Annotated in this window: 46 protein-coding genes, 1 tRNA gene, 1 rRNA gene and 1 pseudogene; 38 read left to right on the forward strand and 11 right to left on the reverse strand. The window is 68.1% G+C overall.

The window, feature by feature from the left end; translation table 11 throughout:
• The 19 genes from rrf (at position 1) to der (ending at position 17,885) form a co-directional block, all read left to right on the forward strand.
• Positions 1-116: ribosomal RNA gene (gene rrf, locus NQ151_RS16015) — 5S ribosomal RNA — on the forward strand.
• A 70-nt stretch (positions 117-186) separates the two neighbouring features.
• On the forward strand, positions 187-1,983 hold the full coding sequence (locus NQ151_RS16020) for a primosomal protein (RefSeq protein WP_257528699.1): 1,797 nt from the start codon (positions 187-189) through the stop codon (positions 1,981-1,983).
• Positions 1,983-3,026, forward strand: a complete 1,044-nt coding sequence (locus NQ151_RS16025) for an HAD-IIA family hydrolase (RefSeq protein ID WP_257510218.1) — start codon at positions 1,983-1,985, stop codon at positions 3,024-3,026. Before NQ151_RS16020 ends, NQ151_RS16025 begins: the two co-directional genes overlap by 1 nt.
• Before the next feature lie 29 nt (positions 3,027-3,055).
• Positions 3,056-3,241: a hypothetical protein gene (locus NQ151_RS16030; RefSeq protein ID WP_374113828.1), complete on the forward strand. Its 186-nt coding sequence runs from the start codon at positions 3,056-3,058 to the stop codon at positions 3,239-3,241.
• A complete protein-coding gene (locus NQ151_RS16035) occupies positions 3,238-4,038 on the forward strand; it encodes a TlyA family RNA methyltransferase (protein WP_257510219.1) in 801 nt (266 codons plus the stop codon). The genes NQ151_RS16030 and NQ151_RS16035 overlap by 4 nt, the downstream gene beginning before the upstream one ends.
• On the forward strand, positions 4,035-4,964 hold the full coding sequence (locus tag NQ151_RS16040) for an NAD kinase (RefSeq protein WP_257510220.1): 930 nt from the start codon (positions 4,035-4,037) through the stop codon (positions 4,962-4,964). Before NQ151_RS16035 ends, NQ151_RS16040 begins: the two co-directional genes overlap by 4 nt.
• Positions 4,965-4,992: 28 nt before the next feature.
• Positions 4,993-6,696 (forward strand): DNA repair protein RecN, encoded by a 1,704-nt coding sequence (recN, locus tag NQ151_RS16045; RefSeq protein ID WP_257528729.1) that lies wholly within the window; start codon positions 4,993-4,995, stop codon positions 6,694-6,696.
• 6 nt (positions 6,697-6,702) lie between these two features.
• The gene (gene pyrG / locus NQ151_RS16050) at positions 6,703-8,397 is read left to right on the forward strand and encodes a CTP synthase (protein WP_257528700.1); all 1,695 of its coding nucleotides are present in this window, start codon (positions 6,703-6,705) and stop codon (positions 8,395-8,397) included.
• Complete coding sequence (locus NQ151_RS16055; protein ID WP_257528701.1) at positions 8,390-9,004, forward strand: NUDIX domain-containing protein; 615 nt, start codon at positions 8,390-8,392, stop codon at positions 9,002-9,004. The genes pyrG and NQ151_RS16055 overlap by 8 nt, the downstream gene beginning before the upstream one ends.
• A gap of 1 nt (position 9,005) precedes the next feature.
• Positions 9,006-9,929 carry a site-specific tyrosine recombinase XerD gene (gene xerD / locus NQ151_RS16060; RefSeq protein ID WP_257510223.1) on the forward strand — a complete coding sequence of 308 codons (924 nt, stop codon included), beginning with the start codon at positions 9,006-9,008 and terminating at the stop codon, positions 9,927-9,929.
• A 160-nt stretch (positions 9,930-10,089) separates the two neighbouring features.
• Entirely contained in the window at positions 10,090-10,689 is a 600-nt protein-coding gene (locus NQ151_RS16065; RefSeq protein WP_257528702.1) for a vitamin K epoxide reductase family protein, read from the forward strand.
• A gap of 98 nt (positions 10,690-10,787) precedes the next feature.
• Positions 10,788-11,309, forward strand: a complete 522-nt coding sequence (locus tag NQ151_RS16070) for a septum formation family protein (RefSeq protein ID WP_257510225.1) — start codon at positions 10,788-10,790, stop codon at positions 11,307-11,309.
• Between the two features lie 97 nt (positions 11,310-11,406).
• Positions 11,407-12,288, forward strand: coding sequence for a ParA family protein (locus tag NQ151_RS16075; RefSeq protein ID WP_257510226.1), 882 nt, complete (start codon positions 11,407-11,409; stop codon positions 12,286-12,288).
• A 100-nt stretch (positions 12,289-12,388) separates the two neighbouring features.
• A complete protein-coding gene (locus NQ151_RS16080) occupies positions 12,389-13,150 on the forward strand; it encodes a segregation and condensation protein A (protein WP_257528730.1) in 762 nt (253 codons plus the stop codon).
• A complete protein-coding gene (gene scpB, locus NQ151_RS16085) occupies positions 13,140-13,778 on the forward strand; it encodes an SMC-Scp complex subunit ScpB (protein WP_257510227.1) in 639 nt (212 codons plus the stop codon). Before NQ151_RS16080 ends, scpB begins: the two co-directional genes overlap by 11 nt.
• Positions 13,775-14,587: a pseudouridine synthase gene (locus NQ151_RS16090; protein ID WP_257528703.1), complete on the forward strand. Its 813-nt coding sequence runs from the start codon at positions 13,775-13,777 to the stop codon at positions 14,585-14,587. Before scpB ends, NQ151_RS16090 begins: the two co-directional genes overlap by 4 nt.
• The gene (locus NQ151_RS16095) at positions 14,584-15,696 is read left to right on the forward strand and encodes a prephenate dehydrogenase (RefSeq protein ID WP_257510229.1); all 1,113 of its coding nucleotides are present in this window, start codon (positions 14,584-14,586) and stop codon (positions 15,694-15,696) included. Before NQ151_RS16090 ends, NQ151_RS16095 begins: the two co-directional genes overlap by 4 nt.
• Positions 15,689-16,372 (forward strand): (d)CMP kinase, encoded by a 684-nt coding sequence (gene cmk / locus NQ151_RS16100; protein WP_257510230.1) that lies wholly within the window; start codon positions 15,689-15,691, stop codon positions 16,370-16,372. Before NQ151_RS16095 ends, cmk begins: the two co-directional genes overlap by 8 nt.
• A complete protein-coding gene (der, locus tag NQ151_RS16105) occupies positions 16,362-17,885 on the forward strand; it encodes a ribosome biogenesis GTPase Der (RefSeq protein ID WP_257510231.1) in 1,524 nt (507 codons plus the stop codon). Before cmk ends, der begins: the two co-directional genes overlap by 11 nt.
• A gap of 116 nt (positions 17,886-18,001) precedes the next feature.
• Here the strand turns inward: der and NQ151_RS16110 are convergent, their stop codons facing one another.
• Both NQ151_RS16110 and NQ151_RS16115 read right to left on the reverse strand, forming a co-directional pair.
• On the reverse strand, positions 18,002-18,730 hold the full coding sequence (locus tag NQ151_RS16110; RefSeq protein ID WP_257528704.1) for an anaerobic ribonucleoside-triphosphate reductase activating protein: 729 nt from the start codon (positions 18,728-18,730) through the stop codon (positions 18,002-18,004).
• Positions 18,727-20,565, reverse strand: coding sequence for a ribonucleoside triphosphate reductase (locus tag NQ151_RS16115; protein ID WP_257528705.1), 1,839 nt, complete (start codon positions 20,563-20,565; stop codon positions 18,727-18,729). Before NQ151_RS16115 ends, NQ151_RS16110 begins: the two co-directional genes overlap by 4 nt.
• A 236-nt stretch (positions 20,566-20,801) precedes the next feature.
• On the opposite strand from NQ151_RS16115, the gene NQ151_RS16120 reads away from it, so the two are divergent.
• Positions 20,802-21,710, forward strand: a complete 909-nt coding sequence (locus tag NQ151_RS16120) for an NUDIX domain-containing protein (protein WP_257528706.1) — start codon at positions 20,802-20,804, stop codon at positions 21,708-21,710.
• Positions 21,711-21,769: 59 nt separating this feature from the next.
• Here NQ151_RS16120 and NQ151_RS16125 read toward each other — a convergent pair whose 3' ends face one another.
• On the reverse strand, positions 21,770-23,263 hold the full coding sequence (locus tag NQ151_RS16125; RefSeq protein WP_257528707.1) for an MDR family MFS transporter: 1,494 nt from the start codon (positions 23,261-23,263) through the stop codon (positions 21,770-21,772).
• Positions 23,264-23,418: 155 nt separating this feature from the next.
• On the opposite strand from NQ151_RS16125, the gene NQ151_RS16130 reads away from it, so the two are divergent.
• Complete coding sequence (locus tag NQ151_RS16130) at positions 23,419-24,078, forward strand: TetR family transcriptional regulator (RefSeq protein WP_257510236.1); 660 nt, start codon at positions 23,419-23,421, stop codon at positions 24,076-24,078.
• Between the two features lie 105 nt (positions 24,079-24,183).
• On the forward strand, positions 24,184-25,539 hold the full coding sequence (locus NQ151_RS16135) for an HNH endonuclease signature motif containing protein (RefSeq protein ID WP_257528708.1): 1,356 nt from the start codon (positions 24,184-24,186) through the stop codon (positions 25,537-25,539).
• A gap of 7 nt (positions 25,540-25,546) precedes the next feature.
• Here NQ151_RS16135 and NQ151_RS16140 read toward each other — a convergent pair whose 3' ends face one another.
• Genes NQ151_RS16140 through NQ151_RS16150 form a run of 3 tightly spaced genes read right to left on the reverse strand, consistent with a single transcriptional unit; the run spans position 25,547 to position 27,264 of the window.
• Positions 25,547-25,930: an RNA-binding S4 domain-containing protein gene (locus tag NQ151_RS16140; RefSeq protein WP_257510238.1), complete on the reverse strand. Its 384-nt coding sequence runs from the start codon at positions 25,928-25,930 to the stop codon at positions 25,547-25,549.
• Entirely contained in the window at positions 25,927-26,658 is a 732-nt protein-coding gene (locus NQ151_RS16145) for a lysoplasmalogenase (protein ID WP_257528709.1), read from the reverse strand. The genes NQ151_RS16140 and NQ151_RS16145 overlap by 4 nt, the downstream gene beginning before the upstream one ends.
• Before the next feature lie 24 nt (positions 26,659-26,682).
• Positions 26,683-27,264, reverse strand: a complete 582-nt coding sequence (locus tag NQ151_RS16150) for a GNAT family N-acetyltransferase (protein ID WP_257528710.1) — start codon at positions 27,262-27,264, stop codon at positions 26,683-26,685.
• Between the two features lie 151 nt (positions 27,265-27,415).
• On the opposite strand from NQ151_RS16150, the gene NQ151_RS16155 reads away from it, so the two are divergent.
• The 3 genes from NQ151_RS16155 to NQ151_RS16165 all read left to right on the forward strand — a co-directional run bounded on the left by NQ151_RS16155 (position 27,416) and on the right by NQ151_RS16165 (position 29,157).
• Positions 27,416-27,489: transfer RNA gene (locus tag NQ151_RS16155), tRNA-Pro, on the forward strand.
• A gap of 322 nt (positions 27,490-27,811) precedes the next feature.
• Positions 27,812-28,237 (forward strand): hypothetical protein, encoded by a 426-nt coding sequence (locus NQ151_RS16160; RefSeq protein WP_257528711.1) that lies wholly within the window; start codon positions 27,812-27,814, stop codon positions 28,235-28,237.
• A 209-nt stretch (positions 28,238-28,446) separates the two neighbouring features.
• Positions 28,447-29,157, forward strand: a complete 711-nt coding sequence (locus NQ151_RS16165) for a protein kinase family protein (protein WP_257528712.1) — start codon at positions 28,447-28,449, stop codon at positions 29,155-29,157.
• Positions 29,158-29,239: 82 nt separating this feature from the next.
• On the opposite strand, the gene NQ151_RS16170 is transcribed toward NQ151_RS16165, so the two are convergent.
• The 3 genes from NQ151_RS16170 to NQ151_RS16180 form a co-directional block, all read right to left on the reverse strand.
• On the reverse strand, positions 29,240-29,908 hold the full coding sequence (locus NQ151_RS16170) for a VOC family protein (RefSeq protein ID WP_257496085.1): 669 nt from the start codon (positions 29,906-29,908) through the stop codon (positions 29,240-29,242).
• A 187-nt stretch (positions 29,909-30,095) separates the two neighbouring features.
• Entirely contained in the window at positions 30,096-30,491 is a 396-nt protein-coding gene (locus NQ151_RS16175) for a tautomerase family protein (protein WP_257528713.1), read from the reverse strand.
• A gap of 435 nt (positions 30,492-30,926) precedes the next feature.
• Positions 30,927-31,727 carry a class I SAM-dependent methyltransferase gene (locus NQ151_RS16180; RefSeq protein WP_257528714.1) on the reverse strand — a complete coding sequence of 267 codons (801 nt, stop codon included), beginning with the start codon at positions 31,725-31,727 and terminating at the stop codon, positions 30,927-30,929.
• A 137-nt stretch (positions 31,728-31,864) separates the two neighbouring features.
• Between NQ151_RS16180 and NQ151_RS16185 the strand changes: the two genes are divergently transcribed.
• From NQ151_RS16185 to NQ151_RS16225, 9 genes are all read left to right on the forward strand, one after another.
• The gene (locus NQ151_RS16185) at positions 31,865-32,644 is read left to right on the forward strand and encodes a helix-turn-helix transcriptional regulator (protein WP_257528715.1); all 780 of its coding nucleotides are present in this window, start codon (positions 31,865-31,867) and stop codon (positions 32,642-32,644) included.
• Between the two features lie 82 nt (positions 32,645-32,726).
• Positions 32,727-33,635, forward strand: coding sequence for an oxygenase MpaB family protein (locus NQ151_RS16190; protein WP_257528716.1), 909 nt, complete (start codon positions 32,727-32,729; stop codon positions 33,633-33,635).
• 134 nt (positions 33,636-33,769) lie between these two features.
• Positions 33,770-33,997 (forward strand): hypothetical protein, encoded by a 228-nt coding sequence (locus tag NQ151_RS16195; RefSeq protein WP_257528717.1) that lies wholly within the window; start codon positions 33,770-33,772, stop codon positions 33,995-33,997.
• A gap of 101 nt (positions 33,998-34,098) precedes the next feature.
• Positions 34,099-34,284 (forward strand): hypothetical protein, encoded by a 186-nt coding sequence (locus tag NQ151_RS16200; protein WP_257528718.1) that lies wholly within the window; start codon positions 34,099-34,101, stop codon positions 34,282-34,284.
• Positions 34,285-34,369: 85 nt separating this feature from the next.
• Positions 34,370-34,597 (forward strand): hypothetical protein, encoded by a 228-nt coding sequence (locus NQ151_RS16205; protein ID WP_257528719.1) that lies wholly within the window; start codon positions 34,370-34,372, stop codon positions 34,595-34,597.
• Between the two features lie 294 nt (positions 34,598-34,891).
• Positions 34,892-35,119 carry a DUF1653 domain-containing protein gene (locus tag NQ151_RS16210; protein ID WP_257528720.1) on the forward strand — a complete coding sequence of 76 codons (228 nt, stop codon included), beginning with the start codon at positions 34,892-34,894 and terminating at the stop codon, positions 35,117-35,119.
• Between the two features lie 161 nt (positions 35,120-35,280).
• On the forward strand, positions 35,281-35,676 hold the full coding sequence (locus NQ151_RS16215; RefSeq protein WP_257528721.1) for a hypothetical protein: 396 nt from the start codon (positions 35,281-35,283) through the stop codon (positions 35,674-35,676).
• Between the two features lie 357 nt (positions 35,677-36,033).
• Positions 36,034-36,411: a PH domain-containing protein gene (locus NQ151_RS16220; protein WP_257528722.1), complete on the forward strand. Its 378-nt coding sequence runs from the start codon at positions 36,034-36,036 to the stop codon at positions 36,409-36,411.
• A gap of 443 nt (positions 36,412-36,854) precedes the next feature.
• Positions 36,855-37,379 (forward strand): hypothetical protein, encoded by a 525-nt coding sequence (locus NQ151_RS16225; RefSeq protein ID WP_257528723.1) that lies wholly within the window; start codon positions 36,855-36,857, stop codon positions 37,377-37,379.
• A 302-nt stretch (positions 37,380-37,681) separates the two neighbouring features.
• Here NQ151_RS16225 and NQ151_RS16230 read toward each other — a convergent pair whose 3' ends face one another.
• Positions 37,682-39,187 (reverse strand): M81 family metallopeptidase, encoded by a 1,506-nt coding sequence (locus NQ151_RS16230; RefSeq protein WP_257528724.1) that lies wholly within the window; start codon positions 39,185-39,187, stop codon positions 37,682-37,684.
• A 363-nt stretch (positions 39,188-39,550) separates the two neighbouring features.
• On the opposite strand from NQ151_RS16230, the gene NQ151_RS16235 reads away from it, so the two are divergent.
• Positions 39,551-40,309: an SDR family NAD(P)-dependent oxidoreductase gene (locus NQ151_RS16235; RefSeq protein ID WP_257528725.1), complete on the forward strand. Its 759-nt coding sequence runs from the start codon at positions 39,551-39,553 to the stop codon at positions 40,307-40,309.
• A gap of 98 nt (positions 40,310-40,407) precedes the next feature.
• On the forward strand, positions 40,408-41,508 hold the full coding sequence (locus tag NQ151_RS16240) for a CaiB/BaiF CoA transferase family protein (RefSeq protein WP_257528726.1): 1,101 nt from the start codon (positions 40,408-40,410) through the stop codon (positions 41,506-41,508).
• 74 nt (positions 41,509-41,582) lie between these two features.
• Here NQ151_RS16240 and NQ151_RS16245 read toward each other — a convergent pair whose 3' ends face one another.
• Positions 41,583-44,192: a CaiB/BaiF CoA transferase family protein gene (locus NQ151_RS16245; RefSeq protein WP_257528727.1), complete on the reverse strand. Its 2,610-nt coding sequence runs from the start codon at positions 44,190-44,192 to the stop codon at positions 41,583-41,585.
• A gap of 265 nt (positions 44,193-44,457) precedes the next feature.
• On the opposite strand from NQ151_RS16245, the gene NQ151_RS16250 reads away from it, so the two are divergent.
• Positions 44,458-45,498 carry a LacI family DNA-binding transcriptional regulator gene (locus tag NQ151_RS16250; RefSeq protein WP_257528728.1) on the forward strand — a complete coding sequence of 347 codons (1,041 nt, stop codon included), beginning with the start codon at positions 44,458-44,460 and terminating at the stop codon, positions 45,496-45,498.
• Positions 45,499-45,839: 341 nt separating this feature from the next.
• Positions 45,840-46,132, forward strand: a pseudogene (locus tag NQ151_RS16255) (hypothetical protein); the annotation flags it as partial.

The raw sequence follows: 46,132 nt of genomic DNA on the forward strand, positions 1-46,132 counted from the left end.
TCGGCGGCCATAGCGAGAGGGAAACGCCCGGATCCATACCGAACCCGGAAGCTAAGCCTCTCAGCGCCGATGGTACTGCAGGGGGGACCCTGTGGGAGAGTAGGACACCGCCGGACTTCTTTCGTGAAATGGCCACCCGCTGAAGGGTGGCCATTTCTCGTTAACGCGATCGAGAAGGATGCCGAGATGACGGACCAGCAGCGACCTAATGATGACGCGCGCCGGCGCCCGAACGATGCATCTGCGGACCGTCGCAGCGGTGGCGAGCGCAAGCCGTTCGTCAAGCGCGATGGTGAGCGCAAGCCGTTCGTGAAGCGTGATGGCGACCGCAATCCCTACACGCCTCGTGAGGGTGGTGACCGGAAGCCCTACACGCCTCGTGAGGGTGGCGACCGGAAGCCCTACACGCCTCGTGAGGGTGGCGACCGGAAGCCCTACACGCCTCGTGAGGGTGGCGACCGGAAGCCCTACACGCCTCGTGAGGGCGGTGACCGCAAGCCCTACACGCCCGGCGGGGACCGCAAGCCGTACGTGAAGCGCGACGGGGACCGCAAGCCTTACACCCCTCGGGATGGTGGCGACCGCAAGCCCTACACGCCCCGCGATGGTGGCGATCGTAAGCCGTATTCGCCTCGCGATGGTGGGGACCGCAAGCCTTACGCCCCTCGGGATGGTGGCGACCGCAAGCCTTACGCCCCTCGGGATGGTGGCGACCGCAAGCCCTACACCCCTCGCGATGGTGGCGACCGCAAGCCCTACACCCCTCGCGATGGTGGCGACCGCAAGCCCTACACGCCCCGCGATGGTGGCGACCGCAAGCCCTATACCCCTCGTGAGGGCGGGGACCGTAAGCCGTATTCGCCGCGTGATGGTGGCGACCGTAAGCCGTACGCCAAGCGCGACGGCGGCGGGCGCCCCTTCGACTCGCGTGACGATGGGCGCACGTCGCGACCGCCGCAGGAGCAGCGCGAGGCGGGTCCGCAGATTCCCGATGAGGTCACCGCTCGGGACCTGCATCCTTCGGCGCGCAATGAACTGAAGACGCTGAGCAAGGAGAACGCCGAGCAGGTCGGCCGTCACCTCGCGATGGCGGCCCAGCTCATCGACGACGATCCGCAGCTGGCGCACGAGCACGCGCTGGCAGCGGTCCGCCGCGCCGGTCGCATCGCTGTGGCTCGGGAGACCGCCGCGATCACGGCATACGCGATCGGCGACTTCGCCCTGGCGCTGCGGGAACTGCGCACGTATCGGCGAATCTCCGGCCGCGATGACCAGATCGCGCTGATGGTCGACAGTGAGCGCGGCGTCGGCCGCCCCGACCGTGCGCTCGAGGTCGGCCGCGCCGTCGACCGGGCGACGCTGCCCACCCCCGCGCGGGTGGAACTGGCGATCGCCATGTCGGGAGCGCGACTGGACCTCGGCGAGCCCGAGCGTGCGCTGTCCGAACTGGACATCCCGGAGCTTGACCCCGATCGCGCCTTCGAGTGGAGCCCTGCCCTGTTCTCCGCGCGCGCCACCGTGCTCGAGGAACTCGGCCGCACCGACGAGGCCGCCGAATGGCAGCGTCGCGCCGTCGTGGCCGCCGAGGCCATCGACGCGTCGCTGGGCCTGACCGGAGACGATGAGTTCCAGGTCGTCGATGAGGTCGAGGAGATCGCGATCGACGACGAGCCGGTCGAGGTCGCTGAGGCGCCGGCCGCCGTCGAGGCAGATTCGGAGCCCGAGCAGGCCGTCGAGGCAGATTCGGAACCCGAGCAGGCCGTCGCAGCAGCGCCCGAGCCCGAGTCCGAGCCGACGACCGACGCCGAGCCCAAGAAGGCCAAGAAGAAGGCAAAGAACGAGGCGAAGGCACAGGCCAAGGAGTCCAAGAAAAAGGACAAGGCGAAGGCCAAGGCCAAGAAGGACAAGAAGGACAAGAAGTCGAAGAAGGACAAGAAGTCCGACACGGCCACCGCCGCGACCTCCGAGGACTCGGACAAGTAGTGGGACTGTTCAGCCGCAGCACGACGCCGACGCCGACGCCGCTGGATGGCGTCGACGTCGTGCTCGCCGACCTCGACGGAGTCGTCTACGCCGGCCCCGGGCCGCTGCCGCACGCGATCGAGAGCCTCACTCGCGCGGGTCACGGCCGGCGCTTGGCCTACATCACCAACAACGCCTCCCGCACCGACGCGACCGTCGCCGCTCACCTGCGGGAACTCGGCTTGACCGAGACTCGGCCCGACGACGTCGTGACCAGCCCGCAGGCGGCCATGCGGCTGCTGCGGGAACGAGTCGCGCCCGGCGCCCGCATCCTCGTCGTCGGCGGCGACGGACTGACCGTGGAGGTCGAAAAGGCCGGTTACGCCGTCACGCGAAGCGCCGACGATTCGCCCGCCGCCGTCGTGCAGGGCTTCGCTCCCGATGTCGGCTGGCAGCACCTGGCCGAGGCGGCGTACGCGCTGGCCCTGCCCGAAGACGAAGGCGGCATCCCCTGGATCGCCACCAACACCGACTGGACGATCCCGCAGGAGCGTGGCATCGCACCAGGCAACGGCACGCTCGTGTCCGCCGTGCACACCGCCGTCGGGAGGTTGGCGGTGGTCGCCGGCAAGCCCGAACGACCCATCTTCGATGAGGCCGTCGCCCGCTTCGGCGCCGCCAGCCCGCTGTTCATCGGCGACCGTCTCGACACCGACATCGCCGGCGCGCAAGCCGCCGGCATCCCTTCGGTGCTCGTGCTCACCGGCGTCGACCGGCCCAAGCACGTGCTGGCCGCACCGGCACACTCGCGCCCGACGTACATCGTGGGGGACCTGCGGGAACTCCACGAGCCGTACCCCGAGGTGAAGACCGACGGCGACACGACCACCGTGCGTGACGCGGTCGTTCGCATCGACGGTCCCGACATCCACATCGTCTCGGAGGGGTCCCGCCCCATCGACCTCGTCCGGGCCGGTGCCGCCGCGATCTGGGCGACGGGCCGGGGCATTTTCGGGTTCCGTGTGCCGGAGCGTCTTTACGCCGACCCGTTCCACCGCCCCTGACTTCTCGCAGCAGCGCCTATCCTGGTGGCATGTCGATGGATGCCGCGCCCGAGCACCCCGACCCTGAGCAGCCGCAGCCCCGCGAGGACCTGCTGTCGGCTCTCGAGGTGATCGAGGACCAGCCGCTGGACGAGCGCGCCCAGGGATACGCGGCCCTGCACGACGAACTGGCACGGCGCCTGCAGTCCGGACCCGCCGACCCGTCGTCGGTATGACGGAGCGACTGGACGCCGCCGTCGCCGCGCGTGGCCTGGCCCGCTCCCGCACGCACGCCGCGCAGCTCATCACGGCCGGGCTGGTCAGCGTCGACGGCCACCCGGTCGTCAAGCCGTCGGCCCGCGCCGGCGAGGACGCAGTGATCACCGTCGCCGGGTCCGACCACTACGTCAGCCGCGCCGCGCACAAACTCATCGCCGCGCTCGACGCATTCGCCCTCGACGTGCACGGCCGGGTCGCGCTGGACATGGGGGCCTCCACCGGTGGCTTCACCCAGGTGCTGCGCGAACGCGGCGCCGACCCGGTGCTCGCCGTGGATGTCGGCCATGGTCAGCTCGCGGCAGCCATCGCCGCCGACCCCGGTGTGCGGGCGGTCGAGGGCTTCAACGTGCGTCACATGACGCGCGAGAACTTAGCTCACGCCGCCGGCATCGACGAGGCACCGTCGGTGGTCACTGGAGATCTGTCCTTCATCTCCCTCGACCACGTGCTGCCCGCCGTCGCGGGCGTCTGTGCGCCGGGCGGCGATGTCGTGCTGCTGATCAAGCCGCAGTTCGAAGTCGGACGCACCGGAGTGCGCGAGGGGGTCGTGCGCAACGCCGGCCTGCGCGCGGATGCCACGGCCGCCGTGCTCTGGTCGGCCTGGGACGCAGGACTGGGCACCTGCGGCCTTATCGCCTCGCCCATCGCCGGCACCCACGGCAACGCCGAATACCTCGTGCATCTGCGCCCGGGCGTCGACGGCAATCCGACAGAATGGTTGAGCACTGTGAATCGACTGGCGGAGACCGTATGACGCAGCCTCAGCGACGCATCCTCGTCGTCGTACACGCCCACCGCGGCGACAACGCCGACGCCGCGCGCCGGGTGTTCCAGGCGCTGCGCGCCGCCGACGCCCAGCCGGTGCTCGCGCCCGATGACCGCGCCGACCTCGATGCGCTCGACCTCGAGGGCGTGGCGACCCTCGGCGTCGACGTCACCGTCGACGACATCGAGCTGGCCATCGTGCTGGGCGGAGACGGCACGATCCTGCGCGCCGCAGAACTCGTCCGCGAGGGCACCGCACCGGTGCTGGGCGTGAACATGGGCCACGTCGGCTTTCTCGCCGAGATCGAGCGCGACGACATGGACGACGCGGTGCGCCGCGTCATCGCGCGCGACTACGAGGTCGAAGAGCGCATGGCGCTCTCGGTGCGCGTGAAGGACGCCACCAACACCGTGATCTACGAGACCTGGGCCCTGAACGAGGCCACGGTCGAGAAGGCGAGCCGCGAGCGCATGCTCGAGGTCGTGATCGAGATCGACGGCCGCCCTCTGTCGAGCTTCGGATGCGACGGCGTCGTCGTGTCCACTCCCACCGGCTCCACGGCATACAACTTCTCCGGCGGCGGCCCCGTGGTGTGGCCGACGGTGGAGGCGATCTGCGTCGTCCCGCTGTCGGCGCATGCGCTGTTCGCCCGGCCGCTGGTGGTCGGGCCGGAAGCGGCGGTGGCGATCGAGGTGCTCGACCGCACCAACGGCGTGGGGATTCTCTGGTGCGACGGCCGTCGCTCCCACGACCTGCCGCCCGGTGCGCGCGTCGTCGTGCGGCGTTCGGTCGACCCGGTGCGGCTGGCGCGCCTGCATCCGGCGGCGTTCACCGACCGGCTGGTGCGCAAGTTCCGCCTCCCCGTCGGCGGCTGGCGTGGACCGGCGGGCCCGCTGGACGTGGAGGCGCCGTGAGCTGCCCGCCGACGAGGGGGGCGACGCCGTGATCGAGGAGATCCGCCTGCGCGACCTCGGGGTCATCGCCCAGGCGACCCTGCCGATGGGCCGCGGATTCACCGCTATCACCGGTGAGACCGGCGCGGGCAAGACGATGGTCGTCACCGGGCTCGGACTGCTGCTGGGCCAGCGGGCCGACTCCGGCGCCGTGCGGTCGGGTGCTCCTCAGGCATCCGTCGAGGGCACCTGGATCGTGCCGGAGACCGGCGCCGTCGCCGAGCGCGTGCGGGAAGCCGGGGGAGACCTGGAGCCCATCGGGGGTGGCGACGCCGAGCTGTACCTCGCCAGGACGCTCTCCAGCGAGGGCCGCAGCCGCGCCACCGTCGGCGGGCGTACTGCCCCGGCCGGCGTGCTCGCCGACCTCGCCGACCAGCTGGTGGTCGTGCACGGGCAGTCCGACCAGCTGCGGCTGCGCTCCGCCGTCGCCCAGCGCGACGCGCTGGACCGATTCGCGGGGGCACCGGTGGCGACCGCGCTGGCGGATTACCGCGACGCGTACGAACGCTGGCGTGCACTCGAGCGCGAACTGACCGGACTCACCGGCGACCGCGACGCCCGTGCCCGCGAGGCAGAAGACCTGCGGCAACTGCTCGCCGACATCGAACGCGTCGACCCGCAGCCGGGGGAAGACGACGACCTGGCCCGCCGCGCCGAGCGCCTGGCGCACGCCGAGGACCTGCGCGTCGCCGCCGCGCTGGCACACGCCACGCTGTCCTCGGACGAGGATGCTCCCGATGTCGTCACCCTCGCGGCAGAGGCCCGACGCGCCCTGGAACGGGCCGCCGAACGCGACGACACCCTCGCGCCGCTGGCCGAACAGGCCGCCGACATCGGCTACCGCGCCACCGATCTCGCTCAGGCGCTGTCGGGGTACCTCGCCGACCTGGACGAGACCGGCCCGCAGGAGCTGGCCGCGACGCTGGAGCGTCGCGCCGAACTGGCGACCCTGTCCCGCGTGCACGGCACGGTGGATGCCGCGATCGCGCTGCTGCAGACCGGTTCGGCGCGCCTGGCCGAACTCGACGACGACGGTGACCGCATCGGACGCCTCGCCGAGGAACGCGACGCCGCGGCATCCGTCCTCGACGCCGCCGCCACCGCCCTCACCGCCGCCCGTACCGCCGCCGCCGAACGCCTCGGCGCCGCGGTGACCGAGGAACTGCACGCCCTCGCGCTGCCGGACGCGCGACTGGTGGTCGATGTGACCGCGGGTGTGGCGTCGGCCAGCGGCCGCGACGACGTGACGATCCTGCTCGCCCCGCACCCGGGCGCGGAGCCGCGGCCGGTGGCGAAGGGCGCGTCCGGCGGCGAGCTCAGCCGCGTGATGCTGGCGCTGGAGGTCGTGATCGCCTCATCCGACCCGGTGCCGACGTTCGTGTTCGACGAGGTGGATGCCGGTATCGGCGGTGCCGCCGCCATCGAGGTGGGCCGGCGCCTGGCGCGCCTGGCCGAATCGTCGCAGGTCGTCGTGGTGACCCACCTCGCGCAGGTGGCCGCGTTCGCGGGCAACCACCTGTCCGTCGTGAAGGCGAACGACGGCTCGGTGACCGCCTCCAGCGTGCGCCGGCTGGAGGGCGCCGACCGGGAAGCGGAGATGGCTCGGCTGCTGTCGGGAATGGCCGATTCCGATGCGGCGTTGACACATGCACGCGAGCTGCTGAACCTCGGCGCTGCAGGACTGATAGGATAAAAGCCCGTGACGGAAACTTCTAACTCGGGCCTTTTTTCAAGCGACACCACTAGGCACATCTTCGTGACCGGCGGTGTCGTTTCTTCGTTGGGGAAGGGCCTGACCGCGGCGAGCCTCGGCAATCTGCTCACCGCCCGCGGGCTGCGCGTGGTCATGCAGAAGCTCGATCCCTACCTGAACGTCGATCCCGGGACGATGAACCCGTTCCAGCACGGTGAGGTGTTCGTCACCGACGACGGCGCCGAGACCGACCTCGACATCGGCCACTACGAGCGCTTCCTCGACATCGAGTTGAGCCAGGCCGCCAACGTCACGACCGGCCAGATCTACTCGCAGGTGATCGCCAAGGAGCGCCGCGGTGAGTACCTGGGCGACACCGTGCAGGTCATCCCGCACATCACCGATGAGATCAAGCGCCGCATGCGGCTGCAGGCGAGCGAAGAGCCCCGCCCCGACGTGATCATCACCGAGATCGGCGGCACCGTCGGCGACATCGAGTCGCAGCCGTTCATCGAGGCGGCGCGGCAGATCCGTCACGAACTGGGCCGCGGCAACGTGTTCTTCGTGCACGTCTCGCTGGTGCCGTTCATGGGTGCGTCCGGCGAGCAGAAGACCAAGCCGACCCAGCACTCGGTCGCAGCTCTCCGCTCCATCGGCATCCAGCCCGACGCCCTCGTGCTGCGCAGCGACCGACCCGTCACCGAGTCGAACAAGCGCAAGATCGCGCTCATGTGCGACGTCGACGAGGATGCCGTCGTCAACGCGGTGGATGTGCCGAGCATCTACGACATCCCGACCATGCTCAACGAGCAGGGCCTGGACGACTACATCGTGCGCGCACTGGACCTTTCCACGGCGGCCGAGGTCGACTGGACCCGCTGGAACACCGTGCTGCAGGCAGTGCACAACCCCAAGCACGAGGTCACCATCGGCCTGGTCGGCAAGTACATCGACCTGCCGGATGCCTACCTGTCGGTGACCGAGGCGCTCAAGGCCGGCGGCTTCGGCCAGGAGACCAAGGTGCAGATCACCTGGATCCCCTCCGACCTGTGCGAGACGCCCGAGGGGGCAGCGAAGGCGCTCGCCAGCGTCGACGGGATCGTGGTGCCCGGCGGGTTCGGCATCCGCGGCATCGAGGGCAAGCTCGGCGCGCTGCGCTTCGCGCGTGAGCAGGGCATCCCCACGCTGGGCATCTGCCTCGGCCTGCAGTGCATGGTCATCGAGTACGCCCGCAACGTCGTCGGGCTCGAAGGCGCGTCCTCGAGCGAGTTCGACCCCGACACGCAGTTCCCCGTGATCGCCACGATGGCCGAGCAGGTGGACATCCTCGCCGGCGGCGACCTGGGCGGCACCATGCGTCTCGGGATCTACCCCGCGCAGCTGTCCGAAGGCTCGCTGGCGGCGGAGCTGTACGGCGCGGACGTCGCCCTTGAGCGTCACCGTCACCGCTACGAGGTCAACAACCGCTACCGCGACCAGATCGCCGAAGCGGGCATGGTGTTCTCCGGCGTGAACCCCGACCTGGGGCTGGTGGAGTACGTGGAGTTGCCCCGGGATGTGCACCCGTACTACATCGCCACGCAGGCCCACCCCGAGCTGCGATCGCGTCCTACCGCGCCGCACCCGCTGTTCCGCGGCCTCATCGCCGCGGCGGTGGAGCGGCACCGCGCCAGCGAGCTGTTCGACGTCGAGAATGCCTGACCTCGCCGGCGCGGACCTGCGCGACGAACCGGTCAGCCACGAGGTCACCCGCAGCGATGTCGTCTACAACGGCCATGTGTGGGATGTCCGCCGCGACAGCGTGCGCTACGGCGACGGCGAGATCGTGCGCGACTACGTCGTGCACACCGGCGCGGTGGCCGTCGTGGCGCTGGACGAGGAGGGGCGGATGCTGCTGATCCAGCAGTACCGGCATCCGATCCGCGCCCGCGACTGGGAGATCCCGGCAGGGCTGCTCGACGTCGAGGGCGAACCGCCCGCGGAGACCGCCAAACGGGAGCTGGCCGAAGAGGCCGATCTCGTCGCGGCCGAGTGGGAGCCGCTGCTGAGCTTCCACTCGTCGCCGGGCGGCAGTGACGAGGTGCTGCACGTCTTCCTCGCGCGGGGACTGTCGGCCGCCGCCGAGGTGCATGCCCGCGGCGAGGAGGAGCGCGACATCGAACTGGCCTGGGTGCCGGTGGACGACGTGATCACCGGCGTGCTCGAGGGGCGGCTGCGCAACGGCCCGCTCGCGATCGGCGCCTTCGCTGCCGCGGAGAGCCTGCGTCGTGCCGGCACCGCGCCGGCAGCGGGAGCCGCCGGGGCCTGACATGCGAGTGGATCGCGCGATCGACGCCTACCTGCGACACGTGGCGATCGAGCGCGGACTGTCCGAGCACACCAGCGCGGCCTACCGGCGGGATCTCGCCGGCTACGCGCAGTGGCTCGACGAACACGACGTCGGCGACACCGACGCGGTGACCGCCGATGTCGTGTCGTCGTTCATCGCCGACCGTGCCGCCGCCGATCCGCCGCCGGCGGCATCGAGCCTGGCGCGGCTGCAGTCCGCGGTGCGGTCGTTTCACCGCTTCCTCGCCCGCGAGCAGATCGCCGGCGACGACCCCACCGGGCGGCTGCGGCCGCCGAAGGCCGCGCGCCGGCTGCCGAAGGCGCTGACGATCGACCAGGTGGAGGCGCTGTTGGATGCCTCGGGCCCGGCGGCATCCGATGCGGCGCCCGGCGACCTGGTCGGGATGCGCGATCGTGCGCTGCTGGAGCTGTTGTACGCCACGGGGGCGCGCATCTCCGAGATCGTGCAGCTGGACGTCGACGACCTCGCGCACGGCGACGTGCTGCGCGTGCGGGGCAAGGGCGACAAGGAGCGCATCGTGCCGATCGGCTCCTACGCCCGCGCCGCCGTCGATGCCTACCTCACGCGGGTGCGCCCGGAGCTGTCGCGCCGCGGTGCCGCGACGCCGCGGCTGTTCCTGGGGGTGCGCGGGGCGCCGCTGTCACGGCAGAGTGCGTGGGCGGTGATCCGGCAGGCCGCCGAGCGCGCGCAGCTGGCCGCGCACGTGTCGCCGCATACGCTGCGGCATTCGTTCGCCACGCACCTGCTGCAGGGCGGTGCGGATGTGCGCGTCGTGCAGGAGTTGCTCGGTCACGCCTCGGTCGCGACGACCCAGATCTACACCTACGTGTCGCCCGACGCGCTGCGCGACGTCTACGCCACCTCCCACCCCCGCGCCCGCTGACCCCGCCCCCGCCCCACCCCATTCGCCGAGACCACAGCTGGTCGCCGAGACCGTGGGAACCTCCCATCGTTTCGGCGACCAGCTGTGGTCTCACGGTCCGGGGAGTTTCTACGGCGGGGTGAGAAGCGGGGGAGGGACGGATGCCGACAGACTGTGGGGCATGTCGAACACCACCGCGGTCCTCGTGCGCCCGTCCCGGGGGCTTGCGATCTTCTGGATCGTCGCGGCCCTCGCCGGGTGGATCGTCTCGTTCCTGCTGTACCAGGAGTACATCGGCCAGCTCACCGGCGCCGACGCGCTCATCTCATGCCAGATCAGCGTGCTGGTCACCTGCGGGCCGAACCTGCTGTCGGCCGGCGGCAACCTCCTCGGGTTCACCAACTCGATCATCGGCATCACGCTGTTCCTCGGGCCGATCTACGCCGGAGTGAGCGCACTGGCCGCCCCGCACGGGCTGCGGCTGTGGTTCTGGCGCGTGTTCACCGTGTTCCTGCTCGCCGGGTTCCTGCTCGTGCACTTCTTCGCCTACCGGAGCGTGTTCGAATACGGGTCGCTCTGCCCCTGGTGCATGGTGGTGTGGCTCGTGACCATTCCGCTCTTCTGGTTCTCGTTCGGCTGGGCGCTGCGCGACGGGGTGTGGGGACGGATGCCGCGGATCGGCCAGACGCTGCTGACCTGGTCGCCGCTGATCACCGTGCTCAACTACGCCGTGATCGCCATCGTGGCGCAAGTGCGACTGGACGTGCTCGGCAGCCTGTGACCCGCCGATTGGCGCGCTGGCGCTCCCTCCTGCCAATGTAAGTGGTTGGACCTCCTCGAGGCCCTTGCACCCACGTACGAAACAGAGAGACACACGCTATGAAGCTTGCTCACCCCAAACTCGCCGCTGCCGCCGTCGTCGCGATCGGCATGATGGCCCTGAGCGGCTGCGGGTCGGCCCAGTTCCCCACCCAGGGCGCAGAACCCGAGCGCGACGAATCCAGCGGAGAGATCACCGAGAGCAACGACAGCGTCGATGTCTTCTCGATCCGCGTCGGTGACTGCCTGAACACCTCCGAACTCACCGGCGAGACCGAAGTCGAGAGCGTCCCGGTCGTTCCCTGCGACGAGGAGCACGAGGACGAGGTCTACTACGGCTTCGACACCACCACTGCCGGGTCGGAGTTCCCGGGCGAGGAAGCTCTCGCCGCCGAGGCCGATGAGACGTGCATCGCGGAGTTCGCCGGCTTCGTCGGTGTGAGCTACGAGGAATCCGCGCTCGAATACTGGCCGATGTACCCCAGCGAGGGCTCATGGGCCGGCGATGACCGCGAGATCCTCTGCATGGTCTACGACCCGGCAGGCATGGTCACCGGCACCCTGGCCGGCGCAGCGCGCTGACCCGCCGGCGCCGGAGGGCGTGTCACCGCGCGCCCTCCGGCGTTCCCGCCGGTGATGACTACAATCGATGCAGGGGAACGCAGAGGTAGGAGCATCGGTGGCGGGTAAGGCAAAGGCAGCGCAGGCTGCAGCGGGGGACACTCCGATCGGTCCCACCGGTCGCCCCTATCGGGGATTCCCGACTCCACCGAAGCTCGACGGACACGGTCCCGCCCGCATCATCTCCCTCTGCAACCAGAAGGGCGGTGTCGGCAAGACGACGTCCACCATCAACCTGGCTGCGTCCCTCGCCGAATACGGTCGCCGCGTGCTGGCCGTCGACTTCGACCCGCAGGGTGCGCTGTCGGCCGGTCTCGGCATCGCGACGCACGAGATCCCGACGATCTACGACCTGCTGCTGGATCCCAAGCGCGACCCGCATGAGGTCATCGTCAAGACCGCCGTCGAGGGCCTGGATCTCATCCCCGCCAACATCGACCTGTCTGCCGCCGAAGTGCACCTGGTCAACGAGGTCGCCCGCGAGACGATCCTCGCCCGGGTGCTGCGCAAGGTCGCGGGGGAGTACGACGTCATCCTGGTGGACTGCCAGCCGTCGCTCGGACTGCTGACGGTGAACGCGCTGACGGCCAGCCACGGCGTGCTCATTCCGCTGGAATGCGAGTTCTTTGCGCTCCGCGGCGTCGCACTGCTCATCGAGACCATCGACAAGGTGCGCGATCGCCTGAACCCCTCGATCGAACTCGACGGCGTGCTCGCGACGATGTACGACCCTCGTACGCTGCACTCGCGCGAGGTGCTGGAGCGGGTCGTCGACGCGTTCGGTGACGACGTGCTCGAGACCGTCATCGGCCGCACCGTGAAGTTCCCCGACGCCTCGGTGTCGGGCGTTCCCATCATCGAGTTCGCACCGGAGCACCCGGCTGCCCAGGCTTACCTGCGGCTGGCGCGGGAGCTGGTCGCCCGTGGCGCCGTCGCCTGACGACGAGCTGTCTCCCGTCGTCGACGCCCCGGAAAACTCCGGCACCGAGGTAAGCGCGGATGCCGATACGGATGCCGCCGCCACCGGGTTCCGCGTATCGCTGGACGTCTTCGACGGCCCGTTCGACCTGCTGCTCACGCTGATCTCCAAGCACGAGCTCGACATCACCGAGGTTGCCCTCAGCCGGGTGACCGACGAGTTCATCGCCTACTTGCGGTCGGCCGAGACCGCCGAGCAGCTCGAGGAGGCATCCGAGTTCCTCGTCGTGGCGGTGACGCTGCTGGACATGAAGGTCGCAGGTCTCCTGCCGCAGGGCGAACTGGTGGATGCCGAATCGGTGGCGCTGCTGGAAGCGCGGGATCTGCTGTTCGCGCGGCTGCTGCAGTACCGCGCGTTCAAGGAAGTGTCCGGCTGGTTCGCGCAGCGGCTGCAGGCCGAGGATCGCCGGCACACCCGCTCGGTGCGGCTCGAGGAGAAGTACCGTCGCGCCGTGCCGGAACTGGTGTGGACGCTCTCGCTCGACGACTTCGCGGCGCTGGCCGTACTGGCGATGACGCCGAAGGAGATCCCGCACATCGGGCTGGACCACCTGCACGCGCCGCTGGTGAGCATCCGCGAGCAGGCGGCGGTGGTCGTGACACTGCTGCGCGCCGCCGGCTCCCTCAACTTCCGGGACCTCATCGCCGGGGTGAACCAGACCGGCATCGTCGTGGCCCGGTTCCTCGCCGTGCTCGAGCTCTACCGCCACGCCGCCCTCTCGTTCGAGCAGCTTGAGCCGCTCGGCGAACTCACCCTTCGCTGGACCGCCGAACGCTGGTCGGACGACAGCCTCGCCTCTTTGGGAGCCGACTATGACAGATGACCGTTCGACACCGTCCCCGACCGAGTCGGTCCCCGTGACCGATGTCGAGCCGGTCCAGCGTCCGCAGGACACCGGATCGGTCGCCCAGCGGCTGGAAGCGATTCTGCTGATCGTCGACGAGCCGCAGTCGCTGGTGAGCCTCGCGGCCGCCGTCGGTGCGCCCGTCGCCGCGGTGCGCCAGGCGATCGAGACGCTTGTAGCCGACTACGACGGCGAGGCAGCCGGTCCCCGCCGCGGATTCGAACTGCGCGAAGTCGGAGGCGGCTGGCGGTTCTACGTGCGCGCTGAGCACGACGGTCTCGTCTCGGAGTTCGTCAACTCGCAGGCACCGTCCCGGCTGTCGCAGGCGGCGCTGGAGACCCTCGCCGTCATCGCGTACAAGCAGCCGGTCACGCGCAGCCAGGTGGCATCCATCCGCGCCGTCAACGTCGACTCCGTGGTGCGCACACTCGTGGCGAGAGGGCTCATCACCGAGCTGTTCACCGACCCCGAGACCGGCGCCATCAACTACGGCACGACCGACGCGCTGCTGGTGAACCTCGGCATCAACTCGCTCGACGAACTGCCGCACATCTCGCCACTGCTCGATGACGGTGCCGACGGATTCGACGTGGAGGGTGTGCGATGAACGCGCGACAGGAACAGGGACCGGACGAAGACAGGACGCTGGACACCGAGGGCGTGCGGCTGCAGAAGGCGCTCGCGAACGCGGGGGTGGCCTCCCGCCGCGTGTCGGAGAACCTGATCGTCGAAGGCCGGGTGCGGGTGAACGGCCAGGTCGTCACGGAACTGGGCTCGCGCATCGATCCCGAGGTCGACCTCATCGACGTCGACGGCACCGTGATCCAGCTGGACCAGTCCAAGCGCTACGTCATGCTCAACAAGCCCACCGGTGTCGTCAGCTCCATGAAGGACGACCAGGGGCGCCAGGATCTGCGCAGCTTCACCCAGGACTGGCCGGAGCGGCTGTACAACGTCGGACGATTGGATGCCGAGACGAGTGGGCTGCTGGTGCTCACCAACGACGGCGACCTGGCGCACGTGCTGGCGCACCCGTCGTTCGGGGTGACCAAGGTGTACATCGCCAAGGTGACCGGCCGCGTCACAGCGCAGACGATCGCACGGCTGACCCGGGGCATCGAGCTGGAAGACGGCCCGATCGCGGCCGACAAGGCGCGACTGCTGGACACCTCGGGGGAGACCAGCCTGGTCGAACTCACGCTGCACTCCGGCCGCAACCGCATCGTGCGTCGCATGATGTCGGAGGTCGCGCACCCCGTCATCGAGCTGGTGCGCCGCCAGTTCGGACCGCTCCACCTGGGAACGCTCCCGGCTGGGCGGGCACGTGAGTTGACTACAGTGGAACGCGGCGCGCTGCTGACTTTGGCGCGCGAAGCGACGCAGGGGGCGTCGCCGGGCGACCAGGAGACGCAGTGACCGATTCGACACCAGGGCCGCTCGCCGCGCGCGTGCAGGGCCCGGTTCGCATCGTGGGTGCCGGGCTGCTGGGATCCAGCATCGGCCACGCACTTGTTGCGCTCGGAATCGACGTCGTGCTGCACGACACCTCACCCGCACAGCTGCGCCTGGCCATCGACTACGGTGCCGGCCGGGCCGAGCGCGACGGCGACCAGCCGGTGCTCGTGGTCGTGGCGGTACCTCCGGATGTCACCGCCGATGTGATCGAGCGCGAACTGGCAGCCTTCCCCGGCGCCGTCGTGACCGACGTCGCCAGCGTCAAGCTCGCACCCCTGCGTCAACTGCGCGAACGCGGCGTCGACCTCACCCGCTACATCGGCTCGCACCCGCTCGCCGGTCGTGAGCGCGGTGGCGCGATCGCCGCGCGCGCCGACATCTTCACCGGTCGGCCGTGGGTGGTCTGCCGTGACGGCGAGACCCGGCCCAGCGACTTGGCCCTCGTCGAAGCGCTGGCATTGGACCTCGGCGCCACCCCGATCGAAATGAGCCCCGAGGAGCACGACCGCGCCGTCGCGCTGACGTCCCACGTGCCGCAGCTGGTCGCGAGCCTGCTCGCCGGCCGGTTTGTCGACGCCCCCGACGGCTCGCTACGCCTGGCAGGTCAAGGGGTGCGTGACACCACGCGCATCGCCGCATCGGCTCCAGAGCTGTGGGTGCAGATCCTCGGCGCCAACGCCGCACCCGTCGTCGACGTGCTCGACGCGCTTGCCGGTGACCTCACCGCCGTCGCCGCGGCACTGCGTGCCCCGGAGGCACCGGGTGCCCGCCGCGACGTGGCCGACATGATCCGCCGTGGCAACGACGGGGTGGAACGTCTCCCCGGCAAGCACGGCCAGAACCGCCGGTTCGAGCCGGTCGTGGTGATGGTCGATGACCGGCCGGGCCAGCTCGGCCGCCTCTTCGGCGACCTCGGCGAACTCGACGTCAACGTCGAGGACCTGCGCCTGGAGCACTCTCCGGGCGCCCAGTTCGGTCTCGCCGAGGTCAGCGTCCTCCCCGCCGCAGTACGGCGCACGGTCGAGGGCCTCACCGAGCGCGGATGGAAGATTGCGAGCACCAATGACTGAGCCGATCGTCGTCGCCATCGACGGCCCCGCCGGCAGCGGCAAGTCGAGCGTGTCCAAGCAGGCCGCACGACGCCTGCACTTCGGCTACCTCGACACCGGGGCCGCGTATCGCGCCTTGGCGTGGCACGCCCTGCAGCACGGCATCGATACCTCGGACGCCATCGCGGTGCTCGACGCCGCCGGAGACTTCGACTACGCGATTTCGCTTGACCCCGACGACTACTGGGTGCGGGTGGGCGACACCGACGTGACCGACGCGATCCGCGATCCGCGGGTCACCGCCGCCGTCAGCGGTGTGGCGCGGGTGCCGGCGGTGCGTCAGGCGGTCAACGCGCTGTTCCGCGCGCTCGTGGCATCCTCCGGCCGCCCCGGTGTGGTCGTCGAGGGTCGCGACATCACGACCGTCGTCGCCCCGGACGCGCCGGTGCGGATCCTCCTCACCGCCGCGCCCGAGGTTCGGGCGGCGCGCCGCAGCGCCGAGGTGGCGACGCAGGATGCCGCCGCCGTCGCGGCCGCACTGCATCGCCGCGATGCTGCAGACGCGCAGGTCGTGGATTTTTTGACCGCCGCGCCGGGAGTCACAGTCATCGACTCGACGGCATTGGATTTCGAACAGACTGTGGGCGCCGTTCTCGACGTCGTCCGCGCAGAGACGGGAGCGCATCATGGGCGCTGAAGAAGAATACGAAGGCGGACCTGACAATCTCGCCGAGAAGCTCGCCGACATGGACGAGGAGCTCGCCGAACAGCGCGCGGCGACACTGCGCGCCTCGCTGTCGGACTACGAGCTCGACGACGAGGATGCCGACCTGCTGCACGGCGTTGAGCTGGGTGAGGACGGCATCGTATACACGCCGGCCCTGCCGGTGGTGGCGATCGTCGGCCGGCCGAACGTCGGCAAGTCCGCGCTGGTCAACCGTATCCTCGGCCGCCGTGAGGCCGTCGTGGAGGACACCCCCGGGGTGACCCGTGACCGCGTCACCTACAAGGCGGAGTGGATGGACCGCCAGTTCACCGTCGTCGACACCGGTGGCTGGGAGCCCGACGCCCGCGGCATCGACCGCTCGGTGGCGCTCCAGGCCGAGATCGCGATCGAGCTGTGCGACGTCGTGATCTTCGTCGTGGACGCGATGGTCGGCGCGACCTCCACCGACGAGCACGTCGTGCGGTTGCTGCGCAAGAGCGGCAAGCCCGTCTTCCTCGTCGCGAACAAGATCGACGACCAGCGGCACGAGCCGGAAGCGGCGGCGCTGTGGAACCTGGGACTGGGGATGCCATACCCGGTGTCGGCCATCCACGGCCGCGGCGTGGCCGACCTGCTCGACGAGATCATGAAGGTGCTGCCGGAGGTTTCGGCAGTGGCCAAGCAGGAGATCGGCGGGCCGCGACGCGTTGCGATCCTCGGCCGACCGAACGTGGGCAAGTCGTCGCTGCTGAACAAGGCCGCGGGCGAAGAGCGCGTCGTCGTCAACGAGCTCGCCGGGACCACCCGCGACCCCGTCGACGAGGTCGTGGAGCTGGGCGGCAAGCTGTGGCGCCTGGTCGACACCGCCGGCATCCGTCGCCGGGTGCACCTGCAGCAGGGTGCCGACTTCTACGCGTCACTGCGCACGTCGGCGGCGCTGGAGAAGGCCGAAGTGGCCGTGGTCGTGCTCGATGTCAGCCAGCCGCTGAGCGAGCAGGACGTGCGCATCATCGACCTCGTGATCGAATCCGGCCGTGCGCTGGTGCTGGCGTTCAACAAGTGGGATCGCCTCACCGATGACGACATGGAGAACATCGACCGGCGCCGCTACCTGGAGCGCGAGATCGAGAAGGACCTCGCCCACGTGGCGTGGGCGCCGCGGGTGAACATCTCCGCCCGCACCGGCCGTCACCTCGACAAGCTCGTCCCCGCTCTGGAGACGTCGCTGGCGTCGTGGGATCAGCGCATCCCGACCGGCAAGTTCAATGCGTTCCTGTCCGAGCTGGTCGCCGAGCACCCGCATCCGCTGCGCGGCGGCAAGCAGCCCCGCATCCTGTTCGGCACGCAGGCGTCCACCCGGCCGCCGACCTTCGTGCTGTTCACGACCGGCTTCCTCGACCCCGGCTACCGCCGGTTCATCCAGCGACGACTGCGGGAGATCTACGGCTTCGAGGGAACCCCGATCGTAACCAACATGCGCGTGCGGGAGCGCCGCCAGCGCTGACCTTGCGTCCCCGGTTCCGGCGCCGCCGGCATCCGTGAGAAACCAACTTCGGGCTGAGACATCGCGCATTGCGTGGTTTCTCAGCCCGAAAGTGGTTTGTCGAGGGCGCGGGGCGGTCAGCGCACCATGAAGCGCGCGAAGCGGGCGGTGGGGATGCCGGCGAGGGAGGCCTCGCGCGACGGCCCCGCCGCGCGGGGGAGCGGCGTGCGGGTTCCGGTCTCCCGGAACCGCTGCACCGCCCACGACTGCACCCCCGCGTCGGCGAGCCGGCAGCCGAGGTCGGCCAGCCCCGATTCGTCGATCGCGGTGGAGTGCACCGTGGTGCGCACCTCGTAGTCCAGCGGCCGGTCGGTGCCCTTGCGCAGCGCGTGCTGAGCGAGCACGAGTTCCAGCGACCGCCAGGCGCGCTCGCTCGCGCCGGTGCTGCCGGTGACAGCCGCGTAGTTCCCGGCCGTCGCCTTGATGTCCAGCCCGACCCAGTCCGCCAGCGGCAGGATGCGCGCCAGCTGCCGCGGATACGCGCCTCCGGTGTGCAGCCCGACGGCGAAGCCGCGCTCGCGCACCGCGACCATCGCGGGCCGCAGCGCCGCCTGCATCGTCGGTTCGCCGCCCGAGAAGACCACCGCGTCCAGCAGCCCGACGCGGGTGTCGAGAAAGGCGGCGACCTCGCCCCAGCTCATCGCCGCCGCCGCACGCGGCGGGATGAGCGCGGGGTTGTGGCAGTAGAAGCAGTCCCACGGGCAGCCCTGCAGGAACACCGTCGCGGCCAGTTTGTCGGGCCAGTCCACGGTCGACAGGCGAGTGAGGCCCGCGATGCGCAGACCCTCGGGTGAGTCACTCCTCACGCGGGTGCTCCGACGGGCTGCAGCGTGGCACCCTGCTTCTCCTGGTCGAAGTACACCCGCTCGGCCGCTTCGCCCTTCTTGCCGATGTTGAACGACGACACGGGACGGAAGTACCCCATGACGCGCGTCCACACCTCGCACTCGGCGCCGCATCGCGGGCAGCTGGGCAGGTCGCCCGACAGGTAGCCGTGGGCGGGGCAGATCGAGAACGTGGGCGTGATGGTGATGTAGGGCAGTCGGAACCGTTCCAGCGAACGGCGCACGAGCGCCTTGCACGCCTGTGCGGATGCCACGGCCTCGCCCATGTACAGGTGCAGCACGGTGCCGCCGGTGTACTTGCCCTGCAGCCCCTCCTGCAGCGCCATCGCCTCGAAGGCGTCGTCGGTGTACCCCACGGGCAGCTGCGACGAGTTCGTGTAGTAGGGGTTGGCGTCGGTACCGGCGTGGATGATGCCCTCGTAGCGGGCGATGTCCTCCTTGGCGAAGCGGTACGTCGCGCCCTCGGCGGGGCTGGCCTCCAGGTTGTACATGTGGCCGGTCGCCTCCTGGAACTCCACCATGCGCGCACGCACGTGGTCCAGCAGCCGGCTCGCCAGCGCGATGCCCGACTCGGTGGTGATGTCGTCGGTGTCGCGGGTGAAGTTGCGGACGAACTCGTTCAGGCCGTTGACGCCGATCGTGGAGAAGTGGTTGTCCAGCGAGCCGAGGTAACGCTTGGTGTACGGGAAGAGCCCGCCTCTGATGTGCGTGTCGATGACGATGCGCTTGGCCTCGAGGGTGTCGCGGGAGATCTCGAGGAGTTCATCCAGCCGGGCGATGGCGGCAGCTTCGTCGCCGGAGTGCACGAACCCGAGGCGCGCGCAGTTGATCGTCACGACGCCGAGCGACCCGGTCTGCTCCGCCGAGCCGAACAGGCCGTTGCCTCGCTTGAGCAGCTCGGTCAGATCCAGCTGCAGGCGGCAGCACATGGACCGGATCATGTGGGGGTCGAGGTCGGAGTTGATGAAGTTCTGGAAGTAGGGCAGGCCGTACTTGGCGGTCATCGCGAACAGCGCGTCGACGGCCGGGTCCTCCCACTGGAAGTCCTTCGTGATGTTGTAGGTGGGGATCGGGAAGGTGAAGGCGCGGCCGTCCTCGTCGCCCTCGGCTAAGACGTCGATGAATGCCTGGTTGATCAGGGCCATCTCCACGGTCAGCTCGCCGTAGGAGAAGTCGCACACCTCGCCGCCGATGAGCGGGCGCTGCTCAGCGAGGTCGTCGGGCACGGTCCAGTCGAAGGTGAGGTTGGTGAACGGCGTCTGGGTGCCCCACCGCGACGGCACGTTGAGATTGAACACGAACTCCTGGATCGCCTGGCGTACTTCGGCGTACGTGAGCTGGTCGAGGCGGACGAACGGGGCGAGGTAGGTGTCGAACGAGCTGAACGCCTGCGCGCCCGCCCATTCGTTCTGCAGCGTGCCGAAGAAGTTGACCATCTGACCGAGGGCGCTGGTGAGGTGCTTCGGCGGGCGGGAGGAGATCTTTCCCGGCACGCCGTTGAAGCCCTGTTCCAGGAGGGTGCGCAGCGACCATCCGGCGCAGTAGCCGGCGAACATGTCGAGGTCGTGGATGTGCAGGTCGCCGTTGCGGTGGGCGGTGCCGGCCTCGGGGGCGTAGACCTCGTCGAGCCAGTAGTTGGCGATGAGCTTGCCGGAGGTGTTGAGGATGAGCCCGCCGAGCGAGTAGCCCTGGTTCGCGTTGGCGTTGACCCGCCAGTCGGCGCGGGAGAGGTACTCGTTGATGGTCGTACCGACCGCGACGGAGCGTGGTGCGGACGGGGCGGAATCGGTGCTCATCTGGGTTCCTCTGGAGGGTGGGTGCTCGACGGGATGCCGCGGATGCGGTGCTCGGGATCACCACTATATATATGTGGTCAGACCTCACCATTAACCTATATGTAGTGTCCACAGCGGATGCCGCGGTGAGCGCGATCGCGATTGTGGGGCCGCACAGCGGCGCGCGCCGCTGCCGGATCCGCGCGGACCCCGGGTGTATAAGTGGCCCGTCTCGTCGGGTATGCCAGGGTGGGAGGGTGACGATCGTCCCTCCCGCTCCGGATGAGCCGCGTCGGCCCGACGGCCCGCGCAACCCCGGCGATGCCTGGGTCGTCGCCGACGACGGCACGCGCTACTGGGGGCGGTTCGGTGCGGCGGGGCTGCTCGCGCTGGATGCCGAGCGCGGCATCCTGATGCAGCATCGCGTGTCGTGGAGTCACTTCGGCGACACGTGGGCGCTGCCGGGAGGCGCGCGCCACGAGCACGAGAGTGCGGCCGATGCGGCGCTGCGGGAGTCGGCGGAGGAAGCGGGGGTCCCGCCCACCGCCGTGCGGCCGCGGCTGCTGAGTACGCTCGATCTCGGCGTCTGGACGTACGGCACGCTGCTGGCCGACGTGGTGGAGCCGTTCGAGCCCGTCATCAGCGACCCGGAGAGCCGGGAGCTGGCGTGGGTGCCGGTGGACGAGGTCGACCGCCACCCGCTGCATCCGGGGTTCGCCGATTCCTGGCCGGCGCTGCGTGATCTGCTGCAGGTGCGTCCCGCGATCGTGGTCGACGCGGCGAACGTGGTCGGCTCGGTGCCCGACGGGTGGTGGCGAGACCGCTCGGGGGCGGCATCGCGGTTGCTCGCGCGGCTCGCGCAGTGGGCGCGCGGCGGCATCGACGGTGCCGGGCTGGATCTGCCCGACGCGCGGTGGTATCCCGAGGTGTCGGTGGTGCTGGAGGGCGCGGCTCGCGACGCACCCGATGAGCCCGGTCTCCACGTCGTGCGTGCCGAGGCCGCCGGCGACGACACGATCGTCGCGGAGGCCGCGCGCCTCGTGACCGCCGGCCGCACCGTCACCGTCGTTACCGCCGACCGAGAGCTCTCGGTTCGCGTCGCGGATGCCGGAGCCGCGGTGCGGGGACCTGGGTGGCTGCTGGACCGGATGCCGGGGCGCGCGTAGCCCGGCGGAAACGACGAAGGGCCGGCAGCCAAAGCTGCCGACCCTTCGCAAGGACGTGATCAGTGACCGACGGGAAGCGCCTCGCCGTGCGGGGCGTCCTCGGTCGTGGCGGGCTTGCGCACGAAGCACGCGAGCACCACGGCCGCCGAGGCGACGATCGCCCCGGTGAGGAACGCAACGTGCACACCCGAGGCCGTAGCGGCGATGACGCCCGCACCCTCGGACATGGCGGCCGCGGCCTGCACCGACATCAGGGTGACGAACACCGCGGTGCCGGCGGCGCCGGCGACCTGCTGGATGGTGCCCATGATCGCGCTGCCGTGCGGGTACAGCCGCCGCGGCAGCGAGCCCAGTGCCGAGGTCAGCAGGGGAGTGAAGACGAAGCCGAGCCCCAGGTTGAGGGTCATGTGCACCGCGATGATCCAGCCGATGGAGGTGCCGACGTCGTAGGTGGTCATGCCCCACAGGGCGGCCGCGGCGACGATCATGCCCGGGATGACCAGCGGCGTGGGGCCGTACTTGTCGAACAGTGAGCCGACGATGGGCGCGATGACGCCCATCAGCACGCCGCCGGGGAGCAGCATCAGGCCGATGGTGATCGTCTTGAGCTCGAGTACCGTCGACAGGTACATCGGCAGCAGCACGAGCGAGCCGAACAGGGCCGCCATGACGATCACGACGAGCGTGATGGCCAGGCTGAAGGACTTGGACTGGAACACGCGCAGGTCGAGCAGGGCGTTGTCGCTCTTCTGCAGGTGCAGCTGGCGGGCGACGAAGGCCGCCAGTCCCAGCGCGCCGATGACGAGCGGAACCCAGAACGGCACGACCTCGTTGTCCGATGCGGCCTCACCGATCGAGCTGAGACCGAAGATCAGGCCGCCAAAGCCGAGGGCTGAGAACAGCACGCTGATCGCGTCGAAGCGCGCGTGGGAGGTCTCGGTGACGTTGCGCACCCAGAGAGCGCCGAGCGTGGCGGCGATGAGGGCGATCGGCAGGACGAGCCAGAACAGCCAGCGCCAGTCGAACGCTGACAGGATGACGCCGGAGACGGTCGGGCCGACGGCCGGAGCCACCGCGATGACGATGGAGATGACACCCATCATGCGGCCGCGGTGGGAGGGGGCCACGATGGACAGCACCGTGGTGAACAGCAGCGGCATCATGATGGCCGTGCCGGATGCCTGCACGACGCGGCCGAGCATCAGCACGCCGAAGCCCGGTGCAAGTGCGGCGATGAGCGTGCCGACGATGAACAGGCTCATCGCGGTGAGGTACACACCGCGCAGCGGGAAGCGGGCCAGCAGGTAGCCGGTGAGTGGGATCACCACGGCCATTGTGAGCAGGAAGCCGGTGGTTAGCCACTGCGCGGTGCTGGCGGTGATGCCGAGGTCGTCCATCAGGCTCGGCAGGGCGACGCTCATGATCGTCTCATTGAGGATGACGACGAAGGCCGACACCACCAGGAGGGCGATCACGACGCCGGGCCGGGGAACAGGGGATGGAGCGAGGGTGGGCTGAGTGCCCGTGTCGGTCGGGGTCTTCTCGAGGGTCATGCGGTCTTTCCGATAGGGGCGCGCGCAGCGTCCGGCGAGCGGAAGCTTGCCGATGCGTTGGCACGCGGAGACCGGCGCGTTCGTCAGGGCGCGCCGAAGAGCGACGTCAATCATGGCAGAGAGTGCCATCTTGGCGCAAACTGTATGATCGTCGCATGCAGACCGCTGCCCCTACCCCCACGGATGCCGGCGAAGAGCCGCTCGGTCTTCGTGAGCGGCGCCGTCGGGAGACGCTGCGCGAGGTGTCGGATGCCGCTCTGGACCTCTTCGAGCGCAAGGGCGTGCACGCGACGACGGTCGATGAGATCGCCAAGGCCGCTGGGGTGTCGCCGCGGACGTTCTTCCGGTATTTCCCGACGAAAGAGGACGCGGCCTTCATCACCGATGTCGAGCCGTCGCCGATTCACCGCTGCACGGTCGATGCCATCCGGGCCGGCGCGCCGGTGGCGCGAGCGCTCGAGGCGGGCTGGATGCAGGTGTTCGGCGAGTTCGACGTCGACCCCGACGCGCGGGCACGGATGCTGCGGCTGCGTCAGCTGGTGCAACACGAACCTGCGCTGCTGGCAGTGGCACTGCGCAACGATGCCGAGAGCGCCGATGCGCTGACGGATGCCGCGGTGGATGCCGCCGGTGCCGACGCCGACGTGCTGACGGCGCGGGCTCTGGTCACCACGGTTGCCGGCACTGTGCGGCTGGCCTTCGATGAATGGGCCCGGCGTGCCGAGCTCGGTCAGGAGGCGTCGGTTCGCGACATCTACCTGGAGTTGCGGCGCGGTCTGGCGCGCTACGTGGAGCAGTTGGGGGATCCGGTCTAGTCACGCTTCCTCCCCAGATGCGGATCTGTGGAGTTGTCCACAACCCCAGGTCAACCCCGATTTCAGCGTCGCTCAATGTCGGCGGGGGTCGGCAGGATTGGGGGTATGAACACCTCCCCGACTACCACCGCCCCGACGGCTCTGCTGTCGCATGAGCAGGTGATCTCGGGGCTGGAGGAGGTGCGGCGGCGTCGGGCGGAGGCGGATGCCGACGAGGTGTGGTTCCTGTCGCAGGCGGAGGCTGTTGCGCAGGCGCAGACCGCCCGCATCCCCACCAGTGACGGTCGGGAGCGGGAGATGCCGTTGCGGTCGATGGCCGCGGAAGTGGCCGCGGTGCTGCGCCGCTCGGACCACGGCATGCGCGACCGGATGCACGACGCGACCGTGCTGGTGGACGAGTTGCCTGCGACGTTCAGGGCGCTGCGGGAGGACCGCATCGACCGGGTCCATGTCCGGATCATCCAGGATGCCGGCGCCCGCATCACCGACCCCGACGCGCGTGCCCGGTTCGAGCAAGCCGCGCTGGTGGTGTGCGAGAACGACACTCCGGGACGGGCGAAGCCACTCGTGCTGATGCTGGCGCAGCGACTGAACCCGGTGCCGTTGGAAGAGCGGCACAAGGAGGCCGCGGCCGGGCGGCGGGTGTGGGTGCGGGACCTGGACGACGGGATGGCCGAACTGGCCGCGCTGCTGCCGGCGGAGTTGGTCTACGCGATGCGGGACCGGCTGAACCAGCACGCCCGCCAGATCGCGGACGCGCACCGCGCCGCAGTCAAAGCCGCAGCGGCGGCCGAAGCCGAAGCCGAAGCCGAAGCGATCGCCGCGGATGTGATCGCGACCGATACGCGCACCATGGACCAGATCCGCGCCGACGTGCTCACCGACCTGGTCCTCACCGGACACGCCACCGCACCCGCCGCCACCGGGGCGATCCCGGAGGGCACGGCGATCGTCGCCCAAGTCCAGGTCGTCATTCCCGCCAACACGCTCATCGGGATCGGCGACGAGCCGGCCGAGCTGGTCGGATACGGGCCCATCGGCCCCGACACCGCCCGACGGCTCGCCGCCACGGCGGAGATCTGGGAGCGGCTGTTCACCTCCCCGGTCAGTGGGGCGGTGGAGCAGGTGCTCACTTACCGGCCGAGCCGGGAGATGCGCAGACACCTCGACGCCCGCGATGAGCACTGCCGGTTCCTCGGGTGTCGAAGACCGGCCCGTCAGTGCGACCTCGACCACACCCATGACGCGGCGCTGGGTGGGCCGACCTGCCTCACGAACCTGGCCAACCTGTGCCCCGGGCGACATCATCCGGTCAAGCACGGCACCGCGTGGAGCGTGGTGCAGAAAGCCGACGGCATCCTGGAATGGACCAGCCCCACCGGCCGGGTCTACACCGACATCCCCCGCCGGGTGCTGGAATTCATGGCCCTGGCCGCCATCGAAGAACCCGCACCGTTCTGAACGGGGACTACAGCGTCTCGCGCCCGCGCAGCCGGTCGGTCTCGCGCCGTTCCCGCTTGGTGGGCCGGCCGGTGCCGCGGTCCCGCATCGGCACGAACGCGGTCTCCTCCCGCGGCGGCGGGGGAGGCGTACGGTCTTCGACCGCTGCGGCCGCGAGTGCCGCGCCGACCCGTTTGGTGATGGTCTGGCGCACCACGAGGATGCGGTCGAACCCGGCGACGCGTACCCGAAGCTCGTCGCCCGGTCGCACCGGCTGCGCGGCTTTCGCCCGCTCGCCGTTCACGCGCACGTGTCCGGCGCGGCATGCGGTGGTCGCGGCCGAGCGGGTCTTGTACACGCGTACCGCCCACAGCCAGGCATCCACGCGCGCGGAGCTCACGGCATCCGTCATCGACCGGCCTTCGCCCGCAGGTAGCGCACGACGCCGAGCGCGATGAGGCCCTGTCCGATCGTGTATGTGACCATGACCGCGACGCCGAGCCAGTCGGGAGGGTTCGGAGTGAAGCGGTCGAACGCGAGCATGGTGTCGGATGCCAGGAAGAACACGGCGCCCACCAGCACCGCCGGATTGCAGCGTGTCGCGGCGACGGCGGTGGCGCCCAGCAGCAAGCCGTAGATCGCCACTGCGATGGCCAGGCCGCCGAGCAGGGGCCACAACACGACCACAAGCACGACCCACCAGACGGCGTATACGGCCGACCACCAGGGCAGGCGCCGCTCGCCGACATACCGCCAGAAGAGCCAGACGTAGCAGGCGTGCGCCAGGCCGAAGCACAGCAGCATCATGGGCAGTTCGTCCTCGAAGAACGGGAAGAACGCCGCGGCGCCGTCGCCGAGCCACGAGAACGCGAGGGCCGCGATCAACAGCGTGGCCACGGCGCCCCAGCCCGTGCCGCGCAGTGCCCACATCGCGGCGAGGGCGAGCACCGGCATGAGGGCGAGCTTGCTGGGGTACGTCAGCGGCGAATCCACCGCGAGAAACGCGACATGCGCCAGAGCGATGACGGCGTAGGCGGCGAATCCCCACCACCACGACTGGGTGCGTGCCGGATTGGTCACGGTTGTGCCGGGGGCGAGGTGCACGGCGCTCCTTCGGGCGGACAGGCGGGTGGCTCTCATCGTACGGTCCCGCCGGGAGCGTGGTCAGTCGCCGAGCGGGCGCTGCACGATCGCGATGTGCGGTTTGGGGCGGGCGACTTCGTGGAAGCCGGCGTCCTCGAAGGTCGACAGGGAGCCGTGGTACAGGTCGTTCGTCGACGTCTTCTGCACCGAGACGTCGATGGGGTACCCCTCCACGACGCGGGCGCCTCCGTCGCGGGCGAACGTCACCGCGGCATCCAGCAGCGCAGCGCTGAGCCCCTGGCCGCGGAACTCCCGGCGCACCACGAAACAGCTGACCGCCCAGACCCCGGGGTCATCGAATGGATCGGGGGAGGCGGTGTAATTGCGCGTATGAGCCAGGCGCGGTTGGCGCGCGCGCGGTCCCACCCGCACCCATGCGGCGGGCGCGCCGTCGACGTAGGCGAGCAGGCCCGGCGGGGGACCGGCGGCGATTTCGGCGCGGAACATCTCGGTGCGCGTGTCGACCGTGGTGGCATCCCAGTCCTTGCTGCGCAGCAGCCACCACATGCACTGGCATCCAGCGCCGTCCCCACCATCCGAGAACGCGTGCTGGATGTCGTCGAAACGCTCGGGGGACGCCGTCTCAATGGTGATCTCGCCCATGTCGTGACCGTAGCGGCGGCGTGCGACACCGGCAAGTCAGGGTGTGCGCAGGCGGATGCCGCGGTGCGCCGCGCCCGGCACGGACCGGTTCGCGCGGGCCGCGGCGACCGGCTAGGATAGGGGAGTTGTCCGCTCGCGGACGGCAGAAGACCGGGATGTGGCGCAGCTTGGTAGCGCACTTGACTGGGGGTCAAGGGGTCGCAGGTTCAAATCCTGTCATCCCGACCGGTAAGTCCCGGGAACCTAAGGGTTCCCGGGACTTTTTCGTGGGTGAAACGTGATCACGTCATCGCAATGCCATCACTTTGACCCGTCTCACGCCGTGTCGCGGCGGGGTGCCTCGACTGGCTGGACTTCGCTCCGGCGGTAGAGCCGCGCTGACTGATTCGGTGCCCGTCGCGGTGGCGGTCATCGGGCATTTCTGCGGGCGGGCCTTCTGAGGCAACATCGCCTGAACCTCGGGCTAGCGGTGGCGGTTGGAGGTGTGGGCGGTTATGGGGCCGGTGGGGGAACTGGCTATCGATCTGGATATCGGTAGAGTCGCCGGATGGGAGCTCTGCGTGCCGCCATGGTCGGGCTCACCGTTGTTGTGCTTTCGGCCACGTTGTCCGGATGCTCGATCGACTCGGTGATCTGGGGGGCAGACGGTGCCCGAGTGATTCAGACGACCGAAGAGCTCGTCGACGATATGTCCACGGGCGAGGCCTCGGGCCTCATCTGCGACGAGTCCGTCGCGGACCTCGGCAAGGCGACGGATTGGGTCGGCCTGTCGGCTGGCGAGCCGGAACACTTCGTGGGCGACTATTGGGAGAAACAGGCAGTACTCGATCCCCAATGGAGCATCAATCTCGAGGGCCTTCCCGAGGGTTTGACACCCGGGTCCACGTACCCGGGTGACGTCTTTTACCGCGAGACGGACGAGGGACTGTGCGTGATCGACATCGCCTGGTCCACTCTCGTCGACGTCGGCTGACCGTTCCACACCGCTCCGCAGGATGCCCGCCTTAGGTGCCCGCTGACGGACCGGCTTGCGCTCCGTGTGGTGCAGCCCCGAAGACCGTCGACCGCCGCGGGGATAAACCAGCGCTCGAATGTCGCCGAGTCTGATGAGCGACTGTAGAGAATCCACGCATCGATCATCGCCGTGGCGTGTGGGCGCAAACGTGGAGGAGACTCGGTCGCATGGGATCTGCTCGTTATGAGTTCGAGGGAGTCCTCGGTGTGGACTCGCCGGACCCGATGGACGCACAGTGGGAACGCATCGCGCAGTGGCCGATCCCGGTGCTCGGGTTGGCTCCTCAGCCGACGATCGAGATGTTCGGCCCATCCTCGATCGGCAATGGATCGGACAGCGCCGGCTTGCGTAACGCGCAGGTCGGGTTGTCGTACATCGTGATCCGTAACCCTGCAGATCGGGCTGACCCTGCCAACCTGGCGGATCTCGACGAAGAGGTCACGCGCGTGCTGGACGAGGTCCCGCCTTGGCCGCTACCGAAATGGCTCATCGAACTGACCGAGCGGCAGCGTTACCCCATGCTCTGGGAGGCCGTGAAGACCAGCTGGTACCGCGACCCAGCGGAACGGCCCTCGATCGCCGAAGCGCTCGTCGATCACACCACCGAGGTGCTGAACACCAACTTCCGGCCAGAGCGTGGACTCGACGGCAGGGTCGGCAGCCTCCCCCCGGCACCCGACATCACCACCGCCGCCGTGCAACACGATGCCGTCCTCCGGATCGATGGAATCGACCGCCCCGCGGTCCTGATCGACACAGATCCGCATGTCTTCGCCGTCGGAACCGAACTCGACGGCTCTGCCCTAGTTACTGTCGTCCTAACCCGCGACGAACTCCCCTTCGTCCGAGTCGAACTGACAACTCACGCCAGCACCTAACCCGCGCGCTACGGGACCGGCAATCGGTCGCATAATTAGTTTCGAAGTCCCGCGCCTCTATCTGGTTGCGCCGCTGTGGACTTTATGCGGCTTGCTCGGGGCTGGCGGGTTCCGCGCCGTCTGGCCAGGCTGCCAGGCACACCTTGTTTCCCGACCGGTCGGCGAGGATCCATCCGCTGGGCGCCTCGACGGATTCAACCACCCGGCCCCCCGCGGCCACTGCCGCGGCGACGCGAGCCTCGATGTGCTCCTTGGCCAGCGAGACGTCGATGTGCATGGCGTGAGTGAGGGGCTTTGAAGGGTCCAACTCCTGCATCCATACCGTTGATCCCTGACCGAGCGGATCGATGCAGTTGTCCTCGTGCAACGGCGCGTATCCCAGCACCGCTCGCCAGAACGGCAGATCGATCGCGTCGGGCATTGCTGCGACAGCGACCTGCACCTCCTGTACCCGGGCCGTGTCGGCGACCGCACCGTGGTCGCGGGCGATGGTCGAGATCTTCCTAGCCACATCAAGGTGCGACCGTTCGGTTCCCCACATCTCGCGAGTCAGCTTTACCGTGAGACGGTCCGAGACCGCTGTCAGCAACGTGCGCGGGCCGAGCCCTGGGATCTCCGCCACGGCCGCCGCCAGCCGCGCAGCCTCCTGGAGCGAGCCCACCTTGAACACGGCGGTCGGGCCACCATGAAGAATCACCCAGTCATCGACGCCTTCGCCGGTGAGGAACGCACGCCACCCGTCTTCGCTCATGGCGATCACCCTACGCGCGCGGCGCCGCGCGCGGGAGCGCGCCCGCGGGCAGACCGCCCGTTCATCGACCCGCTAGTGGGCGAGAAGCCACGATCTGGGAGGCACGTTCGAGGGTCAGCGAAGATAGCGCCCGTCTGGATTTCCGGCAAAGACCTGCACGCGAGCGCACGAGGGATGCTTGGCGAGATCAGACGTTCACGGTGAAGCCGAGGTCGACGTCGCTAGCCGCGTGCCCGCCGCCGACGCCCCAGTTTTCGAGAGCGATCTCGTGAAGGATGGTCGACACATGATCGCGGGGAATGCCTAGCGGCTCCAAACCCTCGACGATCGCTCGATAGAGTCCCCGCTTGGCGGTCAGGCTTCGACCGGCGAAACAGTCGATCGAGATGATGGTCCGGTACTCCGGATGTGCGAGCTCTGGCGCGCACATGAATCGCTCTGGTTCATGGACGACAAGACGCACGTTGCGGTCCTCGGCCGGGATCTCGAACGCCCGAACGAGCGCTGCGTGGACGGCGTTCATGATGGCAAGCTCTTGGTCGGCTGCGTACTGACGGCGGACTTCGATGATGACGGCGGGCATCGCACCATTATCTCCACGCCGATCGGCCACGTGACCTGTGGCCCCGCACTCGTCGGCTCATTGTGGGTGACGCCCAAGAATCCGCCTCCCCCCTCCACCTCTACACAACCTCCACGCAACGCACGCAGGAGGACCGTCTGCGCCGAGAGCAACGCGAGGTGGCGATCGCCCGACCTCGGCAGGTACAACCCTGCGGCGGTCGTCTACCTGCGGCCATCCTTCGGTCACCCCCGATCCAATGGATCATCCCGTATGGCGAGCTGTTGCGACTGGACGGCGCGGACGCTCACCGCGGTGTACTGAATGGCAACATCGTTGCTCCCGGCTAAGAGAACGCTCGAGCGAGTAGCCAACCGCGGGAGGCGGCACGCGAGCGCCGCGCACAGCCCGTTGCCCATCAGCTCGTGGCTCGCAGTGACGACCTGAAAGGTCGTTCTACTCTTCCGGGATGCGATAGATCAGTTCACCGTGAAGTATCGAGATCCATCCGTCTTCGTCGGCCGCCCACTGTTTCCACGCGTCACTGATCTCGCGAAGCCCGTTGTGGTCGGCGAGTCCGGAATCCGTGAGCTGGCCCGTTATCGCAGAGTTGAGGATGCGATCTGACCACATGCCACCCCACCATTCGCGCTGCTCAGCCGATGCGTAGCACCAAGTGCTCGACGTAACGTCGACGTTAGTGAAGCCTGCCGAATGCGCCCAGGACAGCAAGCGCCGACCGGCATCCGGCTCTCCCCCATTGAGGCGAGCGACATCGCGATAAAGCCTCAGCCAGGAGTCGAGCGCGGGCAGCTCCGGCCACCAGCAGAACCCCGCATAGTCGCTATCTCGGACAGCGACGATCCCACCGGGCTTCGTAACCCGAGCCATCTCACGCAACGCCTGAACGGGATCAGCGACATGCTGGAGCACCTGATGTGCGTGGGTCACATCAAAGCTGGCGTCGTCGAATGGGAGTGCATGGATGTCGGCCGTTCGAAAGTCGATGTTGCTCACGCCCCGCTCCGCAGTTGTCGTCCGCGTCACCGCCAGCTCATCCGGTCCGATCTCAGTCGCGCTCACGGACTGGACGAGTTGAGCGAGGTCCGCCGTGATGGTCCCGGTGCCGGCACCCACGTCGAGGAGTCGATCGGTGGGCTTGAGCAGCGGCAAAAGATGGGCCGCGGAGTTCTCCGCGGTTCGGGAGCGGTGTGATCGCAACACGGACTCGTGATAGCCGTGGGTGTATTTCGCCATGAGATCTCCATTGAGGCCGGTGCAGGTTGTTCAGCTCAGCCTCGTTCGGTTGATGTGCCATGGGAAGACCGGGTCACTCCTAGGTGTGGCGCACCCCCTTTCCGCAAAGTCGACGCAGGGTCTGCGAGAGTTTCTGTATGACTCACGAACTCGGCGATTTCCTTCGAGCCCGGCGCGCTGACGCCGCCCTCGAGCCGCAGCCGTCGAGGACGACCCGACGACGAGTCATAGGTCTGCGGCGCGAGGAGGTGGCTGCTGCTTCGGGCGTAAGCATCGACTACTACATTCGCCTCGAACAAGGCCGCGAGAGCAACCCCAGCGATACCGTGTTGAATGCGCTTGCCCGAACACTCCGACTTACCGCCGACGCCACGGAGCACCTCTACCGTCTTCGAAATCGCGGCCCATCGGCGCTGATCGCCGAGCGGAGGGTCGATGTTGCGCTGAGAGATCGCATGACCGCGTTGGTCGAAGCCGTCAGTCCGCACCCCGCATATGTGCTCGATCGCTTGAGCTACATGGTCGCAGCAAACGCGGAAGGACTGACCCTCTACGACGGCTTCGCTGGCATACCACCAGCGCAGCGCAACACCTGCCGCTATCTCATGAACGATCCAAGAGCGCGAAGCACCTTCGTCGAATGGGAAGAGCTCGCCCACGGCGCCGTCGCACATCTGAGAGCCGCCAACGCGGATGATCTTCAAGACTCCGAGCTACAGGCGTTCGTTGGCGAACTGAGCGCGACAAACTCGCAGTTCAGAGCGTGGTGGAGCGGACACATCGTCGAGCGTCGGCGCACATCGATTAAGCACCTCCGAACCGACGGCGGCGACGTGGTCGCACTTCGCCATGAAGTCCTTTACCTCCCCGAGGACGGCCTCCGCATGACTCTGTGGCTCGATCCAGAACAGCGCTGACGGACCGGTCGCCTTCACCGATCTGGGCTCGAGATGGGCCGTCCCTGCGCCGGTCATCCTGCGGGCGTGGCACGCTGGAGCAATGAAGGGTCCCTCTCTCCGCGCGCGGCTGCTCACGGCGCTTTCGGGCGATCCGGACGGCATGCCCCGGTGGGTGCGTGAGCTCGCCGAGGGCGACGACGACGGATACTTTCCCGACGGGGGCGCGGTCTGGACGGTCCACGCCGGCACCGCGACCTTCGTCGCCGGCATCCGCGCGCTGCTCATCCAAGCCCTCCACCCCGGCGCGATGGCCGGCGTTCACGACTTCTCGCGCTACCGAGAGGATCCACTAGGCCGACTGACGGGCACCGTGCGGTGGATCATCTGCGTCACGTACGGCTCGACGGCGCAGGCGAAGCAGGAGACGGCGCGCGTCGGCCGGCTGCACGAACGCGTAGCGGGAACCTATGCGACGGATGCCGGGACTCACGCGTACTCGGCGTCGGACGCCCGTCTCGTGGAATGGGTGCACCTCGCCTTCGCAGAAGCGTTTCTGGGCGCGCACGAGCGGTGGGGCGGTCCGATCCCTGGAGGTGCCGACGGATACGTGCGTGAGTGGGCGACCGCTGGGCGTCTCATGCATGTGGAGAATCCGCCCGAAACGGAGGCCGACCTGAGGGGGAGGCTGCGGGGGTTCCTCGACCGTGCAGAGCTCCGCCGCGACGAGCGCGTCGACGAGGTCGTGCGGTTCTTGCGTGACGTGCCCTTCACCGGCTCGATGCGACTTGCCTATCGCGTGCTGTTCGCCGCCGCCGTCGCGAGCCTCCCGCGGCCGTACCGCAAACTGCTCGGGGTGCGTCGCACTGTCCTGCCCGTCATGACGGCGACTCGCATCGTGCTCGCGGTATCCCAGCGCGCGCTCGGCGCCGGCCCTCGCGCACAGGATGTCGCTCGAGAGCGGCATCGCCGCCTCGCGCACGAACAAGCCGGGGCCCATCCCGCGGCGTGAGGCTTCGCCTCCCCGGCCGTTGAATCGCCCCGGCTCCCCATCGAGGAACCACGCCACGCGGCTTCACAGCGTGCAGGGAGCGTCCGTTTGACGACTGGCTTTCGGTCGACTCCATCCGGTGCGATGGTCGGCGCATGGAGATCATGGAGTGGTGGCCAAAGCTGGACCCCGACACCAAAGCGTGGCTCATCGCCCACAACGGCGAAGCGTTGTCGCCGGAGGTGATGAGCAAGATCGCGTCGGCCGGCGGCTCGATGACCTCGAACGCGTGGTGGGTCGGTGAGTCAGGATCAGACGGCTTCTTTCTCTCCGACGAAGCAGTGGACTGGATCGAGGCCGCCGCGAAGGACGAACCCGACTGATTTGCGCGCGGCGGAGGACCGTCCAGCGCTCGGTGCCACTGGTCAACCCGGGACCGACCAGCCCTTCCGGGGCGCCAAGTTCCACGGCTAGCCTGAGCAACATGATTTCGAGCGACAGCGAACAGACCCACAGCGGCTCAGGGATCGATGCCGCCATCGAGCGCGCACTCGAAGGCGCGAACCTTCGCCCTGGGGGTGCCGCAACGACGACTGCCTTCGTGGCGGAGGATCACGACCCTTCCGCCGTCGAAGCAGGGGACGGTGTCGGCGCCGGCGACGGCGACTGACCACCACGACCGCTCCCTACAGGGAAGCTGCGGAACGGTTGCGGACCGGGTTTCGGTCGACTCCATCCGGTGCGATGGTGGCCGCATGGAGATCATCGAGTGGTGGCTGAAGCTGGACTCCGACGCCAAAGTGTGGCTCATCGCACACAACGGCGAAGCGGTGTCGCCGGAGGTGATGAGCAAGATCGCGGCGGCCGGCGGCTCCGTGACCTCGAGCGCGTGGTGGGTCGGCGAGTCAGGACCCGACGGCTTCTTTCTCTCGGACGAAGCAGTCGACTGGATCGAGGCCGCCGCCAATGACGAACCCGACTGATTTGCGCGCGGCGAAGGACCGGCAAGCGGTCGAGTGAGTAACGGGTTCAAGTCCAGCACCCCATTCCGTGTCGGCAAGCTCATCGTCCTACCGACCCCCGGCGAGCTTCGCATAACGATCGGGAACAAGGGTTTCTCGGGTCAGCGGGGCGTTCCTATGCTGAGGCGATGTCGGGAGCAACAAGGATTGGTGCCGCGCCTCGTCAGCGGTCGCGGATGGGAGGCGGGCAGATTTTAAGCGCTGCGGATGGCACGTCGTCGCACATCGCAATCCCGAGCCCCGTACGGTCGCGGAATGCCGTCATCGACACCGACCGCCGTTGAGCCCGGCATTTACCAGCACTTCAAGGGTTCCCGCTACGAGGTGATCGGCGCAGGGCGACATAGCGAGACCGGGGAGCACCTCGTCTTCTACCGCAAGCTCTACGACGATTACAGCTTCTGGGTGCGCCCGCTCGACATGTTCCTCGAGTCCGTCAGCCGCGACGGATACGAAGGCCCGCGGTTTATCCGAATCGCCTGACGACGCGACGGGATGCCCCGCCGCGGCCTTGGCGCCATCGTCCATCACGAGAGCACCTACGCACGAACACCGCTCATACCGGAACCTGCGACCGTTGAAGGACCGTCATGGGGGCCGCCGTGGTCCCGTGGCGGCGGACCGTGTCACGCTACATTGACAGGATGCCTTTCGCGTTGCTCTTCACGTTGACCCTTGCTCTGATGGCCGTGTTCCAGCTCGCGCTCGTGTTCGGTGCACCGTTGGGGCATTTCGCGTGGGGCGGGCAGCACCGCGTGCTTCCAGCCCGTAAGCGCATTGGGAGCGTCATCTCCATCCTGATCTACGGGATCATGGCGGTTGTGGCGTGGGACCGCGTGGGCGCGTTTAGCATCTTCCCGGACCAGTTCTCTCAGGTCGCGATGTGGGTGATCTTCGCCTACTCGACGCTCGGGATCCTGATGAACGCGATCTCCCGCAGCAAGCCGGAGCGCTACACGATGGTGCCGGTTGCGGTCGCGCTGTCGGTGCTGTCGTTTCTGATCGCGATGGGATACGGAGAGATGGCAATGGCGATCTGACCCGCACCTCGAAGATGGCCCACGCCCGGGTGCAGCGATCGGCACCTGGCTCAAGAGGCCCAAAGCCACGGCGCGGCCCCCGGAAACGGGCATTCACAACCTGAGCGCTGCTGAGCATCAGATCCGGGAAGACCCCGATCGAACGGCTCCGTCGCCGAGATCCTCCAGCTTGGCAGGATTAGCGCGCTCAGGGACCGGCTTCCGTTCGCCGGGGGCTCTCTGCTTGCCTCGTTGAGCCCGTAGCTCGGGCGCCCACGAGCCACTACTCGAGCCGGAGCGGCGCCGTCCTCGCACGGTAGCCTGAGCGCACTGCGCGGCGTGGGGCCAGCGCTCGAATCACACATAGGAGCTCATTTCATGGCCGAAACTGCCGCCATCCTTGCCTGGACACTGCAGAACGAGATCCCGACACCCGCCGACGTGAACGAACTGCTCGTCGAAGGTGAGACTGCCGTTGCGTCCTTCAAGACCTTCCGCGACTCGGCTACCTTCACAACCAAGCGGCTCATCGTCCGTGATGCGCAAGGCATCACTGGGAAGAAGATCGAGATCTACTCGCTGCCCTACAGCTCTATCCACATGTGGTCGACGGAGAACGCCGGCGGCATGCTGGACCGCGACGCTGAGGTGGAGTTGTGGACGAAAGCCGGCCACATCAAGGTGAAGCTCACCAAGGGCGCCGACATCCGACGAATCAACGGCCTCCTCGCCTGGGCAACGCTCCACAGCCACTGAATCAACCCAGAAATGCGCGCACATCGCATCGCCGTCTGGCGGGCCGAAACGCATGCACGCTGATCGACCGACCTCCGTTCGCCGGGGGCTCTCTGCCTGCCTCGTTGAGCCCGTACCGCGGTCGGCCACAAGCCACTACTCGAGCCGGAGCGGCGCCGTCCTCGCACGGTGTCGACGCGGACTGCCGCTCCCTATTGATACCCGTACCCTCTTCCTCAACCCGAACACCCTCGAGGCGGTTTACCCCGCCGTCGGCATCGCCCTCGTCGGGTGGGGCGTCGTGGCCATGGGCCGACGCCGCGGCGCGGTGCCGACCCAGCTCAGTCCCGGCCGAGTGGCGAGCGCCGCCCGCTGACGCACTGGTCGATCGTCCCGCCGAGTGCCACACTGCTGGCAGCGGCACCCTGGGCCGTCCATGACCCGCTCGCTGCGCTCGAGAATCCATGCCGCATTACGACGAGGTGGTCACGATGCTCTCGACGCGGAAACGACTCGGTGCGGCGGCGATCCTGGGCATCGCACTCACGGCTCTCGCGGTGCCGGCCCCGGCGATCGCGGCAGACCCCACCGTACTCCCGGCAGGTCTGGCCTGCGGTTTCGAGGTGAGCCTGCAAGCAACGACGGAGGCGAACACGGTGACCCGAGAATGGGTCGACAGAGACGGCAACTCCGTGGTCCTGCTGGCCGGCAAAGGTCCGACCTACGTGGTGACCAACACCGACACCGGCGCATCGGTGACACTTCCCGGCAGGGGGTTCACGCAGACCACGACGACCTACGCCGACGGCTCATCCAGCACGCGTGACACCGGCCACAACCTGGTCATCCTCTTTCCGACAGACGACCCGGCGGGTCCCTCGACGACCCTCTACATCGGCGTGGTCGAGCTCACCAACACGGCCGACGGCGTGACGACGCTGGGGCAGAACGTCGGCCGCAGCCGTGATATCTGCGCCGCGTTGAGCTGAACCGTCGCATCGGCGGGTCGGGGGCGGGAAGACCCGCCTCGGGAGGATGGGGGCACGACCAAGGTCGGGAACGCCGCGCGCGGAACTTCGGCGCGACACTCCCGAGCGCGGGCTGGCGGCGATGCAGAACAATCCCACCGCGAGACTCGGCCAAACTCTGAATCCCACGACTCAGGACCGTGAGATCGGTGTATGCCTGCCCGCCGGCAATCGCGAGGATGGGGGCGCGGTGCGGCTCCCGGCGTTCGTCGTGCACGACGCGGTCTGCTCCGGGCTGACCCCCGCGCGGGAATTCTCGTGCGCTATTGCGCGGTCCACTCCATGTCGGGATCGAGGGGGAAGATCGGGCGGCGCAGGTTCTGGAAGTCCAGGCGTGCCCAGGAGGCGGCCGCGAGGCCCGCGGCATCCACCTCGAAAATCTCGGTCGCGATGGGACCAAAGTCCGCACGGTAGTGCACCGACGACTTCACCACGATGATCTGCCGGCGCGTGGGTTCGATGCCGACGCTACGCAGCATCTGAAGGTCGTGCGGTGAGCGTTGCACGCTCGAACACACCACCTCGATACCGTCGTGACCCCCGATTTCCAGCACAGCGGTCAGCCCCATTCCGGTGCGTGACCCGGTGCTCATGGGGCCGTAGTTGGAGTACCAGCCGTCGGTGATGGTGCGCACGTACGCCTCGATCTCCAGTGGCGCACCGCCGCCGTCGTCGACCTTGCCGCCGATAGTGGTGGTGATGGTCGCGCCCACACCCGCGCGGACGGCTTCTGCAACCACCCCAGGGTCGTACATGGGCACCAGCACCGCAGAGTTCGCCCCGTGCGCGATCAGAGCGCGCAGGATTTCCGTATCGTCTCCACTCGCCCCAGCGCCGGTGTTGTCGGCGACATCCGCGAGGATGATCGGGCCGGGGCTGCTGCTGGCCGCGCGAATGGCGTCATCGACGCTGGTCAGGCGCGGCTGGAACTCGGTGCGTCGCGCCCATGCGAACTCGCTCAGCTCGTTCGCGTACTGGGTGGCAAGCTCGGGCAGGCCGTCTGTCACCACGTACGCGGCCATTCCTACATCCGGAATGTCGGCGTACGGAAAGCCGCCGGTGATCGTAGCCGTGAGCACCCCGGGGCGCGCTTCGATCTCATGGCACAGGGCCAGCCAGTCTGCCATCGGGCCAGACGCGGTGTTTTGCACCGTCATGTGGGCAAGGATCGGTAGCTTTCGGAGCGCGGATGTAGGCGAGATCTCGCCGCGCACGGTACGGGCCACCAGCGTGAGAAGTTCGATGGCGCGGTCATACTGATCCACGTGCGGGTACGTGTCGTAGCCGATCAGGATGTCGGCGAGCTCGGCCATGCGTGGCGAGATGTTCGCGTGCAGGTCCAGTTCGACGCCGATCGGCACATCGGGGCCGACGACCTCGCGCACGCGGGCAAGGTACTCACCTTCGCCATCCTCGATCCCCGCAACCACCATCGCTCCGTGCAGACCGAGCACGATGCCATCCACCCCGTCGGTGCGCAGAGCTTCTCGCAGGTCCTCCAGGGTCAGCGCCATCTGACGCTCGAACTCCTCGCGCACGACCGGACCCGAGGGCTGGGCGAAAGAGCTCACCGTGGAGGTCAATGTGACGTGGTTGGTTTCTGCGGCGGTGAGGAATCCGCCGTACACGGTCCGGGTTCCCCGGAAGCGCTCGAGGATCTCGGCGCCTCTTCCGTAGCGGGTGAGGCGAAATCGGTGTTCATCGGCAGGCACCTTGGAGAACGAATTCGTCTCGTGGTTGATGCCTCCGGTAAAGAAGCGCAGCGTCATTGATAGTCCCGTGGTCTGGGGCGCACGGCGGGCGCGCCCGATGTTTCCATTCAGGTGTCGAGGCGGGAGGTAATCAACATTAAGTTTGCTCTGCCCACGTTTTCCGCCCCGCTTTTCGGGCCCCGCGCGTCAAGACTTACTATTGCTTAATTAGGGCGAGGCGATTTAGCGTCAAACCACGGCAAGGGAAGCGACGAGACTGCAGTGGTCAGCCCCGGCTCGCACGCCCGAGCGCAGTCACACAGTGATGTGGGAATGCCCGCTGGAGCAAGGCACCGCTGACGCTCGCCGCAGCACCCCCTGTCCTCTGCGATGTCACACATGCTCGACGGCTCTGCGGAGCCGCACCAGGAAGGAAGTCCCATGCAGTTGAGTCAAGGATCAGCAATCGTCGTCGGCGGTGCGGGCGGGTTCGGATCGGCAACGGTTCGCCGACTCATCAACGCCGGCGGATACGTGGTGGTGGCCGACTTCGACGAGGAGCGCGGGACTGAACTCGCAGAGGAACTGGGCGAGCGCGCGATCTTTGTGAAGACCGACGTCACCAGTGACGAATCCATTGACAACCTCGTCGCTCGTGCTGTCGAACTGGCCCCGCTTCGCGCGGCCGTGATCGTGCACGGCGGTAAGCCCGCTGCGCATCGCTTGGTGAACCGGGACGGGGAAACGTATCCCGTGAGCACCTTCTCTCGGACGTTGGACGTGTTCCTTACGGGCACCTTCCGTGTGCTTTCCAAAGCGGCGCAGGCGATGGCTAAGAACGAGCCCCTCGAGTCGGGTCAGCGAGGCGTCATCATCACGACGGCGAGTATCGCCGCTTACGAGGGACGCACCGGGCAGACCGACTACTCCGCAGCAAAGGGCGGAATCATCGGGATGAACCTCACCGCTGCACGCGATCTGGCACCGGTGGGGGTGCGTGTGATGTGCATTTCTCCGGGTGTCGTCAAGACGCCGCTGTGGCGCAACTCCACCGAGGAGCAGATGATGCAGCGTTTCCCGATCCCCAACCCGAAGCGCCCCGGCTACCCCGACGAGTACGCGGCGCTCGCCGAGCACATCATCGCCAACGACTACCTGAACGGCGAAGTGATCCGCCTGGACGCGGCGCTTCGCATGTAAACAGGCGCAAGAAGTTTTCATCCGCCCTCTCCGATGGTTGTGTCGGGGAGAGCGGATGGTTTTTTCTGCCCATTCGCACGGGAAAGACGAGGAATACCATGACGAGCACTCACGGCCCTCTGCACGGCGTCCGCGTTATTGAACTGGCGGGTATTGGCCCGGGCCCGCACGCGGCCATGCTGCTCGCCGACATGGGGGCGGACGTGGTGCGTATCGATCGCCCCGGTCGCCCGTACGCCAGCGACACCGCTCCGCTCTTGCGCGGCAGGCGGCGCATACTGCTGGACGTTCGCCAGCCCGGGGGGCGCGCGGAACTGATGGAATTGATTGAGCACGCGGATGTGCTGATCGAGGGGTATCGCCCCGGCGTCACCGAGCGTTTGGGCATCGGCCCTGACCACTGCCTCGCGCGAAACCCGCGTCTCGTCTACGGACGCGTGACGGGGTGGGGGCAGGACGGCCCCCTGGCGCACACGGCCGGGCACGATATCAACTTCATCTCTGTCACCGGTGTTCTTCACGCCGTGGGCCGGGGTGGGGGAGAGCGTCCGGTACCGCCGCTGAGTATCGTCGGTGACTTCGGCGGAGGCTCGATGCTGCTCGTCGTAGGCGTGCTATCGGCGCTTTTCCATGCCCAGCGCTCCGGTGAGGGCCAGGTCATTGACGCCGCCATGGTGGATGGCGCGAGCCTGCTCGTGCAGATGATGTGGGGCCAGCTCGCCACGGGGGCCTGGGTCGACAAGGCCGGCAGCAACCTCCTCGACGGTGGGGCACCGTTCTACGACACCTACACCTGCGCCGACGGCCGCTTTGTCGCCGTCGGGGCGATCGAAGCGCCGTTCTACGCGGCTCTCCTGCGCGGTCTCGGTGTGGACCGCGGCGACCTTCCAGAGCAGATGGACCGCGAGCGCTGGCCCGAGTTGCGCGCTCGCTTCGCCGAAATCTTCGTCACTAAGACGCGCGACGAATGGTGCGCTGTTTTCGATGGCACGGACGCCTGCGTGACGCCCGTGCTCGCGTTTGGTGAGGTGGTGGAGCACCCGCACGTCGCCGCGCGAGGCACGGTCACCACGGAGACCGGGATCCCCCAAGCAGCTCCCGCGCCACGCTTCTCGCGCACGGAACTGACCTTGCCGTCCGCCTCGACCCTGCTGGAGGAGGAAGGCGTGCGCACGATCCTGTCCGAATGGGCGCGCTAACCGGAGCCGCACCGAAAACATGAGAAGAAAGGCGGCGGGTGCGATACCGCGCTCGCCTCCTTCCTTATTGGCTGTTAGAACACCCCGCGTGCGGTCAGCTCCTCGATCTGCTCGGCGGTCATGCTCAGCAGGTCCCGGTACACGTAGTCGTTATCCTCGCCGTAGTTCGGACCATGGCGGTCGACGATGCCGCCCTGGTAGCCGGGCGTCTCGCTGAACTTCGTCGGCGGGGTCTTGGCCGGCCAGCGACCGATCTCGCTTTGGTTGAACTCGGCAAGCCACCCCAGGTGAGCCAACTGCGGATCCCACTCACACCGGTCCTGAGCGGTCTGGCAAATCCCCGCGGGAACAGCGGCGGCCTGCAAAGCCTGCATGAGCTCGACGCCGTCCCACGGAGCGGTTGACTCTGCCACGAGGGCATCCAATTCGTCTTGGTGTTCCGCGCGCTTTGCCAGCGTTGCAAAGCGCGCATCCTTGCGCCACAGCGGACGCTCAAGCACCTCGGTGAGCGCGTGCCACTCGGCTTCGGTGAAGGCGCTGAGCGCGATCCACCGATCCGCCCCGGCCACCCGGTAGGCCCCGTGAGGCGCGGCGAGCTTGAACGGCGAACGGTTACCGATGCGCTGCCACGAGCGCCCGTTGGCAGAGTAATCCAGTACTGCGGTACCGGTGGCGTAGATGCCCGACTCCACCTGGGACGACTCGATCCAGCACCCCTCACCCGTTGCGCGCTGGCGGAAGAGCCCGGCCACCATCGCGAGTGCGGCCTGATACGCGCCGAACCAGTCCAGGTACGAGTAGCCGATGCCTGCGGGCGGCTGCGGGTCGGGCAGGCCCGACATGTCGCTGATGCCTGACAGCGCTTGCGCGGTGGGGCCGAAGCTGCGCACGCGCCCGTAGGTGCCCTCACCCATGCCCGACTGCTGCACGTACACGAGGGCCGGGTTGAGCTCCTTCAGCACGTCGTAGCCGAGCCCCATGCGCTCGAGCGTGCCCGGCGAGTAGCCCTCAATGAGCACGTCCGAATCAGCGACGAGCTGCTTGAGGATCGCGATCCCCTCTGCAGTCTTCAAATTGAGGCTGATGGCGCGCTTACCGGTGTTATTTTCCATGAACGCCCCACCACGGTTCAGGCTCTCGGTGGGGATGGGCTCGATGGGCCTGGTGGCAGCATCGCGCTCGGCGCGAAGGCCGAGGGGCGCGAGCGCCCCGGCAGGACGCATCATGTCGATCTTCGACGAGTGCTCCACCTTGACGACCTCTGCGCCCAGGGCAGACAGGAACCGCCCGGCACCCGCGCTGGCGAGCAGCCAGCCGAGGTCGAGGACTCGCACGCCACCCAGCGCCCACGGGGTGCCCATCGGGCTCCGCTCGGTTCCCTCAATCGCCCGCGGCGGGGCGCCCACCCAGGTGGGACGCGGCCGGCGAGCCTCGGGGTTCGTGAGGATTTCCTCTGTGTGCTCACCGAGGCGCGGGGCGCGCGGGCCGGTGCGCCAGGGGAGTCCCGGGGCACGCCACTTGGCGCCGATCTCGGTGAAGGTCGCATCGAACTCAGGATGCTCCACCTCGAAGAAGGTGTCGCGCTGGGCCCAGTGAGGGTCGCCGACATTCTCTTCAGGGCGGCGGATCGGTGCCCACGTGAGGCCTGAGCGCTGGGCATCAAGCCACAGGTCCTCGTCGAAGTCGAGCGACCCCACGAGCTCCGCGATGGCTTTGTCGGCCCGTCGGGCCCCCTCTGCCTGCCGAATGTACGCCGGATCATCGAAGTCGGTGCTGTTGAGCTCAGTATCGATGCCGCGCGAGGCGAAGAGGTTGCGCAGCCCAATGACGGGAGAGGTCGAACCGGGCAGGTAGGTGCTGTAGGGCAGAATCCAGCGATCATCCTTGGTCTGGGCGAGCCGCGGCGTGGCGGGAAGGCGTGCCCCGGCGGCGCCCGCAGCCGTCGGGAACGAGTGCCGGCAGGTGAGGCGATTGTGACTTGCCCGGCGGTAGATCCAGTTGGGTACGTCCATCTCGGTGTTCTTCGAGACGGCCTCGTGCACGGCGGTGCTGAGCAGTTGCCCCCGCGAAGAGTGCAGGCGGTAGTAGAGGGCAGCCACAATCCCGATCGCGGCATTCTCGCCGGTCACGTGATAGGCCTGCCACATCTGCGGAGCTATGGGGGCGGTGTCGTACGTGCCATCGGGGAGCGGGTCGTATCCGCAGTTCATCATGACGCCGCCGAGGGCGAGGTGCACGATATCACTGCCTTTAAAGTCGGACCACGGGCCGTCGTCACCGAACGGGCTGACCCGCGCATAGACGAGTTCCGGGTTGGCCACCCGGAGTTGGTCAAAACCGAGCCCTCGCGCGTCCATGTCGCCGCGGGCGCGGGTGTCGATGATGACATCGCTCGAGCGGGCCAATCGCTCGTAGGAGCGTCGGCCTTCCTCGCTGTCGAGGTCGATGACGACGCTGCGCTTACCGAAGTTATAGTGCCAGAAGTACAGGCTACGCTCAGGGTCGACGACGTCCTCGTAGAACGGGCCGTAGTTGCGAGTTCGCTCGCCACCGGGCGGCTCAACCTTGATGACGTCGGCGCCAAGACCTGCAAGGACCTTGCCGCAGTACTCGCCGACTTCGTCGGCCAGTTCGAGAACACGAATGCCCGTAAGGAAACTGCCTTCGCTGAAGGACGCCGTCATGATTTTCTCCATTCCAGGCGGTGACTTCGTTGTCGGCGGTGTCTGCGCGCCAGCGGCTGCGCAGTCATCCGGCCGGGAGTCTTGTGAACGACACCAGCAAAACTAGAGCGGGGATCACGGCGTAAGCAATCATAAGTTCCGGGGTGCGCCTGGGTTTGGGGTGCCACAAGATGAACATCTCTCGGCGGGCGGGATTTCTTACTTTTGCTTAATTTCTGGCCGCCCGATAGGGTCATTCCGTTCAACGTATGAGCGAGGTGGCGGTGTGGGCACTTCATCTGACAGTCCGCAGGTTCGGCGTGTCACGGCGGCAGAAATTGCGCGCCGGGCAGGGGTGACCGCGGCGACGGTTTCTTACGTGATGAATGGGCGCCCGGGCGTTTCAGACGCCACGCGCTACAAGATTCTTAATCTTGCCGAGGAACTCGGGTACATCCCCAGTGCCCTCAGTGTGCGGCTACGTTCCAGGCATACCCGGGTGATCGGAGCGGTGCTCAACGACATCGCCAAGTCGCCGTTCCACGACACCGAGATTGCCGGCGGGGTGATCGATGCGGCCCGCACGATGGGCTACGAGGTGTTCATCGCGAACACCGGCCGCGACCACAGTCGCCTGAAAGTCGTGCTGCAAGCGATGGCCGATCGGGGCGTCGACGGGATCCTGACGACCATTCTCGAGGAGGGTGATGCCGACCTCATTCGGTCGCTGCGTAAGGCGCATCTGCCCTACGTGCAGATCACGCGCCGCCTGCCTCTGGTGGAGGCGGACTTCGTGGGGACCGATAGCGAGACCGCGGCGACCGACCTGATGGATCACCTCATCGGGGTGCACGGTTACCGCGATTTAGTCCTGATGGGCGGGCCACAGCGGTCGAGCGCGTCTAAAGAGCGTGAAGCAGGTAACCAGCGCGCTGCGGAAACCCATGGGGTGAAGATTGCACCTACCGATCGGTTGAGCTGCGAGCTCAGCGAGGCGGACAGCTATCGCGCCACCATGGAGATGCTCAAGCGGCGGCGGATCCCGCGGGCGATCATCTGCGGCGCCGATGTGATCGCCTGGGGTGCTCTCGCGGCACTGCGAGACAGGGGCCTCCGTGTCCCCGCGGATGTCGCGGTGACCGGGTTCGGTGGGCGAGAATTCCTCGTCAGTGACGCGTCGCGGTTGACCACTCTTCAGGTCCCGAGGCAGAGCATCGCCGTGCAGGCGGTGAGCTTATTGATTAATCGAATCAGTGGCAACGGCGGGGCCTATCGCACTGTGCTCCTGCCCAGCCCGCTCAAACTCGGGAACACCTGCGGCTGCTAACGAGGGCCATTATGGTGCTCCGTATTTGCGTGGTCACCAGCCAAAACCGAGGGGTCGGTCCGAGGTGACCCGCGGGCGTTCCCCTAACGAGAGGCGTTGATTCGCCCCCGCCCGGACACCTGTTAGTTCGTCGGAGATGACCGAATCGCTTACTGTTGCTTAAGAATCGGTGCCCTTCTTAGGCTCCGATAGGCGGATAAGAGTTTCCGCAGGCTAACGATGGCTGTCGGCTCGTGGTTCGCCTCGAATCTGGTTCATCGCGGAAGCGGGATGTGTGCCTGGCCGTCGACAGAAATTCGACAGCACAGCACATGAATCGCGGTTATTGAAGGGATGATGCGATGAAGCATCTTGGTCGTGGTGGGCGTTCGCGTTTGTTTGCGGGTGTGAAGTTTGCGGGTGTGAGTGTCGTGGTTGCGGCGTTGCTCGCGGGTTGTGCGGGGGGTGGGCCGGCGGAGCCGGCTGCTTCGACGCCGGAGGGCCCGCAGGAGTTGCGTGTTGCGTTGTCGGCGTTGCCGACGTTGAACGTGATGGGCGCGACGGGCGCGGCTTATGGGTCGACGATCACGGTCGCGACGCAGTTGTTTGACACGCTGGTTGTCGAGACGGCGGATGGCGAGTATGCGCCGAGCCT

Source organism: Microbacterium sp. zg-YB36 (assembly GCF_024623575.2).
Taxonomy (GTDB): domain Bacteria; phylum Actinomycetota; class Actinomycetes; order Actinomycetales; family Microbacteriaceae; genus Microbacterium.

Excerpts from the sequence above, each read along its gene's own strand:
- NQ151_RS16020 (WP_257528699.1), top strand. The coding sequence starts at position 187 with ATGACGGACCAGCAGCGACCTAATGATGACGCGCGCCGGCGCCCGAAC.
- NQ151_RS16030 (WP_374113828.1), top strand. The coding sequence starts at position 3,056 with ATGTCGATGGATGCCGCGCCCGAGCACCCCGACCCTGAGCAGCCGCAG.
- NQ151_RS16035 (WP_257510219.1), top strand. The coding sequence starts at position 3,238 with ATGACGGAGCGACTGGACGCCGCCGTCGCCGCGCGTGGCCTGGCCCGC.
- NQ151_RS16040 (WP_257510220.1), top strand. The coding sequence starts at position 4,035 with ATGACGCAGCCTCAGCGACGCATCCTCGTCGTCGTACACGCCCACCGC.
- NQ151_RS16055 (WP_257528701.1), top strand. The coding sequence starts at position 8,390 with ATGCCTGACCTCGCCGGCGCGGACCTGCGCGACGAACCGGTCAGCCAC.
- xerD (WP_257510223.1), top strand. The coding sequence starts at position 9,006 with ATGCGAGTGGATCGCGCGATCGACGCCTACCTGCGACACGTGGCGATC.
- NQ151_RS16065 (WP_257528702.1), top strand. The coding sequence starts at position 10,090 with ATGTCGAACACCACCGCGGTCCTCGTGCGCCCGTCCCGGGGGCTTGCG.
- NQ151_RS16070 (WP_257510225.1), top strand. The coding sequence starts at position 10,788 with ATGAAGCTTGCTCACCCCAAACTCGCCGCTGCCGCCGTCGTCGCGATC.
- scpB (WP_257510227.1), top strand. The coding sequence starts at position 13,140 with ATGACAGATGACCGTTCGACACCGTCCCCGACCGAGTCGGTCCCCGTG.
- NQ151_RS16090 (WP_257528703.1), top strand. The coding sequence starts at position 13,775 with ATGAACGCGCGACAGGAACAGGGACCGGACGAAGACAGGACGCTGGAC.
- cmk (WP_257510230.1), top strand. The coding sequence starts at position 15,689 with ATGACTGAGCCGATCGTCGTCGCCATCGACGGCCCCGCCGGCAGCGGC.
- der (WP_257510231.1), top strand. The coding sequence starts at position 16,362 with ATGGGCGCTGAAGAAGAATACGAAGGCGGACCTGACAATCTCGCCGAG.
- NQ151_RS16115 (WP_257528705.1), bottom strand. The coding sequence starts at position 20,565 with ATGAGCACCGATTCCGCCCCGTCCGCACCACGCTCCGTCGCGGTCGGT.
- NQ151_RS16125 (WP_257528707.1), bottom strand. The coding sequence starts at position 23,263 with ATGACCCTCGAGAAGACCCCGACCGACACGGGCACTCAGCCCACCCTC.
- NQ151_RS16130 (WP_257510236.1), top strand. The coding sequence starts at position 23,419 with ATGCAGACCGCTGCCCCTACCCCCACGGATGCCGGCGAAGAGCCGCTC.
- NQ151_RS16135 (WP_257528708.1), top strand. The coding sequence starts at position 24,184 with ATGAACACCTCCCCGACTACCACCGCCCCGACGGCTCTGCTGTCGCAT.
- NQ151_RS16140 (WP_257510238.1), bottom strand. The coding sequence starts at position 25,930 with ATGACGGATGCCGTGAGCTCCGCGCGCGTGGATGCCTGGCTGTGGGCG.
- NQ151_RS16145 (WP_257528709.1), bottom strand. The coding sequence starts at position 26,658 with ATGAGAGCCACCCGCCTGTCCGCCCGAAGGAGCGCCGTGCACCTCGCC.
- NQ151_RS16150 (WP_257528710.1), bottom strand. The coding sequence starts at position 27,264 with ATGGGCGAGATCACCATTGAGACGGCGTCCCCCGAGCGTTTCGACGAC.
- NQ151_RS16160 (WP_257528711.1), top strand. The coding sequence starts at position 27,812 with ATGGGAGCTCTGCGTGCCGCCATGGTCGGGCTCACCGTTGTTGTGCTT.
- NQ151_RS16165 (WP_257528712.1), top strand. The coding sequence starts at position 28,447 with ATGGGATCTGCTCGTTATGAGTTCGAGGGAGTCCTCGGTGTGGACTCG.
- NQ151_RS16170 (WP_257496085.1), bottom strand. The coding sequence starts at position 29,908 with ATGAGCGAAGACGGGTGGCGTGCGTTCCTCACCGGCGAAGGCGTCGAT.
- NQ151_RS16175 (WP_257528713.1), bottom strand. The coding sequence starts at position 30,491 with ATGCCCGCCGTCATCATCGAAGTCCGCCGTCAGTACGCAGCCGACCAA.
- NQ151_RS16180 (WP_257528714.1), bottom strand. The coding sequence starts at position 31,727 with ATGGCGAAATACACCCACGGCTATCACGAGTCCGTGTTGCGATCACAC.
- NQ151_RS16185 (WP_257528715.1), top strand. The coding sequence starts at position 31,865 with ATGACTCACGAACTCGGCGATTTCCTTCGAGCCCGGCGCGCTGACGCC.
- NQ151_RS16190 (WP_257528716.1), top strand. The coding sequence starts at position 32,727 with ATGAAGGGTCCCTCTCTCCGCGCGCGGCTGCTCACGGCGCTTTCGGGC.
- NQ151_RS16195 (WP_257528717.1), top strand. The coding sequence starts at position 33,770 with ATGGAGATCATGGAGTGGTGGCCAAAGCTGGACCCCGACACCAAAGCG.
- NQ151_RS16200 (WP_257528718.1), top strand. The coding sequence starts at position 34,099 with ATGATTTCGAGCGACAGCGAACAGACCCACAGCGGCTCAGGGATCGAT.
- NQ151_RS16205 (WP_257528719.1), top strand. The coding sequence starts at position 34,370 with ATGGAGATCATCGAGTGGTGGCTGAAGCTGGACTCCGACGCCAAAGTG.
- NQ151_RS16210 (WP_257528720.1), top strand. The coding sequence starts at position 34,892 with ATGCCGTCATCGACACCGACCGCCGTTGAGCCCGGCATTTACCAGCAC.
- NQ151_RS16215 (WP_257528721.1), top strand. The coding sequence starts at position 35,281 with ATGCCTTTCGCGTTGCTCTTCACGTTGACCCTTGCTCTGATGGCCGTG.
- NQ151_RS16220 (WP_257528722.1), top strand. The coding sequence starts at position 36,034 with ATGGCCGAAACTGCCGCCATCCTTGCCTGGACACTGCAGAACGAGATC.
- NQ151_RS16225 (WP_257528723.1), top strand. The coding sequence starts at position 36,855 with ATGCCGCATTACGACGAGGTGGTCACGATGCTCTCGACGCGGAAACGA.
- NQ151_RS16230 (WP_257528724.1), bottom strand. The coding sequence starts at position 39,187 with ATGACGCTGCGCTTCTTTACCGGAGGCATCAACCACGAGACGAATTCG.
- NQ151_RS16235 (WP_257528725.1), top strand. The coding sequence starts at position 39,551 with ATGCAGTTGAGTCAAGGATCAGCAATCGTCGTCGGCGGTGCGGGCGGG.
- NQ151_RS16240 (WP_257528726.1), top strand. The coding sequence starts at position 40,408 with ATGACGAGCACTCACGGCCCTCTGCACGGCGTCCGCGTTATTGAACTG.
- NQ151_RS16245 (WP_257528727.1), bottom strand. The coding sequence starts at position 44,192 with ATGACGGCGTCCTTCAGCGAAGGCAGTTTCCTTACGGGCATTCGTGTT.